We start from the raw sequence: 57,671 nt of genomic DNA, 5'->3' as shown, positions 1-57,671 counted from the left end.
GGGCCGTGCCATCAGTCCCGGCGCGGTCGTCGCGGTCACGACGTACGCCACGTACCAGGCGAGGAAGGCGAGGACCGCCGGCCCCACGAACCGCCGGTAGCGGCCCCGCACCTCCTGGAAGGCCGCGCTGCGCTGTACTTCGAGGTAGACGTCGGCCCCGTCCGCGCGGCGGGCCGGCGGCGGCGCCTCCGCCTCCGCCGGGCCGACCGATTCGCCCCAGCCCGAGGCCAGGGCGTCGTACCAGGGATCGTCGTACCTCACGTCCCCCGAGTTGCTTCGCTGCATGCCCAAGGATGGACAGAACGGGAAGATCCCCGACTCTTCTTCCCGTTCTGCTTCACCCCATCAGGTGACTTGGCCGTGCACGCGTCCCCCGCGTCCGCTAGGCGTCGATGCGCGAGCGGTCCAGGGTCGCCGCGGAGCTGGAGATGAACTCCTTGCGCGGGGCGACGTCGTTGCCCATGAGGAGGTCGAAGACCTGCTCGGCGGCCTCCAGGTCGGTGAGGTTGATCCGGCGCAGGGTGCGGTGGCGCGGGTCCATGGTGGTCTCGGCCAGCTGGTCGGCGTCCATCTCGCCGAGGCCCTTGTAGCGCTGGATCGAGTCCTTGTAGCGGATGTTCTTGCTCTGGAACTCCATGAGCCTGTCGCGCAGCTCCCGGTCCGAGTACGTGTAGACGTACTTGTCCTGGCCCTTCTTGGGCTGGATCAGCTCGATGCGGTGCAGCGGCGGCACCGCGGCGAACACCCGGCCGGCCTCGACCATGGGCCGCATGTAGCGGTGGAACAGGGTCAGCAGCAGGGTGCGGATGTGGGAGCCGTCGACATCGGCGTCGGTCATCATGATGATCTTGCCGTAGCGGGCCGTGTCGATGTCGAAGGTCCGCCCCGACCCCGCTCCTATGACCTGGATGATCGCGCCGCACTCGGCGTTCTTGAGCATGTCCGTCACGGACGACTTCTGGACGTTGAGGATCTTGCCGCGGATCGGCAGGAGTGCCTGGAACTCGGAGTTCCGGGCCAGCTTGGCCGTGCCGAGCGCGGAGTCCCCCTCGACGATGAACAGCTCGCTGCGGTCGACGTCGTCGCTGCGGCAGTCGGCGAGCTTGGCGGGCAGCGAGGAGGTCTCCAGGGCCGTCTTGCGACGCTGCGCGTCCTTGTGCTGACGGGCCGCGATACGGGTCCGGGCCGCGGCGACGGCCTTCTCCATGACGACACGGGCCTGCTGGGCGGCGTCGCGCTTGGTGGAGGTCAGGAACGCCTTGAGTTCCTTGGAGATCACGTTGCTCACGATGCGGCGGGCCGCCGAGGTGCCGAGGACCTCCTTGGTCTGGCCCTCGAACTGCGGCTCGGCCAGGCGGACCGTGACCACCGCGGTGAGGCCTTCGAGGGCGTCGTCCTTGACGATGTCGTCCTCGGCCACGCGCAGCATCTTCTTGGCCCGCAGCACCTCGTTCATCGTCTTGGCGACGGCCTGCTCGAAGCCGGCGACATGGGTGCCGCCCTTGGGGGTGGCGATGATGTTGACGAACGACCTGAGCGTGGTGTCGTAGCCGGTCCCCCAGCGCATCGCGACGTCGACGCCGAGCTCGCGGGTGACCTCGGTGGGCGTCATCTGGCCGTACTCGTCGAGGACCGGGACGGTCTCCTTGAAGGTGCCCTGCCCGGTGAAGCGGAGGGTGTCGCAGACGGGCCGGTCGGAGGCCAGGAACTCGCAGAACTCGCTGATGCCGCCGTCGAAGCGGAACGACTCCTCGCCCTTGCTGCCGCCGTCACCGAGCCCGTACTCGTCGCGGACGACGATGGTCAGGCCGGGGACCAGGAACGCGGTCTGGCGGGCGCGCTGGTGCAGCGTGTCCAGGGCGAGCTTGGCGTCCTTGAGGAAGATCTGGCGGTCGGCCCAGTAGCGCACGCGTGTGCCGCTGCGGGCCTTCGGGATCTTCTTGGCCTTGCGCAGTCCGCTCCCGGCCTCGAACTTCGCGTCCGGCCCCAGGGCGGCGAAGGCGCCGGGGACACCGCGTCGGAAGCTGATCGCGTGGGTGTGCCCGCCCCGGTCCACCTCGACGTCCAGCCGCGCGGACAGCGCGTTGACGACGGAGGCGCCGACGCCGTGCAGACCGCCGGAGGCGGCGTACGAGCCGCCGCCGAACTTGCCGCCGGCGTGCAGCTTGGTCATGACGACCTCGACGCCGGAGAGGCCGGTCTTGGGTTCGACGTCGACCGGGATGCCTCGGCCGTTGTCCCGGACCTCCACCGAGCCGTCGTTGTGGAGGACCACCTCGATGTGGTCGCAGTGGCCTCCGAGGGCCTCGTCCACGGAGTTGTCGATGATTTCCCAGAGGCAGTGCATCAGACCGCGGCTGTCGGTCGACCCGATGTACATTCCGGGGCGCTTCCGCACGGCCTCGAGCCCCTCGAGGACGAGCAGGTGCCGCGCGGTGTAGTTGGAACCGTCCCGGTCTGCTCCTGCCAGCAGCGCTGTGGACGGCACGGACGTATCGGCGGTCACGCGGTTCGCTCCTCGCTGAATTTCAGATGCGGCCCTCATGGGTAAGGGCGCGGCTTCAGTCACCGGTGAGAGGGTACCGAGGCCTGGTAGAGCCGTTGTAACGCCACCCTCGCTCGCAACCCACCCTAGTCGAGGTCGCATGCTTGTTCGATCCCTCGATGGAGTGAAGCACACATCACGTTCCCTTCGAGGCATGAACCATTTAGGCTCCGGGCACGTCCTCATGAACAACCGGCAAGCCAGCCGGGAGGGCCGACCACCGATACGAACGCGAATCCGTACGACACATCAGACACGCACTACGGCACATTCGCCGCCAACCGGCAACAGCCACCCACCTCGGAAAATTTTTTCGAGGAAAAGCCACGAGCGGGAACGTTTTGGGGCTGGTTGGATGTTGACCCTGGTACGACAGCTCGTCGAGCTAGAGAAGAGGCGACGTGACTACTGTTCTGACCCCCGCGAGCCCGCTGACGGCCGCCGATCGCTGCGACCGCTGCGGCGCCCAGGCATACCTGCGCGTCGTCCTGCTGAGCGGCGGAGAACTGCTCTTCTGCGCCCACCACGGCCGCAAGTTCGAGCCGGAACTCAAGAAGATCGCCGCCGAGATACAGGACGAGACGGAGCGGCTGACCGCCCCTGCGGCGTCCGCTCCCGACGAAGAGCGCTGACAGAGCGCCGACACCTCGCGTCCGACGACGAGCAGCCCGGCACAGGCCGGTGAGCGGGCGGCTGCCTCCCTCCCGGAGGCAGCCGCCCGCTCATGCCCGTGTCCGCCCGGAACCGCCCGTCGGCGCCCCTTGGGTCGCTCTCAGCCCTGCGGCCACCCGAGGACCCGCAGGATGTCGGAGACACGCGTGTACACCCCCGGACTGCCCGCCCGGCCGCACCCCGTCCCCCAGGACACGAGGCCTATCAGCCGCCCCTGGGCCACCAGCGGTCCTCCGCTGTCCCCCTGGCAGGCGTCCCGGCCGCCCTGCACCTCCCCCGCGCACAGCATCGTCTCGGCGCGGTAGGCGCCCTCGGAACCACCCGGATACGCCTTCTCGCACAGTGCGTCGGGCTGCACCCGCACGCGTGCCGCGTGCAGGCTGCCGGCGTAGGACCCGGACCCGGTGGTGTCCCCCCACCCGTAGACGGTGGCCGCGGTACCCGTCCGGTACGCGGGATCACCGGCCCCGGCCATGGCTATCACCGAGCTCGAGGGCAGCGGCTCGGCCAGACTGAGCACGGCGTAGTCGCCGGAGTTGGTGACCCCGTCGTAGCCCGGATTCACCCAGGTACCGCGTACGGCTATCTCCCGGCCGCGTTCCGAGAGCAGTTCCGTACGCCCGGTGATCACTCTGAGATCGCCCACGCGCTCCGGGGACGCCCCCAGCACCTCCTCCTCCATGCAGTGGGCCGCGGTGAGCACGGTGGTCCGGCCGACCGCCACACCCCCGCAGAACTGTCCCGCGCGCGTACCCCCGAACCGGTCACGGCTGGACAGCGCCACCGTCCACGGGCCCTCCGAGACGTCGACGGGAAAGCCGCCGACGACGATGCTGTCGGCGGCCGCCGGAACAGCCGGGGCCAGGGGTATGACGGACGCGGCGGCCGCGAGGGTCAGCGGCCGGACCAGGGCCCGGGCAAGACGACGTCGCATGCGCGCTCCTCACACTGGGGTGATCCTGAAGCACCCAGAGTGATGGACCCCGTCCGGGCTCGCACCCGCGCGGCAACGGCGAAGGCCCGGTTCCCAGGACGGGAACCGGGCCTGACGCAGGCCGTCGCACGACGGTGCGTCGTGGCGGGCGGACCTAGTCGAGGTAGTCGCGCAGCACCTGGGAGCGCGACGGGTGGCGCAGCTTCGACATGGTCTTGGACTCGATCTGGCGGATGCGCTCGCGCGTGACGCCGTACACCTTGCCGATCTCGTCGAGGGTCTTCGGCTGACCGTCGGTGAGACCGAAGCGCATGGAGACGACGCCCGCCTCGCGCTCGGACAGGGTGTCCAGGACGGAGTGCAGCTGCTCCTGCAGCAGCGTGAAGCTGACCGCGTCGGCCGGGACGACCGCCTCGGAGTCCTCGATGAGGTCACCGAACTCGCTGTCGCCGTCCTCGCCCAACGGGGTGTGCAGGGAGATGGGCTCACGACCGTACTTCTGGACCTCGATGACCTTCTCCGGGGTCATGTCGAGCTCCTTGGCCAGCTCCTCCGGGGTGGGCTCGCGGCCCAGGTCCTGGAGCATCTGGCGCTGCACGCGCGCGAGCTTGTTGATGACCTCGACCATGTGCACCGGGATGCGGATGGTGCGCGCCTGGTCGGCCATCGCGCGGGTGATCGCCTGGCGGATCCACCAGGTGGCGTACGTGGAGAACTTGTAGCCCTTGGTGTAGTCGAACTTCTCCACCGCGCGGATCAGACCGAGGTTGCCCTCCTGGATGAGGTCCAGGAAGAGCATGCCGCGGCCGGTGTAGCGCTTGGCCAGGGAGACCACCAGACGGAGGTTGGCCTCCAGCAGGTGGTTCTTGGCGCGGCGGCCGTCCTCGGCGATGATCTCCAGCTCGCGCTTGAGCTTGGGCGCCAGCTTGTCGGAGTTGGCCAGCTTGTCCTCGGCGAACAGACCCGCCTCGATGCGCTTGGCGAGCTCGACCTCCTGCTCGGCGTTGAGCAGGGGGACCTTACCGATCTGCTTGAGGTAGTCCTTGACCGGGTCGGCGGTGGCGCCGGCGGCGGCGACCTGCTGGGCGGGCGCGTCGTCCTCGTCCTCGTCGGAGAGGACGAAGCCGGCGTTCTCGGCGCCCTCGGGCTCCTCCGCGACCTTGGCGTCCTCGAGGACCTCTTCCTCGCCCAGCTCGGCGTCGTCCTTCTTCGCCGTGGTCTTCTTGGCGGCCGTCTTCTTGGCCGTGGTCTTCTTGACGGCCGCCTTCTTCGCGGTCGTCTTCTTGGCGGCCGCCTTCTTGGCGGGTGCCTCCTCGGCGGCGGGGTCGGCGGCGGGCGCCGCCGGAGTCGCGGCGGGGGCCTTCCGGGCGGTCACCGTCTTGGCGGCGACCGTCTTGGTGGCGGTGCGCTTGGCGGGACTCTTCGCTGCGACGCTCTTGCGGGTGCGCTTGGGCTCTGCGGCACTGACCATCAGCGTCACACCCTCTTCCTCGAGGATCTGGTTGAGGCTGCGCAGTACGTTCTTCCACTGAGTGGCCGGAATCTGGTCAGCTTCGAAGGCCCGACGCACGTCATCGCCGGCGATCTGCCCCTCGGCCTTTCCCCGCTCAATGAGAGCCATGACAGAGACGGACTCGGCGATCTCCGGCGGGAGCGTACGGGATGTGCTGGCCGACACGAACAACCTCTCGGAACGTTGGAAAACGGCTTCCGGCCCCGTCCACAGTGGACAGGAGCCGACCGCCGGCTTGGAGATGGGCCGACGGCGCGGGCAGGGGCCGGGGAGGATGCACAGCGCCATGAACGGCGTCCGTATTCCCTCCGCGGCTGTCACCTCTTAGGTCATCGCGTTCTTCCCAGGAGCGTTACGTCCAATCCGCGTGGCCCGAGTCACACCCCGTAAGCGAACAGAATCGGTCAAACAATCACGAAAGCATTCACTCGGGGGCGAGGAGGTCACCTCTACGAGTCTGCCACGTCGTTCTGGGCATCGGACCCCGTGGGATCGTCGACGATCCCACGGGGTCCGACGGGGGGCGGCTCATCGGCGGGGCGCTGCCACAGGAGGGGGATGGCATGCCGGACCGTGCCGCCCGCGGAACGCGGTCAGTGCTCGCGGGGGGCGGGCACCACGCGTTCCACCTCTGGGTGGACCGTGAGCAGTTGGCGCATGGCCGTCTCGGCCGCCGCGCCGTCGCCGTCGGCGAGGGCGTCGACGATCCGTCCGTGCTGCGCCAGGGACGTCTCGGTCGGCCGCTCGCAGCCCGTGGCCGGGCCGCCCGAGACCTGCAGGGCGGCGGACACGATCCCGGAGAGGTGCTCCAACATCCGGTTGCCGGCGATCTGGATGAGCAGGGAGTGGAACTCGGCGTCGGCGCGGGCGAAGGTCAGGGCGTCGCCCTGCCCCATGGCGTGGCCCATGATCTCGACCATGTCGGTCAGCCGCTGCTGGACGTCCTCCCGTCCGTGGCCGGCCGCCAGGCAGGCGGCGAGCGGCTCGATCGTCCAGCGCAGCTCACTGAGCTCACGGCGCTGGTCGTCGCGCTGCGGCCCGAAGGCCCGCCACTCGATGATGTCCGGGTCGAGGAGGTTCCAGTCGCTGACGGGGCGCACACGCGTGCCGACGTTCGGCCGGGCGCTGACCAGGCCCTTGGCCTCCAGGACGCGGAGCGACTCGCGGACGACGGTGCGGGAGACCTCGAAGCGCTGGCCGATCTCCTCCGGCACCAGCGGGCGGTCGGCGCCCAGGTCCCCGGAAACGATCATCTGACCCAGCTGCTGGACGAGTTGGCCGTGCAGCCCGCGCCCGCGGCTGCCCGTGGCCCGCCGGCCCACACGGCCCAGCTCCGGATCCGCGCCGTCCCAGGCAGGGGCCCCGACGCGGTCGACGGCGGGCGTCTCGGCGTAGGGGTAGCGGTCGAGTTCGCCCGGGCTCGCGAGGCCGGAGTCTGCGGAGCGGGCGGCGGTCATCATGGTGTGCGCAAGGGTACTCACGCATCTTTTGTCGGCTTCGTTTCCAACTCCCTTGAGGTCTTTGGTGAAAAGCACACGAAAGGGTGATCGCTCACCCCGTCGCAATTGACGCCTTATCGGAAAGAAATGGGCTTTTCACGATGAGTTGCGAGCCGGGACGGGCCGGTGCGTTCGTGGACGGTCGTCATCGGACCCTGCTCCGCAGACCGGTGAGCACATACGCGCACAGCAGCGCCGCCAGCGACAACGTCATTGCCCCGCCGACGGGTTGGGCGACCAGCCGCAGGACCGCGTCCAGCTGGTGTTCGCCCCCGAAGGGCCACCGGAGCGGCCCGCCGTCCCGCAGCCGCGACGCGAGCGGGACCCGGGTGCGCACCGCCGGCCCTTCCGTCACCTTGTGCACGAGCGGCACGACGAGAAGGGGTACGGCGACGACGACCGCGAGACCGGCGGTGGTGGACCGGAACACGCCCGCGGCCAGCACGCCCGCGCAGGCGCACCCGATCACGAGTCCGAGCCAACCCGCACTCAGCGGCAGCCAGTCGGCGGGGACCTCGACGGCCTCCCGTCCGTAGACGAGGTGGAGCAGCTCGGCGTCGCACCCGACGGTCAGGACGGCCAGCACCACCGCGGTGACCGAGGCCACGAGGAGCTTGGCGGTCAGCAGCCCCAGCCTCCGGGGCACGGTGCCGCGGTCCGCCGCCAGCGCGGGGTGGCGGAACTCGTCGCCGAAGGCCAGCGCGCCGAGCAGGCCCGCGCCGAGCGCCGCGGGCGGCAGCGGCAGCTCCCTCGGCCACGCGGCCAGCAGGCGCGGCTGCGGGGTGTGCCCGACCCGCGCCAGCAGTACGGCGGTGAGCGCGGACACGACGAGCACGGCCGCCCCGACGAGGAACCCCGTGCCGACACCCGTGGCGCGGCGGATCTCGTAGCGCAGCGGGCGAAGGGGCCTGGGGGCGGGACGGACGGAGACGGGAGGGGGAGGCCCGGCGGCGGCGTCGCGCGCGCGGGCGGTCCGGCGCGAGCGGGCGGCGGGGGCCGGGCGGGTCTCCCCGGTGACGGATGCGTCCGGCGTCTTCCGCGCCGGGGACACGGACACGGGAGAGCCTTCGCCGGCCGGGGCGCCCGGGCGGTGGTCCGGATCGCGTGCCGTGTCGTCCGCGGGCGGGGGCACGTCGGGGTCCGGACGCACGGGTTCCCCGGCGGCGCCGGCCTGGGTCGCCGGGCCGTCCGACACCGGGCCGCTCGCCCCGGCGCCGGGGCCCATGTCTCCTACCTCATCCGCCAGTTGGTGCACGACGATGCCGTGCCGGAACGCGATCTCGCCGACGTCCGCGCAGGTACTGCCGTAGACGCGGAGGCGGTTGCCGCCCTCGTGCACGGCCTCCACGGACCGCCGGGCGGCGCGGGCCTCCTGTGCGAGCAGGGCGGAGAGACGGGCGGCGTGCGGGCTGCGGACGGCGACCCGGGGGCGCAACCGGGTCCGCGAGAAGTCCGCCGCCTCCTGGTCGGCGACGAGTCTTCCCCGTTCCAGGGTGACCACGTGGTCCGCGATCCGCGCGGCCTCCTTCGGGTCGGCCGTGGTGCACAGCACCGTGCCGCCCTGGGCCGCGTACGCCCGGAGCGTGTCGTACAGCCAGCGGTTCTCGGCGACGGAGAGCCCCCGCGCGGGCTCGTCGAGCACGAGCGTGTGCGGGTCCGGCAGCAGGGCGCAGGCCAGTCCCAGGCGGCGGTCCATGCCGCGCGACAGGATGCCCAGGCGTTCGTCGCGCAGGCTCACGAGCCCTGCCGCCTCGAGGACTTCGTCGGCCCGGCGGACCGGAACCCCCGCGGCCGCGCACAGCATGCGCAGGTGCCCCCGGACGGTGCGGGCGGGGTGGCCCGGCACATCGCCGAGCAGCACGCCGACTTCGCGGGAGGGATGGGGGAGGCGGTGCAGCGGGCGGCCCCTGAAGTAGGTGATGCCGCGGCCGCGTTGGAGTTCGAGCATGAGCCGGATCGCCGTCGTCTTGCCGGCGCCCGGTGCTCCGAGCAGTGCGGTGACGCGGCCCGCGTGTGCCTCGAAGGAGACGTCGTCGACGGTGGGCGGAAGCTCTTTGCGGGGGCTGCTGGTCAGTCCGATGGCCTGGATCACCCGATGCAAGATAGCGCGCCATATCGGATTTTCCGGGCATCTCGCTACCCGGTGGAGGGGAAGGACACCCCCCGCCGGGCCCGTTGACACGCTCCGGTCGTCCCGCGTCAGACCTCGGGACGCAGCATCGGGGGGTTGAGCAGGGTGGCTCCGCCGGCCCGGAAGAGCTGGGCGGGGCGACCGCCCTGCCGGGTGGTCGTGCCGCCGGTGGGGACCAGGAAACCCGGCGTGCCCGTCACCTTGCGGTGGAAGTTGCGCGGGTCGAGCGCCACGCCCCAGACCGCCTCGTAGACCCGGCGCAGCTCGCCGACGGTGAACTCGGGCGGGCAGAAGGCCGTCGCCAGCGACGAGTACTCGATCTTGGAGCGGGCGCGTTCCACCCCGTCCGACAGGATCCGGGCGTGGTCGAAGGCGAGCGGCGCCACCGGTTCGCCGTCCCGGCCGTGCCCACCCTGCTGCAGCAACTCCTCGACGGGCGCCCAGCGTGCGTTGCTGGCGTCACCGCCTGCCCGGGGCGCGGGCAGGTCGGGGGCGAGGGCGAGGTGGGCGACGCTCACGACCCGCATCCGGGGGTCGCGCTCGGGGTCGCCGTACGTGGCGAGCTGTTCCAGGTGGGCGCCGTTGTCCTGGGCGGGGACGGCGGGGTCGTGCACCCGCAACCCCGTCTCCTCGGCCAGTTCCCGGGCCGCTGCCTGCGCCAGGTCCTCGTCGGCCCGCACGAAGCCGCCGGGAAGGGCCCAGCGCCCCTGGAACGGCGCCTCGCCCCGGCGCACCGCCAGCGCACACAGGGCGTGGCGGCGTACGGTCAGTACGACCAGGTCCACGGTGACGGCGAAGGGCGGAAAGGCTGACGGGTCGTAGGGCATGCGGCGATCATAGTCGTCTGCCTGACGATAAACACTCCCTTCCCGGGTCGTGACGCCAACTGATCCACTTCGGTCCGGCGGGTCCGCCGCCGTGCGCTCCCCGCCGTCCGGCGGGCCGTGTCCGGCCGGGTCGGGCCCCGGCCGGAGTCCCTCGGCCGCTTCCTCGGCCATGGCGGGACCGAGCCGGCCGATCCGTACGGCGAAGGGGCGCCCGCCACGCGCGGTCCCGTCAGGCCGCTCTCCCCCCGCGGGGCGCTGGACGTCGCGCGGCCCGGCGTCGACGGGACGCCTCCCTGCCCGCGGTGGACGGGGCAGCACGGGCAGCAGCACCGCCACCTGCCCGCCACGCCTCCGCGAAGGCCGGCGCCGGCCCGACGGGGACGGCTCCGCCGCTCACTCACCCCTCCCCGTCGCCGCCCCGGCGACCGGTCCGCGCGTCCGGCTGCGAGGCACCGCGGCGACGCCCCGCGCCGGGGCGCGCGCCGCCGGGACGCGTTCCGCTCTCGTCCGCGCCGCCCGGGCAGGTGCCGCCGTCCACCGCGGGGCGGGCGCTCACCGCCGAGGCACGCGGATGCGGAATCCGCCGTCCCGGCCGGCCGCCTTCCGTGCGCAGCCGGCGGGAGAGAGCGCCGCCGGTGCCGGGCGCACGCGTGCGACGTCGACGGGGCGAGGGCACCGCTTCGGGATCCGGATGCGCGGGTTCGGCAGCCGGCACCTCGCAGCCGTCCCGCTGCCGCGGCTCCGTGGCCACGACCGCCGGCCCGTCCGACGTCGCCCGCCCATGGTCCTCACGCTCGGACCGCAGGCAGCGGCGGATCGACTCCGGGTCGAGTCCCTCGTTGCAGGCCTGGTGCAGGAGCCGGGCGAAGAGGTAGTCGGGGTCGGCGCCCAGGGCCATGGCGAGCGCTTCCCGGCCTTCCAGTTCGTCACCGGTGGACCAGGCGACCCATCCGGCGAGGGTGAGGGGCGCCGCGGCGTGTTCGCGGTACGCCCCGACGCAACGGCGGGCCAGGGCGCGCCACAGGCGAAGGGCCGGACCCGCCTCGTCGCCCTCCATCCACCCGGCCGCGCGGTCACGGGTCGTACGGTCCTGCAGACCGAGGATCAGCGCCGCGGCCTCGTCGTGCCCGAGCAGTTCGTCGTCCCGCAGGTCCGCCGGGAGCGTGCCGGGCACGGGCGGGGCCTCGGCGAGCCGGCCCAGGAGCCGCCCGGCCAGCCCCAGTGTCTCCTCGGCGACCTCGCGTCGGCCCTCCGCGTCGAGGATCCTGGGGATCAGCGCCAGACCGGCGGCGTCCAGGGCGGCCTCCTGTTCCCGGGCGGCGGAGTGCTCCCACGGCTGGAGCCTGGCGCGCAGTTCGCGCAGGGTGCCGCGGACCTGGAGCCCGGCGTAGGTGGCGGCGGCGGCCAGCACCGAGGTGCCGGGCAGTCCCATCGGTGTCCCCTCGGCCGGGCAGCAGCCCTCGTCGTCACAGCAGTACGACCAGAAGCGGCCGTCCGAGACGCACAGGGCCTCCACCACCGGGATGTCCAGGGCGCCGCACTCCAGGCGCAGGGCGCGGGCGAGCGGCCCCAGCCGCTCCTTGACCTGCCGGCCGGATTCGCCCCGGTCGGGTTCGTGGCAGAGGAAGACGATCATCTGCTCGGGCCGGGCGCCCCGGCGCTCGCTGCCCGTCACCAGGCCGTGGGCCAGTTGCCGGGCCGCGGAGGGCCAGTCGTCGGGGTTGGCGGGGATACCGAGCCGGGCGCGGCCGCCGAACCGGCCCCGTCCGTCCTTGTCGTGCAGGGCGACCAGCACGATGCTGTCCTCGGGGCGGTAGCCGAGCAGGTAGGGCAGTGCGTCGGCGAGCTCGGCCGGGGAGCGCAGGGTGACCTGCTGTCCGTCGTCTTCGCCGCCGCCGGGCGTCCGGGGACCGGTGCCACGCCCCGAGATGTCACCTTTTTCGGGGGATCCAGTGGTTTCGCCGTGGTTCGTCATGCGAAGACGATCTCGCGGATTGCGAACCTCCGCTTCGCCCTGTGGATAAGTCCGACCAGGGACATGTCACCGGCCTCGGACCGTGGGGCGCTTCCGCGCACCCGCCCGTGTGTCAGTGGCGTCCTGTTGGATGGACCCATGGAGCACACGAGCAACGCGGATCTCCGCACGGCCGCCGACGCGGTTCTCGCCCGCCTCGTCGGGGACGACACGGGCGAGGCCCGACTGCGCGAGGACCAGTGGCGGGCGATCGAGGCGCTGGTCGCCGACAAGCGCAGGGCCCTGGTCGTGCAGCGCACGGGCTGGGGCAAGTCCGCGGTCTACTTCGTGGCCACCTCGCTGCTGCGGGAGCGGGGCAGCGGCCCCACCGTGATCGTCTCCCCGTTGCTGGCGCTCATGCGCAACCAGGTGGAGGCCGCGGCCAGAGCCGGAATCCGCGCCCGGACCATCAACTCCTCCAACAGCGAGGAGTGGGACTCCGTCCAGACGGAGATCGCCGCGGGCGACGTCGATGTGCTGCTGGTGAGTCCGGAGCGGCTGAACAACCCGGACTTCCGCGACCAGGTGCTGCCCAGGCTCTCCGCCGCGACCGGGCTCCTGGTGGTCGACGAGGCGCACTGCATCTCCGACTGGGGGCACGACTTCCGCCCGGACTACCGCCGGCTGCGCACCATGCTCGCCGATCTTCCGGCCGGCGTGCCCGTCCTCGCCACCACCGCGACCGCCAACGCCCGCGTCACCGCCGACGTCGCGGAGCAGCTGGGCACGGGAGGTTCCTCGGACGCGCTGGTGCTGCGGGGCCCGCTGGACCGGGAGAGTCTGAGCCTGAGCGTGCTGCGCCTGCCGGACGCGGCGCACCGGATGGCCTGGCTCGCCGACCACCTGGACGAGCTCCCGGGCTCGGGGATCGTCTACACGCTCACCGTGGCCGCCGCCGAGGAGGTCACCGCCTTCCTGCGGCAGCGCGGGCACACCGTCGCCTCGTACACCGGCCGGACGGAGAACGCCGACCGGCAGCAGGCCGAGGAGGATCTGCTCGCCAACAAGGTGAAGGCCCTGGTCGCCACCTCCGCGCTCGGCATGGGCTTCGACAAGCCCGACCTGGGCTTCGTGGTCCACCTCGGCTCACCGTCCTCCCCCATCTCCTACTACCAGCAGGTCGGCCGCGCCGGGCGCGGGGTCCGGCACGCCGAGGTGCTGCTGCTGCCGGGAAAGGAGGACGAGGCGATCTGGGAGTACTTCGCGTCGCTCGCCTTCCCCTCTGAGGACCTGGTGCGCCGTACGCTCGACGTCCTCGCGCGCTCCGATCGGCCCGTGTCGCTGCCGGCCCTCGAGCCGCTGGTGGAACTGCGCCGCTCCCGCCTGGAGACCATGCTCAAGGTCCTCGACGTGGACGGGGCGGTACGGCGGGTCAAGGGCGGCTGGATCGCGACCGGGCGGCCGTGGACGTACGACGCCGAGCGGTACGCGTGGGTGGCGCGCCAGCGCAAGGCCGAACAGCAGGCGATGCGCGAGTACGCGGCGAGCACGGACTGCCGGATGGAGTTCCTGCAGCGTCAGTTGGACGACGAGGGCGCCAAGCCCTGCGGACGCTGTGACAACTGCGCCGGCCCGCGGTACACCCCCGAGGCCTCATCGACCGCCCTCGAGGCGGCTCGCGTGGACCTCGGCCGGGCGGGCGTCGAGGTGGAGCCCCGGAAGATGTGGCCCACCGGGCTTCCGGCGATCGGCATGGACCTCAAAGGACGCATTCCGGCGGAGAAACAGGCCGCCCGGGGCATGGCGTTGGGACGTCTGTCGGACATCGGCTGGGGCAACCGGCTGCGTCCGATGCTCGCGCCGCAGGCGCCGGACGGGCCGGTGCCGGACGACGTCGCCCGGGCCGTGGTGGGCGTGCTGGCCGACTGGGCCAAGGGGCCCGGTGGTTGGGCTCCGGGGGCGGCGGATCCCCAGCCCCGGCCGGTGGGGGTGGTCACCCTCGCCTCCCGTGGCCGCCCCCGGCTGATCCACTCGCTCGGGACGCGCATCGCGGAGATCGGGCGGCTGCCGCTGCTGGGGTCGGTGGCCTACACGGGCGAGGCGCACCCCGTCTCCCGGAGCAACAGCGCCCAGCGTCTCAAGGCCCTCGACGGGGCGCTGACCGTACCGGCCGACCTCGCCGCCGCGCTGGCCGAGGCGCGGGGCCCGGTTCTCCTCGTGGACGACTACACGGAGACGGGCTGGACCCTCGCGGTCGCGGCGCGCCTGCTCCGGCGGGCCGGTGCACAGGGCGTGTTGCCGCTGGTGCTGGCCGTACAGGGCTGAGGGTTCGGCCGATGGTTCGACCTGCCCCACGGGTGGGGATATTAGCCGTGGAACATCCGATACCGGACCGCTGCCTCAATTGCTCGTTGCCGCATCCAAGTTCGACAGGAAGAATTGAGGGACGCACCCGCACGGCTCGCCCGCCGATCAGGTGGGGCTCCGTTGCGTGCGCGCTCCCCCGAATCCGACCCTGCCCGCAGTCCGGGCGTAGCCGAAGGGAGGACCGTGACCTTCGGATTCGCTCCGTCCTCGGCGGCATCGCTGTCGACGTCCGCCGCTTCCGCCAACCGTGTGCTCGAACCTGCGGAGTGGGCCGCCGCGGGAATCCCGCTGCTGGGCAGTCCGCGGGAGGTCGTCAGCGGACTGCACGCCCGGCACCGTCCCGGTCCGGCGACCGCGGTCGTCGCCGTGCTCGATCCGGACGAACGGGTGCGGGCGAGCGCGTCGTTCACCCGGCGCACCAGCTCCGCGGACGGCTGGCTGCTCCGCAATGTGCTGCTGGACCAGTTGCGCCGGGTGATCCCGCACGACCTGCGCCGCCGCACCCCGGTGCGCACCGCCGTGCTGCTCTACTGCCGTGACGGCGACGCGCGCTGGACGGAGGAGGACGGTGCCTGGATGTGGGGCCTGCGGGACGCCTGCACCCTGCACGGGCTGCGCTGCGGGGCGTACATCACGCTGACCCGTGACGGGTGGCAGGTCCTCGGCGAGGGGCGTGGCGGCCGCCACCCCAGCGCCGGCTCGGCACCGGAACCGTTCGCCACGTCCGCGGCACCGCCCCGGATACCGCGCACGGGTGGCGCCGCGTCGGAGGTCCTGCGCCGCGCGGCGGCACGCTGACGTCGCGAAGACGCCGCCCGGGCATCACAGGGTGATGCGGGGCGCGCCGCGCCTGCACGATCCCGGACCCGGCCCGGTGCCGAGACGGCGCGGGCGCATCGGCCGTTCCGGTCCCGGACACACCGGGTCCCCGATCGTGCGAACGCCACGACCTCGGCGTCCACGCCTCCCCTCGACGCCCGGGCGGATGCCGTGATGGCGGTTCAGACGCCCGCGCCCAGCACCGGGTTGACGCGCTGCGGATCACCGCAGACGATCAGCAGGGCACCGGCCCGGGCGTGTGCCACCGACAAGGCGGAAACAGCCGCGGATTCCGGGCCTCCGTTGACGGCGACCACGACGACGGGGCGCGCACCGGCACGCTCGGCGATCTTGGCGTCCGTGTAGAAGACGTCGTCACCGGCGTCGTGCTGGGCCCAGTAGGAGGCTTCGCCGAAGGACAGTTCGTGGGTGGCCCACGGATGCGGGTCCCCGGTGGTGATCACCAGCACGTCGCCGGGGGCGCGGCCCGAGTCCAGCAGCAGGTCCACGGCCTCTTCGGCGGCGTCGAGCGCCCCCTGGGCCGAGGCCGGGACCAACTGGAGCTGCGGGGTGGCCGCCGCGGGCGCGGGCGGGCCCGGAGGAACGGGCTTGGCCGCGTCGCGCGACGCGCGCTGCACCGGCGGCGCGGGCCGCGGCGGGCCGGGGCGACCGGGACGCGACGGAGCCGCGGGGCGGGGACCGGGTACGGGGCGAGGGGTCGACGCGATGCGGGGACCCTGGGCACTCTCGTGAATCTGAGGCTCCTCGGGAATGAGAGGCATGAGCTGATTTTTATCAAACATTGGCACGGCTCGCGCCGCCGGGTGGCACATCAGTGCGAGCGGTCCGTCAGAAGTCGAAGCCGAGCTGGCCCTCGATCTCCGGAACGCGCCCTTCCGTCCAGCTGCGGACCTTCTTGAGGTGCCGCCACTGGGGCAGCGCATCAAGATACGCCCACGACAACCGGTGGTGCGGGGTGGGTCCCCGGACCTCCAGCGCGGCCTTGTGCACGGGCGACGGATACCCGGCGTTGTCCGCGAAACCGAAGTCTGCATGGTCGACGCCCAGTTCGGCCATCATTTTGTCGCGCTGAACCTTGGCGATCACCGAGGCCGCCGCGACGGCCACGCACGACTGGTCGCCCTTGATGACCGTACGGACCTTCCAGGGCGTGCCGAGATAGTCGTGCTTGCCGTCGAGGATCACCGCGTCCGGCCGGACCGGCAGCTCCCCCAGCGCACGCACCGCCGCCAGCCGCAGCGCGGCCGTCATCCCCAGGGCGTCGATCTCCTCCGGAGAGGCGTGCCCCAGGGCGTACGAGGTCACCCAGCTCCGCAGCGTCTCGGCGAGCTCGGTACGCCGCCTGACGGTGAGGAGCTTGGAGTCGGTGAGCCCCTCCGGGGGCCGGCGCAGTCCGGTGATCGCCGCGCAGACGGTGACGGGGCCGGCCCACGCGCCGCGCCCCACCTCGTCGACACCTGCAACGATCTTCGCCCCGGTCGTGGCGCGCAGAGAGCGCTCGACGGTGTGAGTAGGTGGTTCGTACGGCATGGCGCCCTTAGCGTACGCCGCCCGCGACGGCCCGCGACACCCCGGCCCCCGAGCGGCGCCGGCGACTCGCAAAACCGCGGTCAGAAGCCGGCCGGCCGCAGCAGCGGAACCATCAACCGGTCGATCATCTCCTCCAGATCGGCGTCCGGCCATTCGCTTCCGCACATCTTCGAGCGGTACATCATCATCGCCGGAATGGCGTCGAAGACATATCCGTTCGCCGCGTCGGCACGCACCTCCCCCCGCTCGATTCCACGCTCGATCACGGCGCGCAGCATCTTTATGGTGGGTTCCACGAGCCCGTCGAAGATGACGGCGTGGAAGCGCTCGGCCTGATGGGTGTCACATTCGTGAATCACCGAACGCAGAGCGCATCCCGGCTGGGAGAACATCGCGTCGCGCGCCCGCAGACACAGGTGCAGCAGGTCCTCGCGCACGCTGCCCAGATCCGGCGCCGCGTCGAAACGCGGCAGTCCGGCCCGCAGCGCGTCCGCGACCAGATCCTCCTTGGACGGCCAGCGCCGGTAGACGGCGGCCTTTCCGGTCTGGGCGCCCGCGGCGACGCCCTCCATCGTCAGGCCGTTCCAGCCGACCGTACTGAGCTGCTCCAGGGCGGCGTCGAGGATCGCGCGTTCCAGCACGGCGCCACGGCGGCGGGACACGGCCGTCCGGTCCTGGGCGGCCACCCAGCTCGAAGAAACCATCTGAACTCTCTCCAACGAGCAGAGGAAGCGGGCATTCGGGGACGAAACACATGCCGCGCGGCGACTGAGGGGGACGCACCGAGCGACAGCGCATTAAGTGAACGCTTGCGTTCACTGTCTGGGGCTCATACCGTTGGCGCAACAGTGAACGCGAGCGTTCACTGACGCACTCGTGGGGGACCCATAGTGACAACCTCTCCTTTAATCCAGAACCGGAAGCCAGGCGCGGCCCGCCGGGACGGACGTCCCGGCATCGCGCTCACCGTCATCGCGGCCTGCCAACTCATGGTGGTCCTCGACTCGACGATTGTGAACATCGCGCTGCCGCACATCCAGAGCGCTCTCGAATTCAGCACCACCGATCTCACCTGGGTGATCAGCGCCTACACCCTGACCTTCGGCGGCCTGCTGCTCCTCGGCGGCCGGGCCGGCGACATCCTCGGCCGCCGCCGTGTCTTCATGACCGGCATCCTGCTGTTCACCCTCGCCTCGCTGCTCGGCGGGTTCGCCCAGGAACCGTGGCAGCTGCTGGCCGCGCGCGTCCTGCAAGGTGTGGGCGGCGCCATCGCCTCGCCCACCTCGCTGGCGCTCATCACCACCACGTTCCCGGAAGGACCCGAGCGCAATCGCGCCTTCGGCATCTTCGCCGCGGTCTCCGCGGGCGGCGGCGCCATCGGCCTGCTCGCGGGCGGCATGCTCACCGAGTGGCTCGACTGGCGGTGGGTGCTCTTCGTCAACGTGCCGATCGGCCTGCTGATAGCCGTGCTCACACCGATGTACATCAACGAGTCCGAGCGGCACACCGGCCGTTTCGACATCGCGGGCGCGGCGACCTCGACGGCCGGTATGGCCTCCCTCGTCTACGGCTTCATCCGCGCGGCGGAGGAAGGCTGGCGGGACGGTCTGACCATCGGCTCCTTCGTGGCCGCCGTGGTCCTGCTGGTGGCCTTCGCGCTGATCGAGTCCCGGGCCAAGGAGCCGATCACCCCGCTGCGGATGTTCGCCGACCGCAACCGCTCGGGCACGTATGTGATCATGCTCAGCCTGGCCGCGGCGATGTTCGGCATGTTCTTCTACATCGTCCTCTTCGTGCAGAACGTGCTCGGGTACAGCCCGATCGAGGCCGGTCTCGCCTTCCTGCCGGTGACGGTCGTGATCGCGCTCGGGGCCGGCCTGTCGCAGCGGTTCCTTCCCGTGTTCGGCCCCAAGCCGTTCATGCTCGTCGGGTCGGCGCTCGCCGCGACCGGACTGGCCTGGCAGACGCTGATCAGCTCCGACAGCTCGTACGTCGGCGGCATCCTCGGCCCCATGCTGGTCTTCGGCTTCGGCATGGGGCTGAACTTCGTGACGCTGACGCTCACCGCGGTCTCCGGGGTGGCCCAGCACGAGGCAGGCGCCGCGTCCGGGCTGCTCAACGCGACCCAGCAGGTGGGCGGTTCGGTGGGACTGGCCCTCCTGACGACGGTGTTCGGCACGGCCGGCAAGGACGAGGCGGAGAAGCAGGTGCCCGGCTTCCTCGCCGAAGCGACGCCGGAGCAGAAGGCGGAGTTCGCCCAGACGCACCAACTGCCCGCTCCCTGGGGCCACGAGGTGCTCACCGAGGGCATCTCCACGGCCTTCGTCCCGGCTGCCGCGATGGCCGTGCTCGCCCTGGCCACCGCGTGGTTCGTCATCCGGGTCCGCAAGAGCGACCTGGAGGCGCTGTCCGGCTCGGCCGGACCGGGCGTGGGCTGAGAAGGGGACAACGCGAGGCCTGCCCGGCGGCTCGCCGGCCGACGTCTTCGGACCCGGCCGGCGAACGCCGGACGGGTCCGCACCCATCAGGGCGAGCAGGACCCCGAGCGACACCTTCATGATCACCACTACGGCCCCTCCCCGCACCGCTCCGCACGACAGACGCGTCTACGCGTGTCAGGCCTCACGCCTCGCACAACAGATGTCCTGACAACGAACGGCCGATCACGGAGAGTTCCCGGTAAGCACAGAGAGTTCCGAACTCCGTCCGCAAGGCTCTCAGACCGCGGTCCGCATCCAGTCCGGCAGCGGCTCGACCCGGCCGGCCCACTCGGCGGGCGGCGCCCCCGTCTTCTCGGCGGCGACCACACCGCCCACGATCGCACAGGTCGTGTCGACGTCCCCGCCCACCTGCGCGGTCGTCCAGAACGCCCGCTCGTAGTCGCCCAGAGCCCGGGCCGCCGACCACAGCGCGAAGGGCACGGTGTCATGCGCCGTCGTACGCCGTCCGCAGCCGAGCACGGCCGCGACGGTGGCCGCGTCGCCGTAGTCGAGCATGTCCCGGGCCCGGCGCAGCCCCGCGCCGACCGCGCTCCTCGCGGGCACCAGCGCGACGACCCCGTCGAGGAGGGCTTCCGGGCCGGGCGGCCCGCCGGGGGCCGCGACCAGCGCGGCCGCCGCCGCGACGGCCATGGCGCCGACCACGGCCTCACGATGCTGATGTGTGGGGTAGGCGGAGATCTCGGCCTGATGGGTGGCCTGCTCCGGGTCGTCCGCGTACCAGGCGCCCAGCGGCGCGATCCGCATCGCGGCGCCGTTGCCCCACGACCCCTGTCCGTCGAAGAGCGCGGCGGCGAGTTCCCGCCAGTCGCCGCCCTCGCGGACCAGCCGCAGCAGCCGGTTGACCGCGGGACCGTAGCCCCGGTCGAAGTCGTGGTGCGTGGCGAAGGACAGCGCGAGGGCGTCCTGGTCGATCCGGTGGTGCGCGGCCAGGACGGAGACGACGGAGCACGCCATCTCCGTGTCGTCCGTCCACTGCCAGGGTCCTGGCGGCAGCTCGCGGCGCTTGAGCAGCGGGTAGTTCACCGGCACGAAGAACTGGGAGCCGAGCGCGTCCCCCACGGACACGCCGCGCAGGCTGACCAGGGCGCGGTCCAGGCGCCCGGCGGGAGAGGAATCAGCGGTCATCGCCCTGCCACTCTATCCGGTGCCCCTCTGTCTATCCGGTGATCCCGTAGGGTTCCGGATCCCGCCAGCGCCCGAAGGGCCGGTCGAGGGTGTACTTGCCGTTCTCCCCCAGAACGAGCACGCGCATCTCGGCGTTCCCCGGGTTCGACAGCGACTCGAACTCCGCCACGGTCCAGTGGAACCACCGCATGCAGAACAGCCGCATGGCCAGCCCGTGGGTGACGATCAGGACGTTCGGGGGGTGATCGGGGGCCTCGAAGCTGCGGAACAGGCTCTCCAGGAAGCCGCCGACCCGGTCATAGACGTCGGCTCCGGACTCTCCCTGGGCGAACCGGTAGAAGAAGTGCCCGTAGGCGTCCCGGTAGGCCTTCTGCAGGCGCACGTCCTCACGGTCCTGCCAGTTGCCCCAGTCCTGCTCGCGCAGCCTCGGCTCCTCGCGCACGCGTATCCGCTCCGGGTCGAGTCGGAAGGCGCTCAGCGTCTGGTGCGTGCGGCGGTAGGGGGAGACGTAGACGCTGACGCGCTCACGGCCGAAGAGTTCCCGCAACCGCTCCCCCGTCTCCTCCGCCTGCTGTCTGCCCTGCGCGGTCAGGGCCAGGGCGTGATCGGGTTCGCGCTCATAAACGGAGTCATCAACATTGCCCGTTGATTCGCCGTGTCGGACAAGGACGATGCGCCGTGGTCGTGCCATGCCAAGACCCTAGATCGGGTGACGGCCGAACGAGCACTCGTGCGGTCCCCATACGGCATAGGTCACACACATCCCGCACCTCGCGTCACACCGGCGCGCACCGTTCCGCTTCCGGACGTCACACCGTCCAGGCCGACTCCATCTCCACGATGTCCCCCGTGAGGGCCGCCACGTCGGCCTCCGTCTGCGCCCTCAGCGCCAGGCGTTCCACCCGCTCGGTGCGGTACTTGCCGTGCTCGGCGGCCGACCGCCACATCGACAGCACCAGGAACTCGTTCCCGGGCGCCTCCCCGAACAACCCCCGGACCATGCCGGGCGAGCCGGCCATGGCCGGGTTCCAGACCTTCTCCTGCATCAGCACGAAGTGCTCCGACCGCTCCTCGTGCACGCGGCACAGCGCCACCCTGAGCAGGTCGGCGTCCGTGAAACGCGGTTCGAAGCCGGTCTTCACGTCAAAGCGGTGGTCGAAGAGCCTGACCCGGGCGTCCTTGAACGTGCCCGACTGGGTCGAGGCGAGCCGGTCGTGGGAGCGGGCCATGAACGAGTCGTAGAAGGCCCGGCTCTCCCAGAAGGAGAAGACGTGCGCCACGTCCGGCCGCCCCCGGCTCCATCCCCCGCCCTGCCCGCGAAACCCCGGCTCCCCCAGAAGCCCCGCCCACTTCCGCTGCCCCCGCTCGAACCCTCGGCGGTCCACCACGGTGCAGCGAATCCACTTGACCAGCACCGCGCCATCGTAAGGCCAGGGAGCGTGGCGTCGGTCACCCTCGAAGTGACTGCTTGGCGGCGTCCACCGCCCCACGCGTGGCAGGATGGACAACCTGTCGGGAACACCCGGCAGTTGGGGTGAGCGGGCAGGACGGTCGCGGGGAAGGGGAAGACTGGTGAACGGCCTCAACAAGGGCATCCGCAAGGTCGAGATCGCGCTGAGGTGGGACCCGAGTCCGTCGGGGCAGCCCTCCACCGACCTGGATCTCGTCGCCGCGCCCTACACGGCGGGCGAACCGCACGGCGCTCCCGCCTACGTGGTGCACTTCGACAGTCGCTCCCCCGACGGCACCATCACGCTCAACCGGGACAGCAAGGACGGCCAGGGCTTCGGCTACGACGAGGTCATGACGCTGGAACTGGACCGGCTCGACCAGCGGTACGCGCGCGTGCTGGTCGGCGTCGTCATCCAGCAGCACCAGGGGCGGCGGACGTTCTCCGGGGTGGCCAACCCCGGTCTGCGCATCCGCGAGGGCTACACCGTACTGGCCGAGGACGACTTCGGCGGTGCCCTCGGGGCCACGGCGGCGACGGTCGCGGAGTTCGTCCGGGACGGGTCGGGGCCCTGGGAGTTCCGCCCGGGTGTCCAGGGGTTCGAGGGCGACCCGGCGGCCTTCACCCGTGCGATGGGGACGGCGCGCCGGGCCTGACCCACGGGAACACCGAGGGCGGTGGCGCCGGAACACCGGCGCCACCGCCCTCAGTCGTCCCCTCGCACCCGGGCAGCGCCCGGACGCGTCAGCTGCAGCCGCTGGTCGAGCCGCAGCCCTCGCAGATGTAGCAGGAACCGGCGCGCTGCATCTTCGTGCCGCAGGAGAAGCACAGCGGGGCGTCGGCCTGGATGCCCAGCTGCATCTCCACCAGTTCGGCGCTGGTGTGCGCCTGCTTCGGGGCCGGCTTGGCCACCTCGGCCTCGGCCTTCGATGTGGCGACCGCCTTCAGCTCCTGGGTCCGCGGCGCCGACTGGGCCAGGCCCTCGACGTCGACCTCGTCGTCGGACGGCTCGTACGAACCGGTCTCCAGGTGGCGCTGACGCTCCTCGGCGGAGTGGATGCCGAGCGCGGAGCGCGTCTCGAAGGGCAGGAAGTCCAGCGCCAGGCGGCGGAAGATGTAGTCGACGATCGACTGCGCCATCCGCACGTCCGGGTCGTCCGTCATACCGGCCGGCTCGAAGCGCATGTTGGTGAACTTCGAGACGTACGTCTCCAGCGGCACGCCGTACTGGAGGCCCACCGAGACGGCGATGGAGAAGGCGTCCATCATGCCCGCGAGCGTCGAACCCTGCTTGGACATCTTCAGGAAGACCTCGCCGAGACCGTCGTCCGGGTAGGAGTTGGCGGTCATGTAGCCCTCGGCGCCGCCGACCGTGAAGGAGGTGGTGATGCCGGGGCGGCCCTTCGGGAGGCGCTTGCGGACCGGGCGGTACTCGACCACCTTCTCGACCGCGGCCCGGATCGTCTCCTCGGCCTTCTCGGTGACCTCGGCCTTCTCCTTCTCCTTGGTCTTCGCGGAGAGCGGCTGGCCGACCTTGCAGTTGTCGCGGTAGATGGCGAGCGCCTTGACGCCCAGCTTCCAGGCCTCGAAGTAGATCTCCTCGACCTCCTCGACGGTCGCCGTCTCCGGCATGTTGACCGTCTTGGAGATGGCGCCGGAGATCCAGGGCTGGATCGCGGCCATCATGCGGACGTGGCCCATCGGGGAGATGGCGCGCTCGCCCATGGCGCAGTCGAACACCTCGTAGTGCTCCTGCTTGAGACCGGGGGCGTCGATCACATTGCCGTGGTCGGCGATGTGGGCGACGATCGCCTCGATCTGCTCCTCCTGGTAGCCCAGGCGGCGCAGGGCCTGCGGGACGGTGCCGTTGACGATCTGCATCGAGCCGCCGCCGACCAGCTTCTTGAACTTCACCAGCGCCAGGTCCGGCTCGACCCCGGTGGTGTCGCAGGACATCGCCAGACCGATGGTGCCGGTCGGGGCGAGCACGGACGCCTGGGCGTTGCGGAAGCCGTTCTTGTCGCCGAGGCGGACCACGTCCTGCCAGGCCTCGGTGGCGGCGGCCCACACCGGGCTGTCCAGGTCGTCCATGCGCACGGCCGTGCCGTTGGCGTCGGCGTGCTGCTTCATGACGCGCTTGTGGGCGTCGGCGTTGCGGGCGTAGCCGTCGTACGGGCCGACGATCGCGGCGAGTTCGGCGGAGCGCCGGTATGCCGTGCCCGTCATCAGGGAGGTGATGGCGCCGGCGAGGGCGCGGCCGCCGTCGGAGTCGTAGGCGTGGCCGGTCGCCATCAGCAGGGCGCCGAGGTTGGCGTAGCCGATGCCGAGCTGGCGGAAGGCGCGGGTGTTCTCGCCGATCTTCTGGGTCGGGAAGTCCGCGAAGCAGATCGAGATGTCCATCGCGGTGATGACCAGCTCGACGACCTTCTGGAAGCGCTCGGTCTCGAACGACTGGTTGCCCTGGCCGTCGTCCTTGAGGAACTTCATCAGGTTCAGCGAGGCCAGGTTGCAGGACGTGTTGTCCAGGTGCATGTACTCGCTGCACGGGTTCGACGCGGTGATCCGGCCGGACTCGGGGCAGGTGTGCCAGTTGTTGATGACACCGTCGTACTGGATGCCCGGGTCGGCGCAGGCCCACGCGGCCTCGGCGAGCTTGCGGAAGAGCGCCTTGGCGTCGACCTCCTCGATGACCTCGCCGGTCATCCGGGCGCGCAGGCCGAACTTGCCGCCCTGCTCGACCGCCCGCATGAACTCGTCGTTGACGCGGACCGAGTTGTTGGCGTTCTGGTACTGGACGGACGCGATGTCGTCGCCGCCCAGGTCCATGTCGAAGCCCGCGTCGCGCAGGACGCGGATCTTCTCCTCTTCCTTGACCTTGGTCTCGATGAAGTCCTCGATGTCCGGGTGGTCCACGTCGAGGACGACCATCTTGGCCGCGCGGCGGGTGGCGCCGCCCGACTTGATCGTTCCGGCGGAGGCGTCGGCTCCGCGCATGAAGGAGACCGGGCCGGAGGCGTTGCCGCCGGAGGACAGCAGCTCCTTGGAGGAGCGGATCCGGGAGAGGTTCAGGCCGGCGCCGGAGCCGCCCTTGAAGATCATGCCCTCTTCCTTGTACCAGTCGAGGATCGACTCCATGGAGTCGTCGACGGACAGGATGAAGCAGGCGGAGACCTGCTGCGGCTGGGGCGTGCCCACGTTGAACCACACGGGGCTGTTGAAGCTGAAGATCTGGTGCAGGAGGGCGTACGCCAGCTCGTGCTCGAAGATCTCGGCGTCGGCGGGCGAGGCGAAGTACCCGTGCTCCTCACCGGCCTTCCGGTACGTCTTCACGATGCGGTCGATCAGCTGCTTGAGGCCGGTCTCGCGCTGCGGGGTGCCCACGGCGCCCCGGAAGTACTTGCTGGTGACGATGTTGACCGCGTTCACCGACCAGAAGTCGGGGAACTCGACGCCGCGCTGCTCGAAGTTGATCGAGCCGTCGCGCCAGTTGGTCATGACGACGTCACGGCGTTCCCAGGCCACCTCGTCGTACGGGTGGACTCCGGGAGTGGTGTGGATGCGCTCCACCCGCAGTCCCTTGCCGGCCTTGGTGCTCTTGGCGCGGGGGCTCCGTGCCGGACCGCTCGCCGTCTCTGTCATGCCGCCTCCCTGTACGGGCGAAAACGCCCTGAAGTGCCCCGATTGTTCCCGTGGCACGGTGTTCTGTCTGATGCTGCGGGCGCCCACTCGCCTGCCCGCAACAGGTCTTCTCATCGCCGCCGCCCGGCCGGCCCCCGCGTCTGGCGCGCCGGGCCGGCCCTCCGGTCAGTCGGCGGCGGGAGCGGGTTCGGGGACCTGGACGGTCCCGCCGGACCCGCTGTCGTCTTCCCGGCCCCCCGGGTCGGCTCCCCCGCCGTCCCCGTCGTCCGCGGCGGGCCGCTCCGTCCGCCTGAGTTCCGCGATCGCGGCCTCGAAGTCCTCCAGCGAGTCGAACGCCCGGTAGACGGACGCGAACCGCAGGTAGGCGACGAGGTCGAGTTCCTGCAACGGACCGAGGATGGCCAGCCCCACGTCGTGGGTGGTCAGCTCGGCGCTCCCGGTGGCCCGCACCGCCTCCTCGACACGCTGCCCGAGCTGGGCGAGGGCGTCCTCGGTGACGGGCCGCCCCTGGCACGCCTTGCGCACACCGTTGATGACCTTGGTGCGGCTGAAGGGCTCGGTGACTCCGGACCGCTTGACCACCATGAGCGAACACGTCTCCACGGTCGTGAAACGACGGGAGCAGTCCGGACACTGGCGGCGCCTGCGGATCGACGTGCCGTCGTCGGTCGTACGACTGTCGACGACACGGCTGTCGGGGTGCCTGCAGAAGGGGCAGTGCATGAACTCCCAACCCTCCTCACAGCAGACTCAACAGCCCCGCGAGGTCTCTCGGGCCTCACGAAGCAGCACCAGCATAGGCGATCTCGGAGGGCCCGAAGACCCGGGGGACCACAACTTCTGGGCCACTGCCGCAATCCAACCACTAGATGTGGGGATTGGGTCATACATCCACGCCCGCACGCGTGTCGCGCGCGTCAAGACGGGCACGAGACACCAGGCCGTCGCCCGACGGGGGCGCCGCGCCGGAGGCGGGGAGGGGATGTGCGACTCCCGAAGAGAACGCGGGCCGCTTCACGCGCCACGGGGCGGCCGATGGCAGACTGAGGTCCGCAACCGCGGGATGATCGCCTCGGCGGTGAAGAGTACAACAATCGGCCCGTTTGTCCGACAGGAAGCGTGGCGACCAATACACCTCGGCGAGAGATTGCGTACAGCAATTCACGTTTTTTCACTCGAACGTGTGTTTGGCGCAACCTTTCGAAAGCAACTACCGTTGTGCTGCAGGGAGACCATCGAGAGGGGCCGACGTGACCACCACCGCAGACAGTGCCGCCATCACTGCCCAGGACCGCCCCCAGGGCCGGATCGAGCCGGTGCATGCGATGAACGAAGCCACGAATCCCGAGGGGCACAAGCGCTCCCTGCCGGGCCGTCCTCCCGGCATCCGGGCGGACAGCTCCGGACTCACCGACCGCCAGCGCCGGGTGATCGAGGTCATCAGGGACTCGGTGCAGCGTCGCGGCTACCCGCCGTCGATGCGCGAGATCGGCCAGGCGGTCGGTCTCTCCAGCACGTCCTCCGTGGCCCATCAGCTGATGGCACTGGAGCGCAAGGGCTTCCTGCGCCGCGACCCGCACCGGCCGCGCGCCTACGAGGTGCGGGGTTCCGACCAGGCCGCCTCCGTGCAGCCCACGGACACCGCCGGCAAGCCGGCCGCGTCCTACGTGCCGCTGGTCGGCCGTATCGCCGCCGGTGGCCCGATCCTCGCCGAGGAGTCGGTCGAGGACGTGTTCCCCCTGCCCCGGCAGCTCGTCGGCGACGGTGAGCTGTTCGTGCTGAAGGTCGTGGGCGACTCCATGATCGAGGCCGCGATCTGTGACGGCGACTGGGTGACGGTCCGCCGCCAGCCGGTCGCCGAGAACGGGGACATCGTCGCGGCCATGCTCGATGGCGAGGCGACCGTCAAGCGCTTCAAGCGGGAGGACGGCCATGTCTGGCTGCTCCCGCACAACGCGGCCTACGAGCCGATCCCGGGCGACGACGCGACCATCCTGGGCAAGGTGGTGGCCGTTCTGCGGCGCGTCTGAGCACGACGCGGGGACGGCCCGGACCGCCGCCCCGCCCCTGACCGGGCCCCGGAACCCCTGCGCCGGTTCCGGGGTCCCGTGCTGTCCGGACGGACCGGCTGCGACCACTGCTGCCGGTCGGTGGCGTGCCGCGGCACGCCACCTCCCTCACTGCGCCGCCGTACCGGCCTCCGCCCCTTGTGCCGCCGCGTCGATCGCGGCCAGCGACTTCCTGACCTGGTTGCGGTCCGTGGTGTACCAGAAGTCGGGCAGTGAAGCCTTCAGATAGCTGCCGTACCGGGCAGTGGCCAGCCGCTGGTCCAGCACGGCCACCACACCCCGGTCGCCCGAGGCGCGTACGAGACGGCCGGCGCCCTGGGCCATCAGCAGCGCCGCGTGAGTGGCGGCGACCGCCATGAAGCCGTTGCCACCGGCTTCCTCCACGGCCTTCTGGCGGGCGCTCATCAAGGGGTCGTCCGGACGCGGGAAGGGGATCTTGTCCATGACCACCAGCTGGCAGCTCGGACCCGGCACGTCCACACCCTGCCAGAGCGACAGCGTGCCGAAGAGGCAGGTCTTCGGATCGGCCGCGAAGTTCTTGATCAGTTCGCCGAGCGTCTCCTCGCCCTGGAGGAGGATCGGGAACTCCGGGATCCGGGAGCGCAGCTCCTCGGCGGCGAGCTGGGCGGCCCGCATCGAGGAGAACAACCCCAGGGTGCGACCGCCCGCCGCCTGGATCAGTTCGGTCAGCTCGTCCAGCATGTCCCCGCGGTCACCGTCACGGGCCGGGCGTGCCAGATGCTTCGCGACGTAGAGGATGCCCTGCCTGGGGTAGTCGAACGGCGAACCGACGTCGACGCCCTTCCACTGGGGAAGGTCATCGCCCTCGGCGCCCTCGGGACCGAGCCCCAGTGAGGCTCCCACGCCGTTGAAGTCGCCGCCCAGCTTCAGCGTCGCAGAGGTCAGGATCACGGAACGGTCGGTGAAGAGCTTCTCCCGCAGCAGGCCCGAGACGGACATGGGCGCGACGCGCAGGGACGCCCCGCTCCATCGCTGAGCGGCTCCGCCGCGGGGCTCGTGCCGCTCGTACCAGACGACATCCCACTCCGAACCGTTCGTGATCCGCTCCGCCACGTCGTGGACGCTCTCCACGGAGGCCAGCGCCTGTTTGCGGACCGCGTCCTCGTCCTGGACGGACTTGTCGCGGGTGCTGCCGATGGCGGAGATGACGGTGCGGCAGGCGTCGCGCAGCGCCATGAGCGCGTATCCGAGGTCCTCCGGGATCTCCTCCAGCCGGCCCGGAAGGGCCAGCTCCATCAGCCGTTCGAACCCCTCGGCGGCGGTCTGGAGCTGGTCGGCGGCCTTCTCGTCGACCAGCTTCGCGGCGCGCCGCACCGCGCGGTTGACCTGCCCGGGGGTGAGCTCCCCGGTGGCGACCCCGGTGACCCGGGAGACCAGCTCGTGGGCCTCGTCGACGATCAGCACCTCGTGCTGCGGCAGCACCGGCGCCCCCTCGATGGCGTCGATCGCGAGCAGGGCGTGGTTGGTGACGACCACCTCGGCGAGCTTGGCGCGCTCGCGGGCGGCCTCGGCGAAGCACTCGGCGCCGTAGGCGCACTTCGTGGCGCCGAGGCACTCCCGCGACGACACCGACACCTGGGACCAGGCCCGGTCGGACACGCCCGGCGTGAGGTCGTCCCGGTCGCCGGTCTCCGTCTCGTCCGACCAGTCACGCAGACGCAGCAGGTCCTGGCCCAGCTTGCTGGTGGGGGCCGCCGCCTCGAACTGGTCGAAGAGCCCCTCCTCCTCGTCCTGCGGCACGCCCTCGTGCAGCCGGTGCAGGCACAGGTAGTTGGAGCGGCCCTTGAGCATCGCGAACTCCGGGCGGCGGCGCAGCAGCGGATGCAGTGACTCCACCGTGCGCGGCAGGTCCCGCTCCACCAGCTGGCGCTGCAGGGCCAGGGTGGCCGTCGCCACCACCACCCGCTCCCCCTGCGCGAGCGCGGGCACCAGATAGCCCAGCGACTTTCCGGTGCCGGTACCGGCCTGGACCAGCAGATGGGCTCCGTCGTCGATCGCCTCGGCGACGGCTTCGGCCATGGTCACCTGGCCGGGGCGCTCCGTGCCGCCGACGGCGGTGACGGCGGCGTGCAGGAGTTCGGAGAGTGAGGGCTTCGTCATAGCGCGACCACCCTACGGCCCGGCGCTGACATTCGTGCGATCACGGCGGGGGCCGGGGACGCGATCAAGACGGGGCTCCTCTGTCGGGACGGCGTGAGGGCTGCAAAGTCGCCGGGGCGCGGGACGGACGGATCGCGCCGGGGCCCGCGGCCGGGACATCGCCGCGGCGCGCGCGGGAACCGCGGCGGCGTGAGCGGTGTACCGGTGATGAGAGCGCGGCGACGGAACGCTACATCGGATGACACAGGGAGCGGTCCCGGACCATGAGGGCGGCCCGCTTGGTGGGCAGGTCGATCTCGGCCGAGAAGGAGAAGCCGGCGTTGAGGAAGGCGGTGACGGAGGGGATGTTGCGAAGGTCGGGCTCCGCGACGACGCGTGACGAGGCGGGCCTCCTGGCGAGGACGAGGTCGGCGACCGTCCTGAGCAGGACGCTGCCGAGGCCCCGCCCCCGGTCTCCGACGGCGCCGATGAGGACGTGGAGTCCGGTGTCGTGCGGTCGGGCCGGGTAGTGGCGGGCCAGGGGATCGAGATCCGCGCGGTAGATCTCCCAATAGCTCATCGGCGTTCCGTCCAGGACGCCGAGGCACGGAACGCTGTGTCCGTCACCGGCGAGCTGGGACCGCACGTGGTCGGCCGTCACGGCAGGTGGTCCGGCGAGTTCCCAGAACAGGGCGACGGCCGGGTCGTTCATCCATCGTGACAGAAGAGGCAGATCGCGTTCGACACGGACGGGGACCAGCTGGAACAGACCCGCGGAGGTCCTGACCGGGCCCCAGTCACCGATGGGGGCGGACATCATGAGTGCAGGGGGTTGGCGATGGTGACGTAGACGGACTGGGTGTCGACCGGACCGACGAGTTCGTCGAGGCCGTGCAGCCGGGTCAGCAGGTTCGCCTTGCAGCGCAGGACGGGTGAGTCCAGCAGACGGGCGGGCAGCGTGCTGCGCGTCCGGGCCGGTCCGGCGGACACTTCGGTGAGGAACCGGCGGAGGGCGGCGAGCAGCAGCCGTTCGTCGGCCAGACGCTGGGAGCCGAAGGCGCCGATGAGCCCGAGGACGTTGTTGACGCCCAGGTAGTAGGCGAAGCGTTCGTCGGTGACCTCGTCGGAGACGAAGGTGTCGCTGTGCTCGCCGATGCCGGGCAGCCGGGCGTCGAGTTCCGCGCGTCGCGACGCGCGGAAGTAGTAGCCCTGGTTGTCCCGGTGGCGTCCGCCCGCGGGCCAGCCGTCGGCGTCCAGCAGCAGCAAGGTGTTCTGCTGGTGCGCCTCGAGGGCGATGCCGGCCTCTCCGTCCAGCCACAGCACGGGCCGCACCACGTGTTCCAGGTACCGCAGGAACCACTCGGCGGCGACGGCGCCGGAGGGCCGCCCCGTGCGAGCGGCGAGACGGGTGACGATCTCGGCCAGCCGGGATCCGGTACGGCCACCGGGGCGGGGCCGCGGCGAGAGCAGTCCGGCGACGCAGGCGACGTCGTCGTGCGGCTGGAACGGGTTGTGCCGGATCACCGCGTCGAGTCCGGGCGCGGGGTCACCGGCCGGTGTGTTCACGGCGATCCAGGCCGGGTCCCGGACGATGTCGAAGCCGGGGTGCGCGGCCCGCCACCGCTGGGACAGTCCGGTGCGCAGCAGACGGTGGACCTCGACCCCCCGGTGGAGCTCCTTACGGAGGTTCTCCCGGCGGGAGTTGGTGATGCGCAGGTCCAGCGACAGCTTGAGCATGGCCGGGGCGCCGCTCCGGTGGACGGTGCGTACGGAGGAGGTGGGGTGCCAGGGGGCGCCGTGGCCGCCGAGGTCGCGGAGCAGCCCGGCGTCCAGCAGGGCGGCGGCCTCGGGACGGAGGCGGACCTGGCGCAGGTGCCAGGGGTGCAGGGGGAGGGCCGTGTAGCCGTCGGGCAGCGGCAGTCCGGCGCCGGCGAGGCGTGCGGTGAGGTGGGCCGCGGTGACGGGACGCCCGCGCTCGGTCCACGCGGAGTCGGTGGCGAGCAGGGAGGGGGCGACAGCCATCCAGTGCAGGGGGAAGGAGCCGCGCGACTCGGGCGAGTACCGCTGTGCCTCGGCGTCGGAGAGGCCCTCGCGGCTCTTCGGGTCCGGGTGCAGCGGGTGTCCGAGGACGAGTGACTGTTCGGCGGCGAGGAAGAGGTCGGGGTGGTCGGCCGTGTTCTCCCGCCGGTCGGTGACGAAGGCGACGACACGGCGTACGGAGTCGGCGACGCGTGCGACCAGGTCGGTGCCGTCGCCCGCCGACGGACGCGCCGGCCCCAAAAGGCCGGTGTTCTCCCTGCCGAGGAGGGCGGCGAGCAGGACGGCGTCGACCGGTGGGGCGGGGTCCGGGGCGTCGGCCAGACGGGGAGGGCCGAAGCGGTGCCAGCCGGTCGGGGACCAGTACAGAACGGGTACGAGCAGGGTCGTGCCGCTGGCCGGCAGGGGAAGGCGCAAGGTGGCGCCGTCCGGGGCGGGCAGGCCGGTTTCGCGTACCCAGCAGCGCAGGAGGTTCTCCGTGGCCGCGGCGTGGGCCGCCCTGTGCGGGTCGGGGTGGTCCAAGGGGCTCGTGCCGGTGCTTTCGAGCCCTTCGGTACGGGACGGGCTTCGTTCCTGGTGGGGAACCAAGGGGGCGGTGCGGTCTGCCGGCGTGGGGATCGTGTGCAAGGCGGGTCCTCGGAAAGGGGTGCGGTGGCGGGGGCGGGGCTTCGTGTCGTCAGCCCGTCCGTGCGTGACGGCGGCCCGGGACGCGGGGCTCCCCGTGCGGGTGGTCGCGGGCCGCCGCGTGGAGGGCGTCGGCGAGTCGGTCCAGGACCGCGGCCGCCTGTTCCTCTCCGTGATCGTCAGGGGCAAGAGCAGTCGTACGGCGCTCCCGCGGGGGCCGCCGAGATCGATGATCAGGCCGCGTCGCAGGCGCTCCCGTCCTACGGCGGCGTGTTCGGGTGCGGCGGGGTGCCGGTGCGTGCCGTCGGGCGGCGCCTGCGGGCCCACCACGTCGCCCCCGGTCGGCATCCCCCGCCCCGGCACGTCCCCCACGCAGGCGAGTTCGTCGGCGAGTGTCCGGAGTCGGTTCAGCATGCGGGCGCCCTGGGCGGCCGCGTGTCCGGCGAGGCCGTTCTCGCGGATGTGGGCGAGGGGCGCCGTGCCCGCGGCCATGGCGAGTCGGTCGCCGGCGCGGGTGGGAGGGCCGGGCGGGCCGAGGTCGTCGCGGTGGACCACGACGGCCAGGGGCAGGCCGCCGCCGACCGCCCCGGACGGCACCCTCGCGTCCGGTGTGATGCCGTCGTGCTCCACGGCCCGGAAGGTGCCGGTCCGTCCGAGTCCGGTGGGTGTCCCGTCGCCGATCAGCGGGACGGACCGGTCGGCCGTGCGCCGCCGCAGCCGGGCGTCCGACGCCGGGAGCACCCCGCCGTCGTCCCGCACGGGCTCGACGACCACCCCGGCCGGCCGTCGGTCGGCGAGTCCGGCACCGTGCTCGCCGCCGGCCCGTCCGGTCGCCGTCCGTGCGAGCCGGAGGACGGTCGCCACCGCGTCGTCGCGGCCCGGTCCGCAAAAGCGCACGCGGGCGCGTTCGGCGAGCCCGGGCGGCGGGGTGGGCGACCGTTCGGTGACGAAGGCGTCCTTCACCGGGGTCGCCGGACCGGGAACGCGGAGCGGCGCGCCCGCGTCGATGACGCCGCGGATCGCCTCCGGCACGACGGGGTGGTCGGGTCCGAGGGCGAGGGTTCCCGCACCGGAGAGGCAGCCCGGACGGCGCCGCCCGTCCGCGCCCTCGATGGTCGTCCCGCGCGCCCGCACCGGGACGACCGGCGGGGCGCCGGTCCCCCGCCCCTCGTACGTGGATTCCGCCACCGTCCTCCGTCCTCCCCTGTTGTTCCCGCCGCACCGCGGCACGGGGCGTCCGCGTGCGGGCGGCGGACCCTCCACCGCTACCAACCGCGGACCACCCGCCGGGTTACGGGTTGTTCCGGGATCCTCGGCCCCTGGGCCGGCGGCTCGGGGTCCGGCGGCCTCGCATCGGCGCGTCGCCGGACGGTCGACCAGGTCAGACCGCTTGTAGCCGAACCGTTGCCGTTCCGTCGGACGTCCCCCGCAGCGAGCGCATAGTGTGTGGTGCCGTTCCCGAAGGCCGTGGGAGTGCCCCCGAACTCCGTTCGGTTCAGGGGCGGGAGCACGGTCGAAGCACCAAGTACGTTCATTCCAGGGGGAGTCAGATCATGCGATCCATACGGCCGTCGTCCACCGCTCGCCGAGGGGGGCGGGCGCGCCGGACCTCCCCCGTTCTGGCCGCGGTCGCACTCGCCTCGACGCTCGCCCTCACCGCCTGCGGGTCGGGGGACGCCGACGCGAACGCCGGGGCCTCCGCGACCGCCGCAGCCGACGACGGCAAGCTCAAGATCCCGGACGACATCAAGGACCGGCTCAAGGAGCACGGGATCGACCTCGACAAGTGGAGGGACGGCGCCTGGAAGGACTGGAGCAAGGACGACTGGCTGCGTGAGGCGCAGGACTTCGTCAACCCGATCATCGAAGACCTGTGGGACCCGGACCGCATGCGGGACGCCGAGGAACCGGAGCAGGAGGTCGACGAGAGCGACATCTCCGGTGACCAGGGCGTGACGGACCCGACTCCGGAACCGGTGCGGGCACAGGCCGTCGCACCGTCGTACCACGCCAACGCCCCCACGGCGGGCAAGGTGTTCTTCGACTCGCCCGAGGGCACGATGGTCTGCTCGGCCACGGTGGTGCAGGACCCGGCCAACCCGGGCAAGTCCAACATGGTGTGGACGGCGGGCCACTGTGTGCACGCGGGCAAGAAGGGCGGCTGGTACCGCAACATCGCCTTCGTGCCGTCGTACAACGACGCGGGCAGGTCGGCGAAGGAGCTGGAGACCGCCACGAAGGAGGAGATCGCTCCGTACGGCGTCTGGTGGGGGGACTGGGCGCAGACCTCGGACCAGTGGATCGAGCAGGGCGGTTCCACCGGCGGTGACGGCGCCTCGTACGACTTCGCGGTCATCCATGTGACGCCGGAGAAGGGCAGTGGCGGCAAGTCGCTGGAGGAGACGGTCGGTTCGGCGCTGCCGGTGGACTTCGGGGCTCCCGCGGTGCCGGAGGTGGAGGAGGTCACGGCGATCGGTTACCCGGCCGCCCCGCCGTACGACGGCCACGCGCTGTACCGCTGCCAGGACGCGCCCGGGCGGCTGTCGCTCGGCGAGTCGGACCCGACGATGTACCGCATCGGGTGCAGCATGACCGCCGGTTCGTCCGGTGGCGGCTGGGTCGCGACGGGCTCGGACGGGAAGCCGGCGCTGGTGTCCAACACCTCCATCGGCCCGGTGACGTCGGGCTGGCTCGCCGGTCCGCGACTGGGTGACGAGGCCAAGGGCGTGTACGACGCGGTCAGCGAGAAGTTCGCCGGTCGGTGACCGGCGTGCCCGGTCCCGCGTGCCGCCGCGCGCGGGACCGGGCGGGGTGGCGGTAGCCGGTGACGGGGCCGTACGGAGCACGCACACGCGGCAGGACCTTCGTTCGCTTCCACGGGGGTCATCACGCCATGCGTTCCCCCCGTGTGTCCGCGCCGCTCGGGCGTGTCCCCAGCGCCTCCATCGGCCCGATGGACGACACCTGGCCGGCGGGCCCGCGGCTCGGCGAGGACGCCGAGGCGCTGTACCGGAACATGAGCGAGACCCACGGCGGTCGGTGATCCGCATATGACGAAGGCCCGCCCCCTGCCGTGAGCAGGGGGCGGGCCTTCGCCCCGCCGTGAGCGGCTCAGCCGGCCGGGGTCGGAACGTACGGCGTGAGTTCCGCCGCCAGCTCCTCGTGCACCCGGACCTTGAGCAGGGTGCCCTCCGCGGTGTGCTCCTCGGAGATCACCTCGCCCTCGTCATGGGCGCGGGCGACCAGCTTTCCGTGGGTGTAGGGCACGAGCGCCTCGATCTCCACGGACGGGCGGGGCAGCTCGCTGTCGATCAGCGCGAGCAGCTCCGGGATGCCCCGGCCGGTGCGGGCCGAGACCGCGATGGAGCGCTTCTCCACCCGCAGCAGCCGCTGGAGCGTCAGCGGGTCGGCCGCGTCGGCCTTGTTGATCACCACGATCTCGGGTACGCCGGTGGCGCCGACGTCCCTGATCACCTCGCGTACGGCGGCCAGCTGCTCCTCCGGGACCGGGTGCGAGCCGTCCACCACGTGCAGGATCAGGTCGGCGTCGCCGACCTCCTCCATCGTGGAGCGGAACGCCTCGACCAGGTGGTGCGGCAGGTGCCGGACGAAGCCGACCGTGTCGGCCAGCGTGTACAGCCGTCCGCTCGGGGTCTCGGCCCGGCGCACGGTCGGGTCGAGGGTCGCGAACAGGGCGTTCTCGACCAGGACGCCCGCGCCCGTGAGGCGGTTGAGCAGCGAGGACTTGCCGGCGTTGGTGTAGCCCGCGATGGCCACGGACGGCACCTTGTGGCGCTTGCGCTCCTGGCGCTTGATCTCGCGGCCGGTCTTCATCTCCGCGATCTCCCGGCGCATCTTCGCCATCTTCTCGCGGATCCGGCGCCGGTCCGTCTCGATCTTGGTCTCACCGGGGCCACGGGTGGCGAGGCCGCCGCCCTTGCCGCCGCCCATCTGACGGGACAGCGACTGACCCCAGCCGCGCAGTCGCGGCAGCATGTACTGCATCTGCGCGAGCGCGACCTGCGCCTTGCCCTCTCGGGACTTGGCGTGCTGGGCGAAGATGTCGAGGATCAGGGCCGTACGGTCGATGACCTTGACCTTGACGACGTCCTCGAGGTGGATCAGCTGACCGGGGCTGAGCTCACCGTCGCAGATGACGGTGTCCGCACCCGTGTCGAGCACGATGTCGCGCAGCTCCTCGGCCTTGCCGGAACCGATGTAGGTGGCGGCGTCGGGCTTGTCGCGGCGCTGGATCACGCCGTCGAGGACGAGGGCGCCGGCCGTCTCCGCGAGGGCGGCGAGCTCGGCCAGGGAGTTCTCCGCGTCCTGCGCGGTTCCCGAGGTCCACACCCCGACGAGCACGACCCGCTCCAGGCGGAGCTGCCGGTACTCGACCTCGGTGACGTCCTCGAGCTCGGTGGAGAGGCCGGCGACACGGCGCAGGGCCGCGCGCTCGGAGCGGTCGAACTGGTCGCCGTCCCGCTCTCCGTCGATGTCGAGGCTCCAGGCGACGTCCTCTTCCATCAGGGCATCGGCCCGAAGACCCTCGGGATAGGTGTGCGCGAAGCTCTTGGTGTCCTGGGAAGGGGAAGAAGAGGAGGTCATTGGGTCCTTACGTCGTCGGTGAACCTTCTGCGGTGACGGGGCCGGTCCGTGGGACCTCCCGTCACTGTCCACAACGTCCGGGGCGCCCGGGAGATTCCCGTGTCCCGTGCTGTGCGGACCTGACGATGGTCGCACGGTACGGACCCTTCGTCACCGTGTTATTCCCGGCCCCCGCCCGGTCGGCGCACGGGCGGGACCGGCCGCCGGGCGGGCGTCGCGGACCGGGCCGCGGAGGTCCATTCCGGGTGGCCCGGCATCGGTGGGGTCGTGGCCCCGTACAGCCAGGCGTGCAGGAAGCCGGTCAGGTCGCGTCCGGCGACGTGGGACGCCAGCCGGACGAAGTCGGCGGTCGAGGCGGTCCCGTTCCGGTGGCGGGTGACCCAGTCGCGCTCCAGGCGCTCGAAGGCGGCGCGGCCGATCTCCTCGCGCAGGGCGTACAGCACGAGCGCGGCGCCGGAGTAGACGTTCGGCCGGAAGATGCCGATCTTCCGGCCGGGCTCCGGGGGCTTCGGCGCGGCGGGTGGTCCGCCGGCCGCGCGCCAGCCGTCGGACGCCTCGTAGGCGGCCTTCATCCGGGCCTCGAGGGTTCTGCCGCCCCGCTCCTGCGCGTACAGCGCCTCGTACCAGGTGGCGTGGCCCTCGTTGAGCCACAGGTCGGACCAGGTGCGGGGGCTGACGCTGTCGCCGAACCACTGGTGGGCCAGCTCGTGCACCATGATCGACTCGACGTACCAGGTGGGGAGGGCGGGATCGGTGAACAGGTCGCGTTCGAAGAGGGAGAGGGTCTGGGTCTCCAGCGCGAAGCCGGTGGACGCGTCGGCGAGGAGCAGACCGTAGGTCTCGAACGGGTAGCGGCCGACCCTCTCCTCCATCCAGGAGATCTGGGCGGGGGTCTTCGCCGGCCACGGTTCGAGCTCCGCGCGGTGCGCGGTGGGCACGACGTCCCGCAGGGGCAGCCCGTGCGGGCCGGTGCGGTGCAGGACGGTGGAACGTCCGATGGAGACCTGCGCGAGTTCGGTGGCCATGGGGTGGCGGGTCCGGTACGTCCAGGTGGCGGCCCCGCGCGTGCGGTCGACGTCGGCGGGCAGACCGTTCGCGACGGCCGTGTGTCCGTCCGGGGCCGTGATCCGGAAGGTGAACACCGCCTTGTCCGAGGGGTGGTCGTTGCACGGGAACACCAGGTGGGCCGCGTCGGCCTGGTTGGCCAGGACGAGGCCGTCCGCGGTGCGCACCCAGCCGCCCTCGCGGTCCCCGGCGGCCACGGGGTCGCTGGTGTGCCGGACGGTGATCCTGGTCCGCTCGCCCTTGTCCAGGCCGTCCGCGGGGGTGATCACCAGGTCCTCCCCGGCGGCGGCGAAACCGGCCGGACCGCCGTCGACCTCGACGGAGCGGACCTCTCCGTGGGCGAAGTCGAGGTTGATCCGGTCCAGGTCGGCGGTGAGACGGGCGTCGATCGTGGTGACGGCTTCGAGCGGCCGGTCGTTGCGGCCCGGATAGTCGAGGGCGATGTCGTACGCCAGCACGTCGTATCCGGGGTTGCCCAGGTGCGGGAAGAGCCGGTCGCCGATGCCGAGCGGGACGGCGGGGGCGTGCGCGGCGACCAGGCAGACGGAGACGGCGGGGGCGAGCAGCGCGGCGACCGCCCGGCGCCGACGTGCGTGACCGCTCCGGGCGCGGGCGCCCCGACCCCGGCCGGTCTGCCGGTGGGACGCTCGGGCCTGGGGGCGGCGGCTGGGCGGCGGCTGACCGTTCGGGTCCTGGCCGGGCGCGGACCGGCCCCGGGAGACGTGGCTGTCGGGCGCCTCGGGCCGGGGACCGTGGTCCAGGGGCGGTCGGCCGGGCGGGCCGGGAGTGTGGGGGGTGAGCATTCCCCACGGCTATCAGCGGGCGCGGGCGCGACGGTGACGGCGCGCTTCCGACCCACCCGATCGGGTAATCACACCGCCGCTCGGACGCTCCGCGCTTCGGTCAGGCGCCCGGGGTCTGCGGCTGGGCCCGGCTCACGTCGTACACGCCGGCCACGTTGCGCATCGCGCGCATGAGGGCGGGCAGGTGGGCGGCGTCCGGCAGCTGCACGGTGTAGGTGTGCCGCACCTGCTGCCGGTCCGGGGGTTCGACGGTCGCGGAGACGATCTCGGCGCCTTCGAGGGCCATGGCCTCGGTGAGGTCCGCGAGCAGATGCGGACGGACGAAGGACTCCGCGACCAGCGTGACCCGGCACTCGGCGCCCTCCCCCCAGCGCACGCCGACCTCCGCGCGCCCCGCGTTCTTCATGCGCGCCACCGCGGCGCACCCGGCCCGGTGCACGGTGACCGCTCCCCCGCGCACGGCGAAGCCGGTCACCTCGTCGGGCGGTACGGGCGTACAGCAGCCGGCGAGCCGTACGGGCGCGCCGGCCCGGTCGGCCAGGACCTGGGCGGCGCCGGGACGACCGAGGACCGGGGCGTCCGGAGCCGGTGACGGGGCGGGGTCGTCGGCGAGCGGCCGGGCGGCCTCCTCCGGATCGGTCCCGGGCGCCCCGGCCGGTGCGGGGTGGGCGGTCAGCCATCGCTGGATGGCGATCCGTGCGGCGGGGGTGCGGGCGTGCTCCAGCCACTCCCGGGAGGGCTCGGAGGCCGCGTCCTGGTCCATCAGGAGCTGGACGGCGTCGCCGTCCTCGAGGACGGTGCTCAGTGTCGCCAGCCGGCCGTTGACCCTGGCCCCGATGCACGCGTGGGCGTCCTCGCCGTACTGCGCGTAGGCGGCGTCCACGCAGGTCGCCCCCTCGGGCAGGCCCAGGGTGCCGCCGTCGGGGCGGAAGACGGTGATCTCGCGGTCCTGGGCGAGGTCCTCGCGCAGGGTGGACCAGAAGGTGTCGGGGTCGGGCGCGGCCCGCTGCCATTCCAGCAGCCGGGAGAGCCAGCCGGGCCGGGTGGGGTCGACGCGTTCGCCGTCGCTCGCGGACTGCTCCTCCGGCGGTGCGGCGTAGGGGTTGCCGAGGGCGACGACTCCGGCCTCGGCGACCTTGTGCATCTGGTGGGTGCGGATGAGGACCTCGACGACCTGGCCGTCCGCGGCGGCCACGGCGGTGTGCAGCGACTGGTACAGGTTGAACTTCGGTACGGCGATGAAGTCCTTGAACTCCGAGACCACGGGCGTCATGCAGGTGTGCAGCTCGCCCAGGACGCCGTAGCAGTCGGCGTCCTCGTTCACCAGCACCAGCAGCCGGCCGAAGTCGGCGCCGCGCAGCGCGCCGCGCCTGCGGGACACGCGGTGCACGGAGACGAAGTGGCGTGGGCGGATGAGGACCTCGGCGGCGATGTCGGCCTCGCGGAGCACCTTGCGCACGTCGTCGGCGACGTCGGCGAGCGGGTCGTCCGCGCGGGCGGCGTTGCGGACGACCAACTCGCGCGTGTGCGCGTACTCCCCGGGGCGGAGGATCGCGAAGACCAGGTCCTCCAGCTCCGTCTTGAGCGCCTGGACGCCGAGCCGTTCGGCGAGGGGGATGAGGACGTCACGTGTCACCTTGGCGATGCGTTCCTGTTTCTCGGGGCGCATCACGCCGAGGGTGCGCATGTTGTGCAGCCGGTCGGCGAGTTTGATCGACATCACGCGGACGTCGTTGCCGGTGGCGACGAGCATCTTGCGGAAGGTCTCGGGCTCGGCGGCGGCGCCGTAGTCGACCTTCTCCAGCTTGGTGACGCCGTCGACGAGGTAGCGGACCTCCTCGCCGAACTGCTCACCCACCTGATCCAGCGTCACGTCCGTGTCCTCGACGGTGTCGTGGAGCAGGGAGGCGGTCAACGTCGTCGTCTCCGCACCGAGTTCGGCGAGGATCAGGGTCACCGCGAGCGGATGCGTGATGTACGGCTCACCGCTCTTGCGCATCTGGCCGCGGTGGGAGGACTCGGCCAGGAGGTAGGCGCGGCGCAGGGGTTCGAGGTCGGCGTCGGGATGGTGGGCCCGGTGGGCGTCGACCACGTGCCCGATGGCGTCGGGAAGCCGGTCGCGGGTGGCGGGGCCCAGCAGCGCGGCACGGCCCAGCCGGCGCAGGTCGAGCCGGGGGCGGGCCTTCCTGCGCGACCCCGTGGATGTGGCGTGACCAGATGTCACAGGGCCTGGGGTCGCAGGATTCACGGCCTCCGCGTTCATGGGCACCTCCGGCTGCGTGGACCGGCGGACGGCGCGCCCCAGGGCGGACTCGGGCTCGGGGGCGGCGTTCGTCCCCCGTCCGGGCCGGTGCTTGATGCTACCGAGCCGGACCCCCTCGGGCTGACCGCCTCCGGCCGAGCGTGAAACGGATCACCCCTTCGAGCGAAGGTCGACCGGGGACCTCTTTCACGCCATCGGACCGGGGATCTTCCATGGTCTCGAAGGCGAACACCCTTCCGACCCTGCGGACGCACACGCCAGGCGGGCCGGAAGCTGCGATACCGAGCCGGCGCCCCGGTCAGCGCAGGGCGTTCTCCAGCCACTCGGGCTCGATCACGCCCTCGGCGACGATCACCGCCGGGCCGGTCATCTCGATCTCGCCGTCGGGCCGTTCGGTGATCACGAGGGTCCCGCCGGGCACGTCCACGGTGTACGTCGCCGGGGTGCCGGTGACACTCGGGTCGGCGCCGTCGCGGCGGGCGGCGGCCACGGCGACCGCGCACGCGCCCGTGCCGCAGGAGCGGGTCTCACCGGACCCGCGCTCGTGCACCCGCAGCGCCACGTGCCGCGGGCCGCGGTCGACGACGAACTCCACGTTCACTCCGTCCGGGTAGGCGGACGGCGGGCTGAACGGGGGCGGGGCGAGGAGGTCGCCCGCGTGGGCGAGGTCGTCCACGAAGGCCACGGCGTGCGGGTTGCCCATGTTCACGTTCCGCGCGGGCCAGCTGCGTCCGCCGACGCTCACGGTGACGTCGCCCTCGGGGAGCAGCGCCCGGCCCATGCCGACGGTGACGTCCCCCTCCTTGGCGAGGTGCACGCTCTTCACGCCTCCGCGCGTGGCGACCGCGACGTCCCCCTCGGACACGTGCCCCGCGCGCTGGAGGTAGCGCGCGAACACCCGCACTCCGTTGCCGCACATCTCCGCGACCGAGCCGTCGCCGTTGCGGTAGTCCATGAACCACTCGGTCTCCGCCGCCATGGCCCGCGCCTCGGGGTGCGCCGCGGACCGCACCACGTGCAGCAGTCCGTCGCCGCCGATGCCCGCGCGGCGGTCGCACAGGGCGGCGACGGCTGCCGGGGACAGGTCGACGGCGTTCTCGGGGTCGGGGACGATCACGAAGTCGTTCTCCGTGCCGTGTCCCTTGAGAAAGGCGATCCGGGTGCTCATCCCTCGATCGTAAGGGGTGCCGGTGACAGCGCGTCGCCGTCGGCGGACCCGCGCACGCGGGAGGACGTCAGCGGAGTCTCGCCACCCGCCACACCGCCAGGGCCACCACCGCGGCGACCATCACGGTGTAGGCGGCCACGACCCGCCAGTCGGGTCTGCGTCCGGAGCCCCGGGGCGGCAGCCCCGGCCAGGTGGAGCCCACCCTGCGGGCGGCCATCATGCCCCAGCCGGCCGCGCAGGAACAGATCAGCAGCCCCAGCATGGCGATCACGGCGCCGCTGTCGCCGAAGTCGAAGGCGAGCGGGAAGGCGAACATCAGGGAGCCGAGCGCGGCCAGCCCGACGATGGGCGCGAGCTGCCAGATGCGCAGCCGGCGCTGCGGGCGCAGCTCGACCTCGACCTCTTCACCGCCCGCGAACATCTCGTCCGGCTCGGGGCCGTCGTCGGTCACGCCGCCCTGCGTCTCGTCCGGTCCGTCCGGACTGAGGCGGTCGGTCGTCTCCTGCTCCGGTGCACCCCGCTCGGTGGTGAGGTGTTCGGTGCCGTGTGCGGTGTCGCGAGGGCCGGCCTCCATCGCCACGCGCCCTCCCAACTAGGACTCCACTTGGTCGATCGAAGCTCGATGATGGCACGGCGTCACAGGCCCGGATGACGGCCTGGGCGTCCCGATGCCAGGACGTGATCAGGCTGTAACCGGTCGTTCGACCAACGACAACGCGAGCCGCGGAAGTTCCGTCAGGTCCGCCGCGGCCCCACTCAACCAGTGCACCCGGGGATCGCGCCTGAACCATGAATCCTGACGGCGCGCGAAGCGCTTGGTGGCACGAACGGTCTCGGACCGTGCCTCCTCGAGGGTGCACTCCCCGGCGAGCGCCGCGAGCACCTGCTGGTAGCCGAGCGCGCGCGACGCCGTACGCCCCTGGCGCAACCCCTGCGCCTCCAGTGCGCGCACTTCCTCCACCAGACCGGCCTCCCACATCCGGTCGACCCGGCGGGCGATCCGCTCGTCCAGCTCGGGGCGGGCCACGTCGACGCCGATCTGGAGGGTGTCGTAGACCGAGTCGTGGCCCGGGAGGTTGGCCGTGAAAGGCCTTCCCGTGATCTCGATGACCTCCAGCGCGCGGACGATGCGGCGGCCGTTGCTCGGCAGGATCGCCCGCGCGGCCTCGGGGTCCGCCACGGCGAGGCGGGCGTGCAGCGCCCCCGGGCCGCGCAGTGTGAGCTCCTCCTCCAGGCGGGCCCTGACCTCGGGGTCGGTGCCCGGGAACTCCAGGTTGTCGACGGCCCCGCGGACGTAGAGGCCGGAACCGCCGACGAGGACGGGCCAGCGCCCCTCGGCGAGCAGCGCGTCGATCCGCTCCCGGGCCAGCCGCTGGTACTCGGCGACGGACGCGGTGACGGTGACGTCCCAGATGTCGAGCAGGTGGTGCGGGACGCCGCCGCGCTCCTCGGGCGTCAGCTTGGCGGTGCCGATGTCCATCCCCCGGTAGAGCTGCATGGAGTCGGCGTTGACGACTTCGCCGCCGAGCCGCTGGGCCAGGAAGACGCCCAGATCGGACTTTCCGGCCGCGGTGGGTCCGACGACGGCGATGACGCGGGGGGCGAGGGGTGCGCTGCTCACTGATCCAGTCTCGCAAACCTCCCGCCCCGCTCTCGAACGGGTTACGTGACGCGGCGGTCACCGGGTCGTTGCCCGTTGCGAGGTTCCTGTCGCCGGAGCGCAGGGGCGGCGGCCCGGGCCGCACGAACGGGCGCACCGGGCAACGCGGGATTTCGCCCGCACGAGTAACGTATGGAGTGGATATGGGCGTTTTTGCACGGCTTTTCCGGCGGTCGAAGGCCACGGAGGAGACGCGGACCGCCGAGGCCCGGGCCGGTGAGGCCCGGGCCGGTGAGGCGGCGGCCGGGGCAGGCCCGGAGAGCGCGGCCGGGACCGCGGAGCCGAAGGGGCCGGCCGAGGCGCCGGAGACCGCCGGGTCGGCGGAGCAGGAGGCCGGCGAGGTCAGCGACACCGTCGAGATCCCGAAGCAGCAGTCCGCCGAGGCGACCGGCAGCGAGACCGGCGAGGGCGCCCGCACGTAGCCTGCCGCGAGGGAAGGTGCATCATGGGTCTCCTGGACAGCCTGAAGGCCACACTCGACCCGGCCAAGGACAAGGTCTCCGGCCTCGCGCACCAGCACGAGGACAGGATCCGGCACGGCCTGGACAGGGCGGCGCGGACCGTCGACGAGCGGACCAAGGGCAAGTACAGCGACCGGATCCAGACGGGGACGGGCAAGGCCAAGGGCGCCGTGGACCGACTCGCGCACAGGAACGATCCCGGCTCGGGCGCGGGCGGCACGACCACGCCGCCGGCCGGGCCGCCGCCCACTTCCTGAGCGGCGCACCGGCGGACGGCCGCGGAGCACGCCGAGTGCTCCCCCGGCCGTCCGCCGGGTTCCGCCGGCGGTCCCCTCCGCGGCGTTGTCGTCGGTCGCCGGGGCTCCGCCCCGGCACCGTCACCTGGAGCCGCCCCGATCCGGACGGCGCCCTCTTACGCCCAGGTGGCCACGAGGTAGCCGACCCCGTAGGGGGCGTCCTGGTGGAGCAGCACGCCTTCCAGGTCCGGGTTCCCCGCCGCCGCGCCGGCGAGCACCTGCCAGGGGGCCCGGCCGGACACCTGCAGCTCGCGCGCCAGTCCGGTGTCCAGCGCCCGCAGGGCCCCGGTGTCGGCCGCGCCCAACGCGCGCGCGAGTTCCGCGTCGAAGGGGGCCGCGCGCTCGTCGAGGTAGCCCGGCGCCTTGAGCGTGCGGCACGCGCTGGCGTCGCCCATCACCAGCAGCGCGACCCGTTCCGCCCGGCCTGCGACGGCCTCCCCCTCGCCGGCGCACCGCTCGGCCGTGAGGGCCTCCCCCACGGCCAGCCCCTCCACGGGGGCGTCCGCCCATCCGGTGCGGCCCAGCAGCCAGGCGCCCACGGCCAGCCCGTACGGGAGTTCCCGTCCGGCCGGCACGCCCTTGTCCGGCCCCAGTCGTACGTCCAGGCCGACGCCGAAGTCCCGGAAGGATCCGGGGGTGCCCTCCGGGTAGGTCTCGGGGCCGGCGCCGTCCCCCGGGCCGACGACCACGAGCAGATCGGGCCGGGCGGCGGCGAGGACGCCCAGCGCGTCCGCGCACGCGGCCCGCACGGTGTCCAGCTCGGGGGCGGCCCCTGCGGCGACCTCCGGCACGAGCAGCGGCGGGCACGGGCAGACTGCGGCGGCGACAAGCATGATCAGCAGCCTACTGCGGCGGCCCGGAACGGCATCGCCGCCTCACGGGCCGTCCGTGCTCCGGAGGCGACGCGCTCCGCGAGGCCGTGCCGCGGGTGGTGGGCGCCCGGTCCGCCCTTGATCTCCACACGGTACGTGCCGTCGTCCGCGCGGCGCGCCTCCTCGTGCGTGCCGTCGGCACGCACGGCCGGCCGGAGCGTGTGGTGCGGCTCCTCCGCCACGACCCGCTGAGCCATACGCCCCCCTGCCCCGGTCCGCTCAGTCGACGGCGCAGCCCCCGGTGACCGCCGGCAGCGGCTCGGGCACGCCCACCCCCGGCAGGCCGAGCAGCACGCCCGCGGGCCGCGCCGCCTTCTCGGTGTTCCGCTTCTCCCAGGCGTCGCCCGCGCGGGTGCGGCGCACGTCGAGCACCGCGCCCTCGGCGAGGAGGTGGTGCGGAGCGGCGTACGTGATGGCGACGGTGACCACGTCGCCGGGGCGCACCTCCTGCTCCGGCTTGGTGAAGTGCACCAGGCGGTTGTCGGGGGCGCGGCCGGAGAGGCGGTGGGTGGCGCCGTCCTTGCGGCCCTCGCCCTCGGCGACCATCAGCTCCAGGGTGCGGCCGACCTGCTTCTTGTTCTCCTCCCAGGAGATCTCCTCCTGGAGGGCGACGAGCCGCTCGTAGCGCTCCTGGACGACCTTCTTGGGGATCTGGCCGTCCATCTCGGCGGCCGGGGTGCCGGGGCGCTTGGAGTACTGGAAGGTGAACGCCTGGGCGAAGCGGGCCTCGCGCACCACGTGCAGGGTCTGCTCGAAGTCCTCCTCGGTCTCGCCGGGGAAGCCCACGATGATGTCGGTGGTGATCGCCGCGTGCGGGATGGCGGCGCGGACCTTCTCGATGATGCCGAGGAAGCGCTCCTGCCGGTAGGAGCGGCGCATCGCCTTCAGCACCGGGTCGGAGCCGGACTGCAGCGGCATGTGCAGCTGCGGCATCACGTTCGGCGTCTCGGCCATGGCGGCGATGACGTCGTCGGTGAAGTCCCGCGGGTGCGGCGAGGTGAAGCGGACCCGCTCCAGGCCGTCGATCTTCCCGCAGGCCCGCAGCAGCTTGCCGAACGCCTCACGGTCGCCGATGTCGGAGCCGTACGCGTTGACGTTCTGGCCGAGCAGGGTGATCTCGGAGACGCCCTCGGCGACCAGGGCCTCGATCTCGGCGAGGATGTCGCCGGGGCGGCGGTCCTTCTCCTTGCCGCGCAGCGCGGGGACGATGCAGAAGGTGCAGGTGTTGTTGCAGCCGACGGAGATGGACACCCAGGCCGCGTAGGCGCTCTCGCGCCGGGTGGGCAGCGTGGAGGGGAACGCCTCCAGCGACTCGGCGATCTCGACCTGCGCCTCCTCCTGCACGCGGGCGCGCTCCAGGAGGACGGGCAGCTTGCCGATGTTGTGCGTGCCGAAGACGACGTCGACCCACGGGGCCCGCTTCACGATGGTGTCGCGGTCCTTCTGCGCGAGGCAGCCGCCGACCGCGATCTGCATGCCGGGGCGGCTCGCCTTCTTCGGGGCGAGGTGGCCGAGGTTGCCGTACAGCTTGTTGTCGGCGTTCTCCCGGACGGCGCAGGTGTTGAAGACGACGACGTCCGCGTCGCCGTCGGAGCCCTCGGGGGCGCGGACGTAGCCCGCGCCCTCCAGCAGCCCGGACAATCGCTCGGAGTCGTGGACGTTCATCTGGCACCCGTAGGTGCGTACTTCGTAGGTGCGCGTGCCGCCCACTGTCTGGCTCCGGTCGATGCTGCTCATGTCCCTAGGGTAGGCGGTGCCGCGGACCGCCTCCGCCGCGTGGGCAACTCCCTGCCAGGCAGCTTCCTGGCCCGGCCGGATGCGGACAGCGGGGGTGGCGTGATGGTTCTCTCTTGGCAGCGGCCGGAAAGCGCGAGGAACGCGGACCGGCCCGGGGGAGCTGAAGACACCACCGGCTCCATGCGCGTCACCGCAATCGGTACTGATCCACGCATGGAATGGAGACCACCCATGTTCCGCACCAACCGCTGCACCGCGGCCGCCACGCTCACCGCCGCCGTCCTCGCCGCCCTCGCCTGGGCCGGGCCCGCCCAGGCGGCCGACGTGACCGGGCGGCAGCCGGAGGCCACGGCGCGGGATTTCACCTGGACCCCGCCGACCGAGCCGCTCGGCCCGATCCGCGGCGGCCTGCCGCGCACCCCGGATGAGCCCGGCGACTTCACCTGGGGTCTCTCACGCCCCGACGACTTCACCTGGACCGAGCCGGTCACGCCGTGACCATGTGCCGGGGACACCGGGCGGTCGCCCGTCAGATCCACTGCCGGCGGGCCGCCTGCACTCCCGCTTCGAAGCGGCTGGACGCGCCGAGCCGTTCCATCAGCTCGGCCATGATCCGCCGCTCCGTGCGCACACCGATGCCGAGCATCCGCGCCACCGCCTCGTCGGTGAGGCCGGTGGCCAGCAGCTGGAGCAGTTTGCGTTCCTGCGGAGTGAGCCCGTGCGGGTCGTCCTCGGAGGATGCCTTCCCGTGGAAGGGGGCCGCGTGCTCCCAGTACGCCTCGAACAGGGCCCGCATGGCGAGCACCACCGGCCGGCTGTTGAACAGCAGCGCCGAAGGGCCCGCCTGGCCGGGCAGCCCGGCCACGATCGCCGCGGTCGTGTCGACGATCAGCAGCCGCATCGGCAGGGTCGGGGACGTGCGGATCTCACTGTTGTGTTCGGCCATCCACTGCGCGTGCGCCCGCGTCACCCGGTCGTTGACGGCGCTGTCCAGGTAGATCGAACGGAAGCGGACCCCGCGGGCGAGCGCCCGCTCGTTCAGCGGCCGGGACGCCTCGATCGCCTCCTCGGACAGCCCGCCCACGGGATGGAAGACCAGGGACTCGTGCCGGCAGGACTCCGCGAGGGCCTCCAGCCGGATGCGGATCTCGTCCACGTTGTCGAGCTGTTCCGTGCCGTCCGAACCCGACCCGCCCGACGCCGTGTACTCGGCGGCGAGCGCGGCCAGCGCGGCCCGGTTCTGTTCGATGCGCTGCTGCCGCCAGGCCAGTTCGTCCTGTTCCCGCTGGAGCAGGACCTTCAGGCCGAGCGACGGGTTCACCGCGCGCAGCGCTCCGGGCGAGTCCCCGGACGGGGCGAGGAGGGACAGCTCGGAAAGCCGGTCGAGCGCCGCCTTCACCTCGCCGGAGGCGATGCCGAGGAAGGCGGCGAGTCTGTCCGGATCGTGTTCCTTGTGGAACAGGATGGCACGGTAGACGGCAAGTGTCTGCTGATCGAGTGGAGATACGTCTTCCACGTGGTGTTTCCCCCTTGAACCACATGCCCGGACCGAACACCACGCCGAGCCGGACGTCCACGGCGTGACAAAGGGGAAGCGCCGTGCACCCGCCGAAGCATCCCCCGTAGATCCTTCACGTTCCCGCCACGCTACCCGCTCAGGAGTTCCGGTGTCGCACACAGTCGCGTTTGTCGTCCCTCCCTTGAACGGCTGTGTCGTGCTGGTCATAGACGCGACCATCGGGGCCGGCCGCAGTGTGGCCACCCGGCTGAGCGCGGCGGGCGCGGCGGTCGCGGTGGTCGGCGCGGGGCATCCGGGGCGCGACGACGACGCGGCCACCAACGCGGCGTTCCTCTGCAAGGAACTGGCCGGCATCGGACTGGTCGCGCTGCCCTACCAGGTGGATGTCGCGCGGCCGGAGACCCTGCGCGCCCTGCCCCGTCAGATCGCCGGCGACCTCGGCCCGGTGGCCGCGTGCGTCGTGGTGGTCCCGTCGGGCTCCGGCAGCGGGGACCTGGCCCGGGACTTCCGCGCCCTCTCGGCCGTCGTCGCGGCGTCCCTGCCGGCCGGAGCCGAGCACATCGAGATCGACACGGAGCACGACGCCGCCGGTCACGAGCGGGCCGCGCAGTCGGTCGCGGACCGGCTGATCGAGCGGTTCGCGTGCTCGCACAAGAGTCCTTGAAAGCCCTTGAAAGTCCTTGACGGTCCGCCGCACACGGCGCGCAGGCCCCGGGGCCTGGTTTCCACGAGTCCTTTCACCGTTCGTCCGCACGGGGGTTCAGCATGTCGATACGGGTAGTCGTCGCAGGTGATCACCAACTCGTCCTGGAGGCCTTCGCCGAGACGCTCAACGGCGTCGACGGCCTGGAGGTGGTCGGGCTGGCCACGTCGTGCGACGCCGTGCTGCCGGCGGTGGGGCGGCACCGGCCCACCGTCCTGCTGCTCGGCGAGTCCACGATGGCCGGCAAGGCGCTGCGCGTCGCCACCGACGTGCGCAGTCACCATCCCAAGTGCGGGGTCGCGCTGATGGTGGGAACGGCCACGCCGTCGGTGGTGGACCGGGCCGTGGCGGCCGGCGCGCTCGGTGTCGTACCGAAGAACGCCCGGCTGCCCCAGCTGGTGACGACGCTGATGGGGGTGGCGGGCGGTTGTCTGACCGTCGACCCGTCGCTGCTGCGGCCGGTGGCGGTCGGGGAGACGATGCTGAGCGTGCGGGAGATGGACGTGCTGCGGCTGACGGCCGGCGGGGCGACCGTGAAGGAGATCGCGGGGGAGCTGTACCTGGCGGCGGGCACCGTCCGCAATCTGACGTCGGCGGCCATCAAGAAGCTCGGAGGGCGCAACCGGTTCGACGCGGCGCGCATCGCCGGGGAGCACGGGCTGCTGTGAGGGGACGCACGCCTGCCCCGGCACGGTGGGTGCCGGGGCGGGGCGGGATGGTGCGCCTGTTCGTCACGCTCGTGCGGGCACGGGCGCGACGGGTGTGCGGGGTGGTGACGGGCTCACTTCTCCAGGCAGAACTCGTCGATCGGGTACCCGACGTGGCGGTCCGCCGTCGGCAGGTGCCCGAGGATCGTGTCGCCCGGCTTGAGTTCGGTGGAGTTGAGGACCGCCGCGTCCGGGCCGAGGACCCGTACGTGCCAGTCGTCCTGGAGGATCAGGTTGACCGTCTGTCCGCTCGGGGCCACCGCGTCGATGGAGATGAGCGGGCGGGTCTCTATCTTGACCCGGCCGACGCTGACCGGCCGGGTGCGGCCCTTGGTGTCGACGGCCAGCACCTTGCTGCCCGCGTGGAGTTCGCTGAGGTAGTGGGTGCGGCCGCCCTGCGAGACGGTGTACGAGTGCAGGGCGCCGGCGTTGACCCGGAAGGGCCGGGTCGGCATGTACGGCAGCGGGTGGGTCTCGCTGACGCACAGGACCATGCCCTTGGAGTGCGAACCGACCAGGATGCCCTCGTCCTTGCGGAAGTGGGTCGTGGTGTCGACGCAGGCCCGCTCGCCCATGCCGATGTGGGTGGTGTGGGTGACGGTCAGCTCCACCAGGTCGATCTCGCCGCCGCGGGCGCTGGCGGCGGTGCGCAGCGCGGTGGCGTCACCGACGGTGCCGGCCCGCATCAGCACGCCGTCCGAGCCGAGTTCGAGGACGCCGTAGACGATCTCGGCCTCCTCGGTGGTGGAGGCGGTGGTGATGATGGAGCCGGGCGCGCCGGTGGCCGCCGCGATCACGATCTCGAGCGGGATCTTGGTGGGGTCGCGGAAGTCGAGGACGCTCCACGGCTCCAGACGCGCCGCGAGGCAGGCGTCCTCGAGCGTGTCGGCGTCGACGATCTCCACGTACCGCCCGAACTCGACGTCCGGGTGGGCCTCCTGGAGGGCCGCGCGCTCCTCCCGGGGACCCGGCACGACCACCAGGTCGGCGGCGCCGAGGTCGGCGGGGACCGCGTCGACGCCGTCCTCGAAGAGCAGGACCTTGCGGACGGTGGGCGGCAGGCCGGCGAAGGCGGCAGGGTCGGCGGCGACGATGCCGTCGATGCGCTGGTGCAGGGCCTCTTCGAGGACGGCCCCGGTGGCGTTGCCGGCGCCGCGGATGTCAAGCCAGCACAGTTTTGCGTCCGTCATGGTGCGGACCTCCTGTCGGATGGGAAAGGTCGGAGAGGTGGTGGGTGTTCTCGGGGAAGGCGCCGGACGCCGTCAGGGGCGCCGGGTCGTCCAGGTGGTCGGGGGTCAGCCGTTCGTCGCGGTGGGCGCCGGCCCCGGCGGGGAAGGCGACCGCGCCGAAGTGCTGCTCCGGGAAGTGGTGGATCAGCCGGGCCACCTTGGCGGCGAGCCTGCGGGGATCGGCGGCCCGGAAGATGTTGCGGCCCATCGCCACCCCGCCCGCGCCGCCGGCCAGGGCGTCGCGGACATAGGCGAGGACGTCCTCCTCGGTGGGCATCGCGGGACCGCCCGCGACCAGCACGGGCACCGGGCAGGCGGCGGTCAGGTCGAGCATCTCCGCGGTCGAGCCGAGGAAGACGGTCTTGACCAGGTCCGCGCCCAGGTCGGAGGCGACGGTGACGGCGTGCGCCACCAGTTGCGGGTCGCGCGGGTCGGCGACCCGCGGGCCGCGCGGGTACACCATGGCGAGCAGCGGCAGGTTCCACCGGTCGCAGGCGTCGGCGATCCGTCCGAGGTCGCCGATCTGCTGCCGCTCGTCGTCCGAACCGACGTTGACGTGGACGCTCACCGCGTCCGCGCCGAGCCGGAGCGCCTCCTCGACCTCGGTCACCACGTACTTGGCGTCGGGGTCGTGCGCCTGGCTGGTGGAGGCGTTGAGATGGATGATCAGCGACATCGCGGCGAACCGCTCCGGGCTGATGTGGCGGACGCTGCCCTTGTGCACGACGACCGCGTCCGCGCCGCCGGCGGCGAGCTGTCCGGCGAGCTGGTCGAGGGTGGTGCCCCGGGGCACCACGGGTCCGTCGCTGATCGAGTGGTCGAGAGGGGTGATCATCAGGCCGGCCGTGCTGTGGCGGTAGAGCCGTCGCAGCCGCAGTGACCTGGCGAAGTGGCCGAATCCGGTCATGGAGTGCCCTTTCTGTTGCGCGGATCGGTGCGCCGGCGGGCGTGGTGTCCGGGCGGGCCCTCCACCTCGGCGCCGGTGTCGGGTGGGCCGGTGCCGCGCGTCTCGGCGGCGGGCGGGGGCGCCGCGCGCACTGGTGCCGTCGCGCCGCGCAGCCGCGCCCGGTCGGGTTTGCCGGACGGGGTGAGCGGCAGTTCGGGCCAGACGGAGACGCCGACCGGGGCGTGCTCCGGGGTGAGCGTCGCCGCGACGTAGCCCCGCAGGTCGCAGGAGGTGTGCCCGGCGCCCGAGTGCAGTTCGACGGCGGCGTGCACCTGCTCCACGTAGTCCTCGTCCCGGACGCCGAACACCGCGGCCTGGCGCACCTGGGGGTGCCGGAGCAGCGCCGCCTCGATGGCGGCCGGGTCGAGCTTGAGGCCGCCGTGCTTGATGACGTCGCCCACCCGGCCGTCCAGCCGCAGGTAGCCGTACGGGTCCCAGTGCCCGAGGTCGCCGGTGCGCAGCCAGCCGTCGCGGTACGTGTCGGCGGTCAGCTCCTCGTCGTCCAGGTAACCGGCTGACACCGTCGGCGAGTCGATCCAGATCTCGCCGCTCTGCCCGCGCCCCAGCGGGGTGCCGGTGCCGGGCGCGCGGATCTCCACCCGCACCCAGGGGAAGGGCCGGCCGACCGAGCCGAGCAGTTCGGGCTCCCGGTGGTCCAGCGGGGTGAGGCTGCTGATGCCGCCGGCCTCCGTGGTGCCGTACACCTGGATCAGTACGTCGCCGAAGACCCGCACCGCGTCGCGGACCCGTTCGGGGGCGGCCGGGGTGCCGCTGTAGGTGACGCGCCGCAGCGACGACAGGTCGTACGACGTGATCAGCGGGTGGTCGAGCAGCCGGTACAAGTGGGGTACGGCCACGTAGGCGTCGGTGACCCGGTGTTCGGCGATGGCCGCCAGGGTGGCGTCGGCGTCGAACTCGTCGTGGAGCACCACCGTGCCGCCCCCGCACAGCACGGCGTCGGCCATCGGCGCGGTCGTGTGGCTGATCGGGGTGACGGAGAGCAGTGTGGCCGGGCCCCGTGGATCGAGGCCGTCGGCGAGACGCCCGACGAGGTGTTCACGGGTGCCGTGGCGCTGCGCCACCATCTTCGGCCGGCCGGTGCTGCCGCTGGTGAAGTCGACGACGGCCAGGTCGTCGGGCCGGGGCGGCGGTCCCGGTGGCACGGTGTCGTGCCCGTCCGCCGTGCGCGGGATCGCCCGCACGGTGAGTCCGGGCCGCCGGCGGGCCAGCCACCTGCCGCGGGCCGCGCTCTCCTCGTCCGCCTCGTCCACCAGCAGCAGCGGCACCGCGAGGTCTCGCAGCAGTGCGGTCTGGGTGGCGAGGGAGAAGGTCTCGGTGTCCGTGCGCGGGTTCATCGAGCGGACGTACACCGAGGTCGCGCCGAGCAGGTGCACGGCGTAGCGGGCGCTGAGCATCAGCGGGTGGTTGGGGCCGGTGAGGATCGCCACCGTGGTGCCGGGGCCGACCCGCAGGGAGCGCAGCAGGGCGGCGCTGCCCAGGAGGGACGCGCGCAGCTCCCCCGCCGTCACGGCCGCGTCGGGCCGGCGCACGACGACCCGGGTGGGGTCGCGTTCCAGCGCGGCGAGCAGCCGGCGGGCGTAGGGCCGCGCAAGGGTTCCGGTGGTCATGGTCCTCCTCTCCTTTCGTCGGGGTTGCGTCGGGAATGCGTCGGGATCGCTTCGGAAATGTCTCGGGAATGCCTTGAGGGATCTCCTGGAAGGCTTCGGAAAAGCGTCGGGAAAGTCAGGAGATCCTCATCTGCGCCATCATTCCCATGGCGCTGTGGTCGATCATGTGACAGTGGTACGGATAGACACCGCGGTGCGTGTCGAAGGTGAGCTGGAGTTTCGCCGTCTGTCCGGGAAAGAGCAGCACGGTGTCCTTCCGTCCGGTCTCGGCCGGATACGGCGGCTGCCCGTCACGTTCGAGAATTCTGAACTGCACCAGGTGCGTGTGGAAATTGTGCGGAACGGTGGCGCTCTTGTTGGTGACCGTCCACACCTCGGTGCTGCCCCACTCGACGTGGGTGTCGATGCGGTCCGGGTCGAAGGTCTTCCCGTTGATGTAGGCCTGGTGGCCTCCGGTGCCCGGCTCGTCCATGTTCAGCTCGAAGGCGCGTTCCACGGTGGGCTTCGGCAGGGCCGGCAGCGTGGCGAGGGTGTCCGGGACCCGGCTGCGGTCGGGGGTCCGCTCGCCGACGTCGAACCGCATGACCTGGCCGACGAGTTCGGTGGGGCCGGGGCCCAGCATGTTGGCGAGGGTGAGCCGGGTTCCGGGCGCGTACTTCGAGAAGTCGACGACGAAGTCGATGCGTTCGCCGGGCGACAGGACCAGCACCGGCGTCTCGGCGGGGGCGGCGAGCAGGCCGCCGTCGGTGCCGATCTGCCGCACGGGGTGCTGGGTGGCCGAGCCGTCCGACAGCGCCAGGACGAAGATGCGCAGGTTGCACGAGTTGACCAGCCGGAAGCGGTACTTGCGGGCCTCGACCCGCAGGTACGGCCAGGGCCGGCCGTTGACCAGGATGGTCGTGCGGTTCTGCGCGTCGTCCATCGTGTAGACCATGGCGGCGGCGTCGTCGAAGTCCGCGTCCCGCAGCACCAGGGGGATGTCGTACTTCCCGGACGGCAGTCCGAGCCGGTCCTCCCCGGGGTCGCTCAGCAGGTACAGCCCGGACAGTCCCCGGTAGACGTGCTCGGACTCCATGTGGTGGGCGTGGTCGTGCATCCACAGGGTCGCGCCCGGCTGCCGGTTCTCGTACACGTAGGTGCGCCTGCGTCCCGGCGCGATCGTGTCCATCATGCCGCCGTCGTGCTCCACCGGGTTGTTGCCGCCGTGGAGGTGCACCGACGTCGGCATGTCGAGCGCGTTGACGTGCCGGACCACCGTCCTGCGGCCGGTGCGGGCCCGGATGGTGGGGCCGGTGAAGGAGCCGTTGTACGTCAGGACGTCGGTGCGGGCGCCCGGCAGGATCTCCGTGCTCGCGCGGCGCGTGGTGATGTCGTAGTAGTCGGCGTGTCTGGTTCTGCGGGACGGGGCCAGCACCGGCGGCACGGTCAACGGCACCGCGAACGGCTCGACCGCCGCGGCCGCCGTCGCGGCGACCGCGGCGGCGGCCGGCCCGCCCGCGGTGAGCGTCGTGAACAGTCCGCCCGCCGCGCCGACCGCCCCGACGGCGCCGGTGGTCATACCGAGACGTATCGCATGTCGACGAGTGAGCACGGGAATGTCCTTCTGTCGTTGGGGGCGGTGGTCGTTGAATTCCTGTTCCGAGCATGCGCTCGGGGCGTCGATTGTCCGAGCGAAGGCGGTCCGTCCCTGTCATGTGTCACGCATTCCATGACCTCGGTCACGAACGGGAATGGTGACTGTCATGCGGTGCGGCCGGCCGGGGCGGAGAAGGCGGAGCGGGCGGCAGAGTGGATTTCTTCCCGTTCTTCCAGTGAATCCCCAGACGGAGGCCCTGATGATTTCCGTGTCCACGGAGAAACCGCCCGAGCTCGCGGCCCGCGCGCTGCGTACGGACGTGCGGATCACGTTCGACGACACCGCGGACACGGCGGTGCTGCGCGGCCCCGAGACCTCGCTCGTGCTGCGCCCGGTGCGCGGTGGGCTGCGCACCGTACTGCGCCGGCTGGCGGGGGGTCCGGTGCCGTACGAGGAGCTGTACGAGGGGTTCGACGGCTCCGCGCGGGAACGGGCCGACGCCGTGCTGGCGCGGGCCGGCCACCTGCTGGCGCACAGCGTGCTCACGCACGACGAGCCGCCGCTGCGGCGGGAGTTGGTGCGGCTGGAGCCGACGGCCCGGGACGCCGTGCACCGTACGGCGGCCGTGCCCGCCGACGCGCGGGTCCGCCTGTCGCGGTTCGCCCTCTGCCGTACGCGCGGGGGCGTGCTCGTGCTGGAGTCCCCGCTGGTGAAGTTCCGTGCCGTGCTCGCCGACCGGGCCGCCCGTGAACTCGCCGCCGCGCTGGGGCAGCCGGGCCCGGCGGTCCGGGCCGGCGAGGGCACCGGGCTGAGCGGGGCGGAGACGCTCACGGTCCTGGCCCACCTGGTCGGCGCCGGTTTCGTCGAGATCGCCGCCGCGGACGGCGGCTTCGCGTCCGACACCGAGCCGGTGCTGCGCCAGTGGGACTTCCACGACCTGCTGTTCCACTCGCGCGTCCGGTCCGGCCGCTTCGACGAGAGCTTCGGCGCGGTCTACCCGTACCGGGGCCGGATCGACCCGCTGCCCGCCGTGAAGCCGGCGCCGGGCGGCCCCGTGACGGAGCTGTACCGCCCCCGGCGCGCGGACATCGACGCCCGCGACCCGTCCCTGACCGCCGCCGTCGAGAGCCGCCGGTCCCACCGCGTCTTCGGCGAACGGGCGTTGACGGCGCGCGAGTTGGGCGAGTTCCTGTACCGGGTGCAGCGGGTGCGCGTCCACCGCACGCCCGGACCCGACGAGGACGAGGTGGTCTCGCGGCCCTATCCGGCCGGGGGCTCGCTCCACGAACTGGAGCTGTACGTCACGGTGCTGCGCTGCGAGGGGGTCGCGCCGAGCGTCTACCACTACGACTCGTACGCGCACCGCCTGGTCCTCGTCAGCGAGGCGGAGGACGACCGGCGGGCCCTGCTGGGCGTGGCGTCCCGGTCCGTCGGCTTCGACGTGCGCCCCCACGTACTCCTCACGGTGACCTCGCGGTTCCAGCGCATGGCGTGGAAGTACCGGGCCATGGCGTACGCGACCACGCTGCGGCACACCGGTGTGCTCTACCAGACCATGTACCTGGTGGCGACGGCGATGGGCCTGGCGCCCTGCGGGCTGGGCAACGGCGACGCCGACCTGTCCGCCCGCGTACTGGGCCTGGACTACCTGCGGGAGTCCTCGGTCGGCGACTTCCTGCTGGGCACGCCGGCGCCCGAGTCCGCGATGCCGGCCGAGCCGGGCGAGGAATGGCACATGGTGAACAGCCCCGAATGGGCGCTTCCGGTGGCGCCCGACGGAAAGACGGGCGCCGGGAAAACGTCATCCGGGCCGTGATAAATGTCAGCCGACGTCCGCGGGGGCTGGCGCACGGCCGAGCGTCCGAGCAATATGGATGTCACAGCCCGACGGAAAAGGAAAAACATTCCGGAAGGCGGCCGGGAGTAATCCCGGAGCACACATCCCCAGGAATTCCGTCCAGGGAATTCCTGAACTCACGGAAGGACCACGACATGACCGCCAAGGACATCAAGAACGACGCCGACACCGCGTTCGAGGGCTTCGACGCCGACGAGCTGGAGACCCTCGAGGTCGCC

General features: G+C 72.2%; 46 protein-coding genes and 1 pseudogene (1 of these 47 running past the window's edge). 13 read left to right on the top strand and 34 right to left on the bottom strand.

The window, feature by feature from the left end:
* Positions 1-285, bottom strand: partial view of a DUF485 domain-containing protein gene (locus ADK41_RS06370; protein ID WP_030826173.1) — the 5' portion only. It extends 171 nt beyond the left edge of the window; the window shows 285 of its 456 coding nt (coding positions 1-285); its start codon is at positions 283-285; the stop codon falls past the left edge of the window.
* A gap of 97 nt (positions 286-382) precedes the next feature.
* Entirely contained in the window at positions 383-2,506 is a 2,124-nt protein-coding gene (locus ADK41_RS06365; protein ID WP_030826171.1) for a DNA gyrase/topoisomerase IV subunit B, read from the bottom strand.
* 440 nt (positions 2,507-2,946) lie between these two features.
* Here ADK41_RS06365 and ADK41_RS06360 point away from each other — a divergent pair, with 440 nt between their 5' ends.
* Complete coding sequence (locus ADK41_RS06360; RefSeq protein WP_030826167.1) at positions 2,947-3,177, top strand: DUF7455 domain-containing protein; 231 nt, start codon at positions 2,947-2,949, stop codon at positions 3,175-3,177.
* A gap of 140 nt (positions 3,178-3,317) precedes the next feature.
* On the opposite strand, the gene ADK41_RS06355 is transcribed toward ADK41_RS06360, so the two are convergent.
* The 6 genes from ADK41_RS06355 to ADK41_RS06330 all read right to left on the bottom strand — a co-directional run bounded on the left by ADK41_RS06355 (position 3,318) and on the right by ADK41_RS06330 (position 12,096).
* Positions 3,318-4,151: a S1 family peptidase gene (locus ADK41_RS06355; protein ID WP_030826163.1), complete on the bottom strand. Its 834-nt coding sequence runs from the start codon at positions 4,149-4,151 to the stop codon at positions 3,318-3,320.
* Between the two features lie 154 nt (positions 4,152-4,305).
* A complete protein-coding gene (locus ADK41_RS06350) occupies positions 4,306-5,829 on the bottom strand; it encodes an RNA polymerase sigma factor (RefSeq protein WP_030826160.1) in 1,524 nt (507 codons plus the stop codon).
* 428 nt (positions 5,830-6,257) lie between these two features.
* Entirely contained in the window at positions 6,258-7,145 is an 888-nt protein-coding gene (locus ADK41_RS06345) for a FadR/GntR family transcriptional regulator (protein ID WP_030826157.1), read from the bottom strand.
* A gap of 163 nt (positions 7,146-7,308) precedes the next feature.
* Positions 7,309-9,255, bottom strand: a complete 1,947-nt coding sequence (locus tag ADK41_RS06340; RefSeq protein WP_030826155.1) for an ABC transporter ATP-binding protein — start codon at positions 9,253-9,255, stop codon at positions 7,309-7,311.
* A 107-nt stretch (positions 9,256-9,362) separates the two neighbouring features.
* Positions 9,363-10,121 (bottom strand): NUDIX hydrolase, encoded by a 759-nt coding sequence (locus ADK41_RS06335; RefSeq protein WP_030826153.1) that lies wholly within the window; start codon positions 10,119-10,121, stop codon positions 9,363-9,365.
* A gap of 397 nt (positions 10,122-10,518) precedes the next feature.
* A complete protein-coding gene (locus tag ADK41_RS06330; protein WP_030826151.1) occupies positions 10,519-12,096 on the bottom strand; it encodes a DUF4192 domain-containing protein in 1,578 nt (525 codons plus the stop codon).
* A 138-nt stretch (positions 12,097-12,234) separates the two neighbouring features.
* Here ADK41_RS06330 and ADK41_RS06325 point away from each other — a divergent pair, with 138 nt between their 5' ends.
* Together ADK41_RS06325 and ADK41_RS06320 are read left to right on the top strand one after the other, a co-directional pair.
* Positions 12,235-14,400 (top strand): RecQ family ATP-dependent DNA helicase, encoded by a 2,166-nt coding sequence (locus ADK41_RS06325; protein WP_030826149.1) that lies wholly within the window; start codon positions 12,235-12,237, stop codon positions 14,398-14,400.
* Between the two features lie 225 nt (positions 14,401-14,625).
* Positions 14,626-15,240, top strand: coding sequence for a hypothetical protein (locus ADK41_RS06320; RefSeq protein ID WP_030826147.1), 615 nt, complete (start codon positions 14,626-14,628; stop codon positions 15,238-15,240).
* 203 nt (positions 15,241-15,443) lie between these two features.
* On the opposite strand, the gene ADK41_RS06315 is transcribed toward ADK41_RS06320, so the two are convergent.
* The 3 genes from ADK41_RS06315 to ADK41_RS06305 form a co-directional block, all read right to left on the bottom strand.
* On the bottom strand, positions 15,444-16,043 hold the full coding sequence (locus ADK41_RS06315) for a hypothetical protein (RefSeq protein ID WP_078661932.1): 600 nt from the start codon (positions 16,041-16,043) through the stop codon (positions 15,444-15,446).
* Between the two features lie 67 nt (positions 16,044-16,110).
* Complete coding sequence (locus ADK41_RS06310) at positions 16,111-16,812, bottom strand: ribonuclease HII (RefSeq protein WP_030826143.1); 702 nt, start codon at positions 16,810-16,812, stop codon at positions 16,111-16,113.
* A gap of 80 nt (positions 16,813-16,892) precedes the next feature.
* Positions 16,893-17,516: a TetR/AcrR family transcriptional regulator gene (locus ADK41_RS06305; RefSeq protein WP_030826142.1), complete on the bottom strand. Its 624-nt coding sequence runs from the start codon at positions 17,514-17,516 to the stop codon at positions 16,893-16,895.
* 186 nt (positions 17,517-17,702) lie between these two features.
* Between ADK41_RS06305 and ADK41_RS06300 the strand changes: the two genes are divergently transcribed.
* Positions 17,703-19,250, top strand: a complete 1,548-nt coding sequence (locus tag ADK41_RS06300) for an MFS transporter (RefSeq protein WP_030826141.1) — start codon at positions 17,703-17,705, stop codon at positions 19,248-19,250.
* A gap of 279 nt (positions 19,251-19,529) precedes the next feature.
* Here ADK41_RS06300 and ADK41_RS06295 read toward each other — a convergent pair whose 3' ends face one another.
* From ADK41_RS06295 to ADK41_RS06285, 3 genes are all read right to left on the bottom strand, one after another.
* Entirely contained in the window at positions 19,530-20,438 is a 909-nt protein-coding gene (locus tag ADK41_RS06295) for an ADP-ribosylglycohydrolase family protein (RefSeq protein ID WP_030826139.1), read from the bottom strand.
* 31 nt (positions 20,439-20,469) lie between these two features.
* Positions 20,470-21,129: a histidine phosphatase family protein gene (locus ADK41_RS06290; RefSeq protein ID WP_030826137.1), complete on the bottom strand. Its 660-nt coding sequence runs from the start codon at positions 21,127-21,129 to the stop codon at positions 20,470-20,472.
* A gap of 118 nt (positions 21,130-21,247) precedes the next feature.
* Complete coding sequence (locus tag ADK41_RS06285; RefSeq protein ID WP_030826134.1) at positions 21,248-21,853, bottom strand: YdbC family protein; 606 nt, start codon at positions 21,851-21,853, stop codon at positions 21,248-21,250.
* Positions 21,854-22,010: 157 nt separating this feature from the next.
* On the opposite strand from ADK41_RS06285, the gene ADK41_RS06280 reads away from it, so the two are divergent.
* On the top strand, positions 22,011-22,544 hold the full coding sequence (locus tag ADK41_RS06280; protein WP_030826132.1) for a TerD family protein: 534 nt from the start codon (positions 22,011-22,013) through the stop codon (positions 22,542-22,544).
* 88 nt (positions 22,545-22,632) lie between these two features.
* On the opposite strand, the gene ADK41_RS06275 is transcribed toward ADK41_RS06280, so the two are convergent.
* Together ADK41_RS06275 and nrdR are read right to left on the bottom strand one after the other, a co-directional pair.
* Positions 22,633-25,527, bottom strand: coding sequence for a vitamin B12-dependent ribonucleotide reductase (locus ADK41_RS06275; protein ID WP_030826129.1), 2,895 nt, complete (start codon positions 25,525-25,527; stop codon positions 22,633-22,635).
* Positions 25,528-25,692: 165 nt separating this feature from the next.
* On the bottom strand, positions 25,693-26,250 hold the full coding sequence (nrdR, locus tag ADK41_RS06270; RefSeq protein WP_030826126.1) for a transcriptional regulator NrdR: 558 nt from the start codon (positions 26,248-26,250) through the stop codon (positions 25,693-25,695).
* A 527-nt stretch (positions 26,251-26,777) separates the two neighbouring features.
* On the opposite strand from nrdR, the gene lexA reads away from it, so the two are divergent.
* On the top strand, positions 26,778-27,557 hold the full coding sequence (lexA, locus tag ADK41_RS06265) for a transcriptional repressor LexA (RefSeq protein WP_030227721.1): 780 nt from the start codon (positions 26,778-26,780) through the stop codon (positions 27,555-27,557).
* A gap of 147 nt (positions 27,558-27,704) precedes the next feature.
* Here lexA and ADK41_RS06260 read toward each other — a convergent pair whose 3' ends face one another.
* The 4 genes and pseudogenes from ADK41_RS06260 to ADK41_RS42860 form a co-directional block, all read right to left on the bottom strand.
* Positions 27,705-29,717, bottom strand: a complete 2,013-nt coding sequence (locus ADK41_RS06260) for an ATP-dependent DNA helicase (RefSeq protein WP_030826122.1) — start codon at positions 29,715-29,717, stop codon at positions 27,705-27,707.
* 229 nt (positions 29,718-29,946) lie between these two features.
* Complete coding sequence (locus ADK41_RS06255; protein ID WP_030826405.1) at positions 29,947-30,618, bottom strand: GNAT family N-acetyltransferase; 672 nt, start codon at positions 30,616-30,618, stop codon at positions 29,947-29,949.
* Positions 30,513-32,360 (bottom strand): IucA/IucC family protein, encoded by a 1,848-nt coding sequence (locus ADK41_RS42865; RefSeq protein ID WP_037804207.1) that lies wholly within the window; start codon positions 32,358-32,360, stop codon positions 30,513-30,515. Before ADK41_RS42865 ends, ADK41_RS06255 begins: the two co-directional genes overlap by 106 nt.
* 174 nt (positions 32,361-32,534) lie before the next feature.
* Positions 32,535-33,131: pseudogene (locus ADK41_RS42860) on the bottom strand (aminotransferase class III-fold pyridoxal phosphate-dependent enzyme); the annotation flags it as partial.
* A 779-nt stretch (positions 33,132-33,910) separates the two neighbouring features.
* On the opposite strand from ADK41_RS42860, the gene ADK41_RS06245 reads away from it, so the two are divergent.
* Complete coding sequence (locus tag ADK41_RS06245) at positions 33,911-35,122, top strand: trypsin-like serine peptidase (RefSeq protein ID WP_030826119.1); 1,212 nt, start codon at positions 33,911-33,913, stop codon at positions 35,120-35,122.
* Between the two features lie 346 nt (positions 35,123-35,468).
* Here ADK41_RS06245 and hflX read toward each other — a convergent pair whose 3' ends face one another.
* The 6 genes from hflX to miaA form a co-directional block, all read right to left on the bottom strand.
* Complete coding sequence (hflX, locus tag ADK41_RS06240) at positions 35,469-36,962, bottom strand: GTPase HflX (protein WP_030826116.1); 1,494 nt, start codon at positions 36,960-36,962, stop codon at positions 35,469-35,471.
* 158 nt (positions 36,963-37,120) lie between these two features.
* Positions 37,121-38,830 carry a M1 family metallopeptidase gene (locus ADK41_RS06235; protein ID WP_234318749.1) on the bottom strand — a complete coding sequence of 570 codons (1,710 nt, stop codon included), beginning with the start codon at positions 38,828-38,830 and terminating at the stop codon, positions 37,121-37,123.
* A gap of 100 nt (positions 38,831-38,930) precedes the next feature.
* Positions 38,931-41,093 carry a RelA/SpoT family protein gene (locus tag ADK41_RS06230; protein WP_030826108.1) on the bottom strand — a complete coding sequence of 721 codons (2,163 nt, stop codon included), beginning with the start codon at positions 41,091-41,093 and terminating at the stop codon, positions 38,931-38,933.
* Between the two features lie 298 nt (positions 41,094-41,391).
* Positions 41,392-42,261: a diaminopimelate epimerase gene (dapF, locus tag ADK41_RS06225; RefSeq protein ID WP_030826105.1), complete on the bottom strand. Its 870-nt coding sequence runs from the start codon at positions 42,259-42,261 to the stop codon at positions 41,392-41,394.
* A gap of 67 nt (positions 42,262-42,328) precedes the next feature.
* Entirely contained in the window at positions 42,329-42,835 is a 507-nt protein-coding gene (locus ADK41_RS06220; protein ID WP_030826102.1) for a hypothetical protein, read from the bottom strand.
* Between the two features lie 108 nt (positions 42,836-42,943).
* Positions 42,944-43,882: a tRNA (adenosine(37)-N6)-dimethylallyltransferase MiaA gene (gene miaA / locus ADK41_RS06215; RefSeq protein ID WP_030826099.1), complete on the bottom strand. Its 939-nt coding sequence runs from the start codon at positions 43,880-43,882 to the stop codon at positions 42,944-42,946.
* A gap of 182 nt (positions 43,883-44,064) precedes the next feature.
* On the opposite strand from miaA, the gene ADK41_RS06210 reads away from it, so the two are divergent.
* Both ADK41_RS06210 and ADK41_RS06205 read left to right on the top strand, forming a co-directional pair.
* The gene (locus ADK41_RS06210) at positions 44,065-44,343 is read left to right on the top strand and encodes a hypothetical protein (RefSeq protein WP_030826096.1); all 279 of its coding nucleotides are present in this window, start codon (positions 44,065-44,067) and stop codon (positions 44,341-44,343) included.
* A gap of 23 nt (positions 44,344-44,366) precedes the next feature.
* Complete coding sequence (locus tag ADK41_RS06205) at positions 44,367-44,639, top strand: antitoxin (protein ID WP_030826093.1); 273 nt, start codon at positions 44,367-44,369, stop codon at positions 44,637-44,639.
* A gap of 155 nt (positions 44,640-44,794) precedes the next feature.
* Here the strand turns inward: ADK41_RS06205 and ADK41_RS06200 are convergent, their stop codons facing one another.
* The 3 genes from ADK41_RS06200 to miaB are packed head-to-tail and all read right to left on the bottom strand — an operon-like array spanning position 44,795 to position 47,287.
* Entirely contained in the window at positions 44,795-45,511 is a 717-nt protein-coding gene (locus tag ADK41_RS06200) for a class III extradiol dioxygenase subunit B-like domain-containing protein (RefSeq protein WP_030826090.1), read from the bottom strand.
* Between the two features lie 2 nt (positions 45,512-45,513).
* Complete coding sequence (locus tag ADK41_RS06195) at positions 45,514-45,747, bottom strand: hypothetical protein (RefSeq protein WP_030826086.1); 234 nt, start codon at positions 45,745-45,747, stop codon at positions 45,514-45,516.
* A 22-nt stretch (positions 45,748-45,769) separates the two neighbouring features.
* A complete protein-coding gene (gene miaB / locus ADK41_RS06190; protein ID WP_030826083.1) occupies positions 45,770-47,287 on the bottom strand; it encodes a tRNA (N6-isopentenyl adenosine(37)-C2)-methylthiotransferase MiaB in 1,518 nt (505 codons plus the stop codon).
* A gap of 231 nt (positions 47,288-47,518) precedes the next feature.
* Between miaB and ADK41_RS06185 the strand changes: the two genes are divergently transcribed.
* Positions 47,519-47,785: a hypothetical protein gene (locus ADK41_RS06185; RefSeq protein WP_030826080.1), complete on the top strand. Its 267-nt coding sequence runs from the start codon at positions 47,519-47,521 to the stop codon at positions 47,783-47,785.
* A gap of 31 nt (positions 47,786-47,816) precedes the next feature.
* On the opposite strand, the gene ADK41_RS06180 is transcribed toward ADK41_RS06185, so the two are convergent.
* The gene (locus ADK41_RS06180; protein ID WP_030826077.1) at positions 47,817-48,803 is read right to left on the bottom strand and encodes a LuxR C-terminal-related transcriptional regulator; all 987 of its coding nucleotides are present in this window, start codon (positions 48,801-48,803) and stop codon (positions 47,817-47,819) included.
* 151 nt (positions 48,804-48,954) lie between these two features.
* On the opposite strand from ADK41_RS06180, the gene ADK41_RS06175 reads away from it, so the two are divergent.
* Positions 48,955-49,470, top strand: coding sequence for a hypothetical protein (locus ADK41_RS06175; RefSeq protein ID WP_234318747.1), 516 nt, complete (start codon positions 48,955-48,957; stop codon positions 49,468-49,470).
* Between the two features lie 101 nt (positions 49,471-49,571).
* Positions 49,572-50,177: a response regulator transcription factor gene (locus ADK41_RS06170; protein WP_030826071.1), complete on the top strand. Its 606-nt coding sequence runs from the start codon at positions 49,572-49,574 to the stop codon at positions 50,175-50,177.
* 113 nt (positions 50,178-50,290) lie between these two features.
* On the opposite strand, the gene ADK41_RS06165 is transcribed toward ADK41_RS06170, so the two are convergent.
* The 4 genes from ADK41_RS06165 to ADK41_RS06150 form a co-directional block, all read right to left on the bottom strand.
* Positions 50,291-51,406, bottom strand: coding sequence for a 3-dehydroquinate synthase II (locus ADK41_RS06165; protein WP_030826068.1), 1,116 nt, complete (start codon positions 51,404-51,406; stop codon positions 50,291-50,293).
* Positions 51,378-52,352, bottom strand: a complete 975-nt coding sequence (locus ADK41_RS06160; protein ID WP_030826065.1) for a 2-amino-3,7-dideoxy-D-threo-hept-6-ulosonate synthase — start codon at positions 52,350-52,352, stop codon at positions 51,378-51,380. The genes ADK41_RS06165 and ADK41_RS06160 overlap by 29 nt, the downstream gene beginning before the upstream one ends.
* Entirely contained in the window at positions 52,349-54,019 is a 1,671-nt protein-coding gene (locus ADK41_RS06155; protein ID WP_063756525.1) for a class I adenylate-forming enzyme family protein, read from the bottom strand. Before ADK41_RS06155 ends, ADK41_RS06160 begins: the two co-directional genes overlap by 4 nt.
* A gap of 115 nt (positions 54,020-54,134) precedes the next feature.
* A complete protein-coding gene (locus ADK41_RS06150; RefSeq protein WP_030826059.1) occupies positions 54,135-55,610 on the bottom strand; it encodes a multicopper oxidase family protein in 1,476 nt (491 codons plus the stop codon).
* 244 nt (positions 55,611-55,854) lie between these two features.
* Here ADK41_RS06150 and ADK41_RS06145 point away from each other — a divergent pair, with 244 nt between their 5' ends.
* Positions 55,855-57,411: a SagB/ThcOx family dehydrogenase gene (locus tag ADK41_RS06145; protein WP_051843154.1), complete on the top strand. Its 1,557-nt coding sequence runs from the start codon at positions 55,855-55,857 to the stop codon at positions 57,409-57,411.
* The last annotated feature ends 260 nt before the right edge of the window (positions 57,412-57,671 follow it).

It is taken from the genome of Streptomyces caelestis (assembly GCF_001279005.1).
In the GTDB taxonomy this organism is placed as follows: Bacteria; Actinomycetota; Actinomycetes; order Streptomycetales; family Streptomycetaceae; genus Streptomyces; species Streptomyces heliomycini.
This window is presented reverse-complemented; position numbering and strand designations above follow the sequence as displayed.

What these genes read in the sequence shown, in the direction of transcription:
- ADK41_RS06355 (WP_030826163.1), bottom strand. Translation starts at nt 4,151, where the DNA reads ATGCGACGTCGTCTTGCCCGGGCCCTGGTCCGGCCGCTGACCCTCGCG.
- ADK41_RS06335 (WP_030826153.1), bottom strand. Translation starts at nt 10,121, where the DNA reads ATGCCCTACGACCCGTCAGCCTTTCCGCCCTTCGCCGTCACCGTGGAC.
- ADK41_RS06330 (WP_030826151.1), bottom strand. Translation starts at nt 12,096, where the DNA reads ATGACGAACCACGGCGAAACCACTGGATCCCCCGAAAAAGGTGACATC.
- ADK41_RS06325 (WP_030826149.1), top strand. Translation starts at nt 12,235, where the DNA reads ATGGAGCACACGAGCAACGCGGATCTCCGCACGGCCGCCGACGCGGTT.
- ADK41_RS06315 (WP_078661932.1), bottom strand. Translation starts at nt 16,043, where the DNA reads ATGCCTCTCATTCCCGAGGAGCCTCAGATTCACGAGAGTGCCCAGGGT.
- ADK41_RS06310 (WP_030826143.1), bottom strand. Translation starts at nt 16,812, where the DNA reads ATGCCGTACGAACCACCTACTCACACCGTCGAGCGCTCTCTGCGCGCC.
- ADK41_RS06305 (WP_030826142.1), bottom strand. Translation starts at nt 17,516, where the DNA reads ATGGTTTCTTCGAGCTGGGTGGCCGCCCAGGACCGGACGGCCGTGTCC.
- ADK41_RS06295 (WP_030826139.1), bottom strand. Translation starts at nt 20,438, where the DNA reads ATGACCGCTGATTCCTCTCCCGCCGGGCGCCTGGACCGCGCCCTGGTC.
- ADK41_RS06290 (WP_030826137.1), bottom strand. Translation starts at nt 21,129, where the DNA reads ATGGCACGACCACGGCGCATCGTCCTTGTCCGACACGGCGAATCAACG.
- ADK41_RS06275 (WP_030826129.1), bottom strand. Translation starts at nt 25,527, where the DNA reads ATGACAGAGACGGCGAGCGGTCCGGCACGGAGCCCCCGCGCCAAGAGC.
- nrdR (WP_030826126.1), bottom strand. Translation starts at nt 26,250, where the DNA reads ATGCACTGCCCCTTCTGCAGGCACCCCGACAGCCGTGTCGTCGACAGT.
- ADK41_RS06260 (WP_030826122.1), bottom strand. Translation starts at nt 29,717, where the DNA reads ATGACGAAGCCCTCACTCTCCGAACTCCTGCACGCCGCCGTCACCGCC.
- ADK41_RS06245 (WP_030826119.1), top strand. Translation starts at nt 33,911, where the DNA reads ATGCGATCCATACGGCCGTCGTCCACCGCTCGCCGAGGGGGGCGGGCG.
- hflX (WP_030826116.1), bottom strand. Translation starts at nt 36,962, where the DNA reads ATGACCTCCTCTTCTTCCCCTTCCCAGGACACCAAGAGCTTCGCGCAC.
- ADK41_RS06235 (WP_234318749.1), bottom strand. Translation starts at nt 38,830, where the DNA reads ATGCTCACCCCCCACACTCCCGGCCCGCCCGGCCGACCGCCCCTGGAC.
- ADK41_RS06230 (WP_030826108.1), bottom strand. Translation starts at nt 41,093, where the DNA reads ATGAACGCGGAGGCCGTGAATCCTGCGACCCCAGGCCCTGTGACATCT.
- dapF (WP_030826105.1), bottom strand. Translation starts at nt 42,261, where the DNA reads ATGAGCACCCGGATCGCCTTTCTCAAGGGACACGGCACGGAGAACGAC.
- ADK41_RS06220 (WP_030826102.1), bottom strand. Translation starts at nt 42,835, where the DNA reads ATGGAGGCCGGCCCTCGCGACACCGCACACGGCACCGAACACCTCACC.
- ADK41_RS06210 (WP_030826096.1), top strand. Translation starts at nt 44,065, where the DNA reads ATGGGCGTTTTTGCACGGCTTTTCCGGCGGTCGAAGGCCACGGAGGAG.
- ADK41_RS06205 (WP_030826093.1), top strand. Translation starts at nt 44,367, where the DNA reads ATGGGTCTCCTGGACAGCCTGAAGGCCACACTCGACCCGGCCAAGGAC.
- ADK41_RS06200 (WP_030826090.1), bottom strand. Translation starts at nt 45,511, where the DNA reads ATGCTTGTCGCCGCCGCAGTCTGCCCGTGCCCGCCGCTGCTCGTGCCG.
- ADK41_RS06195 (WP_030826086.1), bottom strand. Translation starts at nt 45,747, where the DNA reads ATGGCTCAGCGGGTCGTGGCGGAGGAGCCGCACCACACGCTCCGGCCG.
- miaB (WP_030826083.1), bottom strand. Translation starts at nt 47,287, where the DNA reads ATGAGCAGCATCGACCGGAGCCAGACAGTGGGCGGCACGCGCACCTAC.
- ADK41_RS06185 (WP_030826080.1), top strand. Translation starts at nt 47,519, where the DNA reads ATGTTCCGCACCAACCGCTGCACCGCGGCCGCCACGCTCACCGCCGCC.
- ADK41_RS06170 (WP_030826071.1), top strand. Translation starts at nt 49,572, where the DNA reads ATGTCGATACGGGTAGTCGTCGCAGGTGATCACCAACTCGTCCTGGAG.
- ADK41_RS06165 (WP_030826068.1), bottom strand. Translation starts at nt 51,406, where the DNA reads ATGACGGACGCAAAACTGTGCTGGCTTGACATCCGCGGCGCCGGCAAC.
- ADK41_RS06160 (WP_030826065.1), bottom strand. Translation starts at nt 52,352, where the DNA reads ATGACCGGATTCGGCCACTTCGCCAGGTCACTGCGGCTGCGACGGCTC.
- ADK41_RS06155 (WP_063756525.1), bottom strand. Translation starts at nt 54,019, where the DNA reads ATGACCACCGGAACCCTTGCGCGGCCCTACGCCCGCCGGCTGCTCGCC.
- ADK41_RS06145 (WP_051843154.1), top strand. Translation starts at nt 55,855, where the DNA reads ATGATTTCCGTGTCCACGGAGAAACCGCCCGAGCTCGCGGCCCGCGCG.